This is a genomic window from Cedecea sp. Ae19-4 (genome assembly GCF_059801165.1).
Map to the genome: position 1 here is coordinate 230,010 of NZ_JBCHWG010000001.1, position 57,143 is coordinate 287,152.

Annotated in this window: 53 protein-coding genes (2 of these 53 cut by a window edge); 31 read left to right on the forward strand and 22 right to left on the reverse strand. The window is 54.4% G+C overall.

Annotation, left to right across the window (positions count from 1 at the left end; translation table 11 throughout):
- Nucleotides 1-478, forward strand: partial view of a maltodextrin glucosidase gene (malZ, locus tag AAIE02_RS01020; RefSeq protein WP_336983006.1) — the end only. 1,340 nt of this gene lie to the left of the window's left edge; only the last 478 of its 1,818 coding nucleotides appear in the window; its start codon lies off the left edge, out of view; the stop codon is at nt 476-478.
- Nucleotides 479-502: 24 nt separating this feature from the next.
- On the opposite strand, the gene AAIE02_RS01025 is transcribed toward malZ, so the two are convergent.
- On the reverse strand, nt 503-1,420 hold the full coding sequence (locus AAIE02_RS01025) for a LysR family transcriptional regulator (protein WP_336983005.1): 918 nt from the start codon (nt 1,418-1,420) through the stop codon (nt 503-505).
- A 163-nt stretch (nt 1,421-1,583) separates the two neighbouring features.
- On the opposite strand from AAIE02_RS01025, the gene AAIE02_RS01030 reads away from it, so the two are divergent.
- From AAIE02_RS01030 to AAIE02_RS01040, 3 genes are all read left to right on the forward strand, one after another.
- On the forward strand, nt 1,584-2,225 hold the full coding sequence (locus tag AAIE02_RS01030) for a hydrolase (RefSeq protein WP_498531823.1): 642 nt from the start codon (nt 1,584-1,586) through the stop codon (nt 2,223-2,225).
- Nucleotides 2,226-2,291: 66 nt separating this feature from the next.
- Nucleotides 2,292-2,837, forward strand: a complete 546-nt coding sequence (locus AAIE02_RS01035) for an antibiotic biosynthesis monooxygenase (RefSeq protein WP_336818501.1) — start codon at nt 2,292-2,294, stop codon at nt 2,835-2,837.
- A 20-nt stretch (nt 2,838-2,857) separates the two neighbouring features.
- Entirely contained in the window at nt 2,858-4,726 is a 1,869-nt protein-coding gene (locus AAIE02_RS01040) for an amidohydrolase (RefSeq protein WP_498531824.1), read from the forward strand.
- 52 nt (nt 4,727-4,778) lie between these two features.
- On the opposite strand, the gene AAIE02_RS01045 is transcribed toward AAIE02_RS01040, so the two are convergent.
- Both AAIE02_RS01045 and acpH read right to left on the reverse strand, forming a co-directional pair.
- The gene (locus AAIE02_RS01045) at nt 4,779-5,381 is read right to left on the reverse strand and encodes a peroxiredoxin C (protein WP_008454530.1); all 603 of its coding nucleotides are present in this window, start codon (nt 5,379-5,381) and stop codon (nt 4,779-4,781) included.
- Between the two features lie 200 nt (nt 5,382-5,581).
- A complete protein-coding gene (gene acpH / locus AAIE02_RS01050) occupies nt 5,582-6,163 on the reverse strand; it encodes an ACP phosphodiesterase (RefSeq protein ID WP_166994392.1) in 582 nt (193 codons plus the stop codon).
- A gap of 114 nt (nt 6,164-6,277) precedes the next feature.
- Here acpH and queA point away from each other — a divergent pair, with 114 nt between their 5' ends.
- From queA to AAIE02_RS01085, 7 genes are all read left to right on the forward strand, one after another.
- Nucleotides 6,278-7,348: a tRNA preQ1(34) S-adenosylmethionine ribosyltransferase-isomerase QueA gene (gene queA, locus AAIE02_RS01055; RefSeq protein WP_498531825.1), complete on the forward strand. Its 1,071-nt coding sequence runs from the start codon at nt 6,278-6,280 to the stop codon at nt 7,346-7,348.
- 179 nt (nt 7,349-7,527) lie between these two features.
- A complete protein-coding gene (tgt, locus tag AAIE02_RS01060) occupies nt 7,528-8,655 on the forward strand; it encodes a tRNA guanosine(34) transglycosylase Tgt (RefSeq protein WP_039290735.1) in 1,128 nt (375 codons plus the stop codon).
- A 21-nt stretch (nt 8,656-8,676) separates the two neighbouring features.
- Nucleotides 8,677-9,009 carry a preprotein translocase subunit YajC gene (yajC, locus tag AAIE02_RS01065; protein WP_166866388.1) on the forward strand — a complete coding sequence of 111 codons (333 nt, stop codon included), beginning with the start codon at nt 8,677-8,679 and terminating at the stop codon, nt 9,007-9,009.
- A 27-nt stretch (nt 9,010-9,036) separates the two neighbouring features.
- Nucleotides 9,037-10,884, forward strand: a complete 1,848-nt coding sequence (secD, locus tag AAIE02_RS01070; RefSeq protein WP_071842707.1) for a protein translocase subunit SecD — start codon at nt 9,037-9,039, stop codon at nt 10,882-10,884.
- 10 nt (nt 10,885-10,894) lie between these two features.
- Nucleotides 10,895-11,866 carry a protein translocase subunit SecF gene (gene secF, locus AAIE02_RS01075; RefSeq protein WP_008454542.1) on the forward strand — a complete coding sequence of 324 codons (972 nt, stop codon included), beginning with the start codon at nt 10,895-10,897 and terminating at the stop codon, nt 11,864-11,866.
- A 132-nt stretch (nt 11,867-11,998) separates the two neighbouring features.
- On the forward strand, nt 11,999-12,364 hold the full coding sequence (locus AAIE02_RS01080; protein ID WP_166994395.1) for a VOC family protein: 366 nt from the start codon (nt 11,999-12,001) through the stop codon (nt 12,362-12,364).
- Nucleotides 12,365-12,424: 60 nt separating this feature from the next.
- Nucleotides 12,425-13,126, forward strand: a complete 702-nt coding sequence (locus tag AAIE02_RS01085) for a helix-turn-helix transcriptional regulator (RefSeq protein WP_034807592.1) — start codon at nt 12,425-12,427, stop codon at nt 13,124-13,126.
- Between the two features lie 41 nt (nt 13,127-13,167).
- Here the strand turns inward: AAIE02_RS01085 and AAIE02_RS01090 are convergent, their stop codons facing one another.
- Entirely contained in the window at nt 13,168-14,022 is an 855-nt protein-coding gene (locus AAIE02_RS01090) for a nucleoside-specific channel-forming protein Tsx (RefSeq protein WP_008454549.1), read from the reverse strand.
- A 535-nt stretch (nt 14,023-14,557) separates the two neighbouring features.
- A complete protein-coding gene (locus tag AAIE02_RS01095; protein ID WP_498531826.1) occupies nt 14,558-15,118 on the reverse strand; it encodes a SadB/YajI family lipoprotein in 561 nt (186 codons plus the stop codon).
- Nucleotides 15,119-15,271: 153 nt separating this feature from the next.
- Here AAIE02_RS01095 and nrdR point away from each other — a divergent pair, with 153 nt between their 5' ends.
- From nrdR to thiL, 5 genes are all read left to right on the forward strand, one after another.
- Complete coding sequence (gene nrdR / locus AAIE02_RS01100) at nt 15,272-15,721, forward strand: transcriptional regulator NrdR (RefSeq protein ID WP_008454553.1); 450 nt, start codon at nt 15,272-15,274, stop codon at nt 15,719-15,721.
- 5 nt (nt 15,722-15,726) lie between these two features.
- The gene (gene ribD / locus AAIE02_RS01105) at nt 15,727-16,845 is read left to right on the forward strand and encodes a bifunctional diaminohydroxyphosphoribosylaminopyrimidine deaminase/5-amino-6-(5-phosphoribosylamino)uracil reductase RibD (protein ID WP_498531827.1); all 1,119 of its coding nucleotides are present in this window, start codon (nt 15,727-15,729) and stop codon (nt 16,843-16,845) included.
- A 76-nt stretch (nt 16,846-16,921) separates the two neighbouring features.
- Nucleotides 16,922-17,392, forward strand: coding sequence for a 6,7-dimethyl-8-ribityllumazine synthase (gene ribH / locus AAIE02_RS01110; RefSeq protein WP_008454557.1), 471 nt, complete (start codon nt 16,922-16,924; stop codon nt 17,390-17,392).
- Between the two features lie 19 nt (nt 17,393-17,411).
- Nucleotides 17,412-17,831 carry a transcription antitermination factor NusB gene (gene nusB, locus AAIE02_RS01115; protein WP_008454563.1) on the forward strand — a complete coding sequence of 140 codons (420 nt, stop codon included), beginning with the start codon at nt 17,412-17,414 and terminating at the stop codon, nt 17,829-17,831.
- Between the two features lie 63 nt (nt 17,832-17,894).
- A complete protein-coding gene (gene thiL / locus AAIE02_RS01120; RefSeq protein WP_336708938.1) occupies nt 17,895-18,869 on the forward strand; it encodes a thiamine-phosphate kinase in 975 nt (324 codons plus the stop codon).
- Nucleotides 18,870-18,954: 85 nt separating this feature from the next.
- Here the strand turns inward: thiL and AAIE02_RS01125 are convergent, their stop codons facing one another.
- The 4 genes from AAIE02_RS01125 to xseB form a co-directional block, all read right to left on the reverse strand.
- Nucleotides 18,955-19,929, reverse strand: coding sequence for an aldo/keto reductase (locus tag AAIE02_RS01125; protein WP_498531828.1), 975 nt, complete (start codon nt 19,927-19,929; stop codon nt 18,955-18,957).
- Between the two features lie 179 nt (nt 19,930-20,108).
- On the reverse strand, nt 20,109-21,971 hold the full coding sequence (gene dxs, locus AAIE02_RS01130) for a 1-deoxy-D-xylulose-5-phosphate synthase (protein WP_498531829.1): 1,863 nt from the start codon (nt 21,969-21,971) through the stop codon (nt 20,109-20,111).
- A gap of 29 nt (nt 21,972-22,000) precedes the next feature.
- Nucleotides 22,001-22,900, reverse strand: coding sequence for a (2E,6E)-farnesyl diphosphate synthase (gene ispA / locus AAIE02_RS01135; RefSeq protein ID WP_336982998.1), 900 nt, complete (start codon nt 22,898-22,900; stop codon nt 22,001-22,003).
- 1 nt (nt 22,901) lies between these two features.
- A complete protein-coding gene (xseB, locus tag AAIE02_RS01140; RefSeq protein WP_039290760.1) occupies nt 22,902-23,144 on the reverse strand; it encodes an exodeoxyribonuclease VII small subunit in 243 nt (80 codons plus the stop codon).
- A gap of 221 nt (nt 23,145-23,365) precedes the next feature.
- Between xseB and thiI the strand changes: the two genes are divergently transcribed.
- Both thiI and AAIE02_RS01150 read left to right on the forward strand, forming a co-directional pair.
- Nucleotides 23,366-24,814: a tRNA uracil 4-sulfurtransferase ThiI gene (gene thiI, locus AAIE02_RS01145; RefSeq protein ID WP_008454575.1), complete on the forward strand. Its 1,449-nt coding sequence runs from the start codon at nt 23,366-23,368 to the stop codon at nt 24,812-24,814.
- Nucleotides 24,815-25,019: 205 nt separating this feature from the next.
- Nucleotides 25,020-26,162, forward strand: a complete 1,143-nt coding sequence (locus tag AAIE02_RS01150; protein ID WP_498532642.1) for an IS481 family transposase — start codon at nt 25,020-25,022, stop codon at nt 26,160-26,162.
- 80 nt (nt 26,163-26,242) lie between these two features.
- On the opposite strand, the gene yajL is transcribed toward AAIE02_RS01150, so the two are convergent.
- Together yajL and panE are read right to left on the reverse strand one after the other, a co-directional pair.
- Nucleotides 26,243-26,839 carry a protein deglycase YajL gene (yajL, locus tag AAIE02_RS01155; RefSeq protein ID WP_008454578.1) on the reverse strand — a complete coding sequence of 199 codons (597 nt, stop codon included), beginning with the start codon at nt 26,837-26,839 and terminating at the stop codon, nt 26,243-26,245.
- Entirely contained in the window at nt 26,799-27,716 is a 918-nt protein-coding gene (gene panE, locus AAIE02_RS01160; RefSeq protein WP_498531830.1) for a 2-dehydropantoate 2-reductase, read from the reverse strand. The genes yajL and panE overlap by 41 nt, the downstream gene beginning before the upstream one ends.
- Before the next feature lie 141 nt (nt 27,717-27,857).
- On the opposite strand from panE, the gene AAIE02_RS01165 reads away from it, so the two are divergent.
- Nucleotides 27,858-28,349 (forward strand): YajQ family cyclic di-GMP-binding protein, encoded by a 492-nt coding sequence (locus AAIE02_RS01165; protein WP_008454581.1) that lies wholly within the window; start codon nt 27,858-27,860, stop codon nt 28,347-28,349.
- Nucleotides 28,350-28,418: 69 nt separating this feature from the next.
- On the opposite strand, the gene AAIE02_RS01170 is transcribed toward AAIE02_RS01165, so the two are convergent.
- The 6 genes from AAIE02_RS01170 to cyoA all read right to left on the reverse strand — a co-directional run bounded on the left by AAIE02_RS01170 (nt 28,419) and on the right by cyoA (nt 34,727).
- Nucleotides 28,419-29,780 carry an MFS transporter gene (locus tag AAIE02_RS01170; RefSeq protein ID WP_166876106.1) on the reverse strand — a complete coding sequence of 454 codons (1,362 nt, stop codon included), beginning with the start codon at nt 29,778-29,780 and terminating at the stop codon, nt 28,419-28,421.
- Between the two features lie 147 nt (nt 29,781-29,927).
- Complete coding sequence (cyoE, locus tag AAIE02_RS01175; RefSeq protein ID WP_008454592.1) at nt 29,928-30,815, reverse strand: heme o synthase; 888 nt, start codon at nt 30,813-30,815, stop codon at nt 29,928-29,930.
- 11 nt (nt 30,816-30,826) lie between these two features.
- Nucleotides 30,827-31,156 carry a cytochrome o ubiquinol oxidase subunit IV gene (locus tag AAIE02_RS01180; RefSeq protein ID WP_008454594.1) on the reverse strand — a complete coding sequence of 110 codons (330 nt, stop codon included), beginning with the start codon at nt 31,154-31,156 and terminating at the stop codon, nt 30,827-30,829.
- Entirely contained in the window at nt 31,156-31,764 is a 609-nt protein-coding gene (locus AAIE02_RS01185; protein ID WP_008454595.1) for a cytochrome o ubiquinol oxidase subunit III, read from the reverse strand. The genes AAIE02_RS01180 and AAIE02_RS01185 overlap by 1 nt, the downstream gene beginning before the upstream one ends.
- The gene (gene cyoB, locus AAIE02_RS01190; protein WP_166994416.1) at nt 31,754-33,745 is read right to left on the reverse strand and encodes a cytochrome o ubiquinol oxidase subunit I; all 1,992 of its coding nucleotides are present in this window, start codon (nt 33,743-33,745) and stop codon (nt 31,754-31,756) included. Before cyoB ends, AAIE02_RS01185 begins: the two co-directional genes overlap by 11 nt.
- 19 nt (nt 33,746-33,764) lie before the next feature.
- The gene (gene cyoA, locus AAIE02_RS01195) at nt 33,765-34,727 is read right to left on the reverse strand and encodes a cytochrome o ubiquinol oxidase subunit II (protein WP_498531831.1); all 963 of its coding nucleotides are present in this window, start codon (nt 34,725-34,727) and stop codon (nt 33,765-33,767) included.
- A 540-nt stretch (nt 34,728-35,267) separates the two neighbouring features.
- Between cyoA and AAIE02_RS01200 the strand changes: the two genes are divergently transcribed.
- On the forward strand, nt 35,268-36,968 hold the full coding sequence (locus AAIE02_RS01200; RefSeq protein ID WP_166994418.1) for a molecular chaperone HscC: 1,701 nt from the start codon (nt 35,268-35,270) through the stop codon (nt 36,966-36,968).
- 2 nt (nt 36,969-36,970) lie between these two features.
- Nucleotides 36,971-38,290: a J domain-containing protein gene (locus AAIE02_RS01205; protein WP_166994420.1), complete on the forward strand. Its 1,320-nt coding sequence runs from the start codon at nt 36,971-36,973 to the stop codon at nt 38,288-38,290.
- Between the two features lie 47 nt (nt 38,291-38,337).
- On the opposite strand, the gene AAIE02_RS01210 is transcribed toward AAIE02_RS01205, so the two are convergent.
- Nucleotides 38,338-39,849, reverse strand: a complete 1,512-nt coding sequence (locus AAIE02_RS01210; RefSeq protein ID WP_166876093.1) for an anion permease — start codon at nt 39,847-39,849, stop codon at nt 38,338-38,340.
- A 646-nt stretch (nt 39,850-40,495) separates the two neighbouring features.
- Here AAIE02_RS01210 and AAIE02_RS01215 point away from each other — a divergent pair.
- Nucleotides 40,496-43,273, forward strand: coding sequence for a flavocytochrome c (locus AAIE02_RS01215; RefSeq protein WP_498531832.1), 2,778 nt, complete (start codon nt 40,496-40,498; stop codon nt 43,271-43,273).
- 78 nt (nt 43,274-43,351) lie between these two features.
- On the opposite strand, the gene ampG is transcribed toward AAIE02_RS01215, so the two are convergent.
- Entirely contained in the window at nt 43,352-44,827 is a 1,476-nt protein-coding gene (ampG, locus tag AAIE02_RS01220) for a muropeptide MFS transporter AmpG (RefSeq protein WP_008454603.1), read from the reverse strand.
- 57 nt (nt 44,828-44,884) lie between these two features.
- Complete coding sequence (locus tag AAIE02_RS01225; protein WP_008454604.1) at nt 44,885-45,463, reverse strand: lipoprotein; 579 nt, start codon at nt 45,461-45,463, stop codon at nt 44,885-44,887.
- A 305-nt stretch (nt 45,464-45,768) separates the two neighbouring features.
- Between AAIE02_RS01225 and bolA the strand changes: the two genes are divergently transcribed.
- The 9 genes from bolA (at nt 45,769) to AAIE02_RS01270 (ending at nt 56,211) form a co-directional block, all read left to right on the forward strand.
- The gene (gene bolA, locus AAIE02_RS01230) at nt 45,769-46,086 is read left to right on the forward strand and encodes a transcriptional regulator BolA (protein WP_008454607.1); all 318 of its coding nucleotides are present in this window, start codon (nt 45,769-45,771) and stop codon (nt 46,084-46,086) included.
- A 348-nt stretch (nt 46,087-46,434) separates the two neighbouring features.
- Nucleotides 46,435-47,733 (forward strand): trigger factor, encoded by a 1,299-nt coding sequence (gene tig, locus AAIE02_RS01235; protein ID WP_008454615.1) that lies wholly within the window; start codon nt 46,435-46,437, stop codon nt 47,731-47,733.
- 294 nt (nt 47,734-48,027) lie between these two features.
- Nucleotides 48,028-48,651 carry an ATP-dependent Clp endopeptidase proteolytic subunit ClpP gene (gene clpP / locus AAIE02_RS01240; protein WP_008454616.1) on the forward strand — a complete coding sequence of 208 codons (624 nt, stop codon included), beginning with the start codon at nt 48,028-48,030 and terminating at the stop codon, nt 48,649-48,651.
- Between the two features lie 132 nt (nt 48,652-48,783).
- The gene (gene clpX / locus AAIE02_RS01245; RefSeq protein WP_008454617.1) at nt 48,784-50,058 is read left to right on the forward strand and encodes an ATP-dependent protease ATP-binding subunit ClpX; all 1,275 of its coding nucleotides are present in this window, start codon (nt 48,784-48,786) and stop codon (nt 50,056-50,058) included.
- 176 nt (nt 50,059-50,234) lie between these two features.
- Nucleotides 50,235-52,589: an endopeptidase La gene (lon, locus tag AAIE02_RS01250; protein ID WP_008454618.1), complete on the forward strand. Its 2,355-nt coding sequence runs from the start codon at nt 50,235-50,237 to the stop codon at nt 52,587-52,589.
- Nucleotides 52,590-52,798: 209 nt separating this feature from the next.
- Nucleotides 52,799-53,071: a nucleoid-associated protein HU-beta gene (gene hupB, locus AAIE02_RS01255; protein ID WP_008454620.1), complete on the forward strand. Its 273-nt coding sequence runs from the start codon at nt 52,799-52,801 to the stop codon at nt 53,069-53,071.
- A gap of 236 nt (nt 53,072-53,307) precedes the next feature.
- Nucleotides 53,308-55,182 carry a peptidylprolyl isomerase gene (gene ppiD, locus AAIE02_RS01260; RefSeq protein WP_498531833.1) on the forward strand — a complete coding sequence of 625 codons (1,875 nt, stop codon included), beginning with the start codon at nt 53,308-53,310 and terminating at the stop codon, nt 55,180-55,182.
- A gap of 139 nt (nt 55,183-55,321) precedes the next feature.
- Nucleotides 55,322-55,678, forward strand: coding sequence for a ComEA family DNA-binding protein (locus AAIE02_RS01265; RefSeq protein WP_008454624.1), 357 nt, complete (start codon nt 55,322-55,324; stop codon nt 55,676-55,678).
- Nucleotides 55,679-55,809: 131 nt separating this feature from the next.
- Entirely contained in the window at nt 55,810-56,211 is a 402-nt protein-coding gene (locus AAIE02_RS01270) for a YbgC/FadM family acyl-CoA thioesterase (RefSeq protein WP_008454627.1), read from the forward strand.
- A 141-nt stretch (nt 56,212-56,352) separates the two neighbouring features.
- Here AAIE02_RS01270 and queC read toward each other — a convergent pair whose 3' ends face one another.
- Both queC and AAIE02_RS01280 read right to left on the reverse strand, forming a co-directional pair.
- Complete coding sequence (queC, locus tag AAIE02_RS01275) at nt 56,353-57,048, reverse strand: 7-cyano-7-deazaguanine synthase QueC (RefSeq protein WP_498531834.1); 696 nt, start codon at nt 57,046-57,048, stop codon at nt 56,353-56,355.
- 74 nt (nt 57,049-57,122) lie between these two features.
- Nucleotides 57,123-57,143, reverse strand: partial view of an SgrR family transcriptional regulator gene (locus AAIE02_RS01280; RefSeq protein WP_498531835.1) — the end only. 1,683 nt of this gene lie beyond the right edge of the window; only the last 21 of its 1,704 coding nucleotides appear in the window; its start codon lies off the right edge, out of view — the gene reads right to left on this strand; the stop codon is at nt 57,123-57,125.

A 57,143-nucleotide genomic window follows, 5' to 3' on the forward strand; every position in this document is an offset into this window, starting at 1 on the left:
CGATACCGCCCGTTTTAAGTCGATTCTTGGTAAAGATGTTGCCCGCTTGCCGCTGGCCGTCATCTGGCTGTACGCCTGGCCCGGCGTGCCCTGTATCTATTACGGCGATGAGGTGGGGCTGGATGGCAACAACGATCCTTTCTGCCGCAAGCCTTTCCCGTGGCAGAAACAGGATCAGGATTTAGATCTGCTGGCGCTTTATCAGCGGCTCGGCAAGCTGCGCAAACAAAGCCGGGCGCTTCGTCACGGTGGTTGCCGGGTCATCTACGCTGAGCAGGACGTCGTCGTGTTCGTGCGTGCTTATCAAAACGAACGTGTTCTGGTGGCCATCAATCGCGGCAGCGAGGTTCAGGCCACGCTCCCGTGGGATGCCTTGCTGAGCGGCAGAGCCTGGACGCAGATCGAAGGCGAGGCGGCGCTCAATAACCGCGAGCTGAGCTTGCCTGCCGTCAGCGCCGCGGTCTGGCGCAGTCTTTAGGTCGGTAACCCGGCGGGGAGAGGTTTAGCTCTCCGCCGGGGGCTGATAAAGGGCGTTGACCAAATCCCCTTCAATGATCTTTTCTCGCCACCAGCGTGCGGCCAGGCCTTCACCCCGGTTATGCCAGCCGATGTAGGTCACGTCCGTCTGGCGGAACGATACAACTGGTTTTTCAATTAATTTGCCGCTGTTAAGGAGTGGCTGGGCGATGTGGCGGGGTAAAAATCCGCAGGCCAGGCCCGAGACTAAAATAGCGACCTTGCTAGGGAAGTCGAACACCACCACGCGTTCTTGCTCTTCAATGTAATTGGTGTTGATTGGCTGGCAGTAACGTGCCGTATCGCCAATGATGGCCGCACGATGGCGGCAAACTTCGTCACTGGAAAGCACATGTTCCGCTTTTGCCAGCGCGTGCTTGGGGGAGACGACAAACACGTTGTCCAGCGTGCCCAGCATCTTGTAGGCGTATTCGGATGACGTCGGCGGCTCGTTAATGGCGCCGAGAATAATGTTCGCGCCGTTGTGGGTCAGCTCTTCCCAGGCTCCTGCCAGCGTATGGTGGGTAAAATTAAGCGTGGTTTGCTGGTCGAGAGCGTAGAACTCCTCCATCAACGGCAGCAGCAGGTGGAAGGGAAATGAACCGTCCAGCGCAATGGTCAGCGTTTTTTCCCAGCCGGAGGTGGAGCGCAAAGCCTGGCTTTCCAGATCCTTCGCGGCGCTGAGCACCATCCGCCCTTTTTCCAGCACAATCCTGCCGGTGTCGGTAAATTTTGCCCGATGGCCTGAGCGATCCAGAAGTTTAATATTCAGATCGTTTTCTAGCTTCTGCACCATATAACTCAGCGCCGCAGGCGTTTTAAACAGCGATTCAGCGGCGGCGGCAAAACTGCCGTGCTTATCTAAGGCATCAAGAATGAGCAGCACATCTAAATTTACGCGCATAGTGATAATCCGTTCGGGCTTTGGCCTTGCAAAAGTCTATCACCAAAAAATTAAATAAGACGTTAGAAAATTCCGGCTATCAACCCTGCGGCTGTATGCAGAAAATAAAGGCGTCATCCAGAGATGGATACCTTAATAACTCATTGATAGCTGAGGGAATAAAATGTCTATTCGTGAACTGATTGACCCAACTAACTCCACCCTTATTTTTATCGATCACCAGCCGCAAATGGCTTTCGGCGTGGCGAATATCGATCGCCAGACCCTGAAAAATAACACCGTGGCGCTGGCAAAGGCGGGCCAAATATTTAAGGTGCCGACGATTTATACCTCCGTCGAAACCAAAAGCTTCAGCGGCTATATCTGGCCTGAATTATTAGCTGTTCATCCTGACATTAAGCCCATTGAGCGTACTTCCATGAACTCCTGGGAAGATAAAGCCTTTGTTGAGGCGGTGAAGGCGACGGGCCGTAAAAAACTGATTATTTCAGCGCTGTGGACCGAAGTGTGCCTGACCTTCCCGGCGCTGATGGCGCTGGAAGAAGGCTTTGAAGTGTATGTGGTGACCGACACTTCCGGCGGGACTTCTGTGGATGCCCACGAACGCGCCATTGACCGGATGGTGCAGGCCGGTGCCGTGCCGGTGACCTGGCAGCAGGTTCTGCTGGAGTACCAGCGCGACTGGTCACGCAAAGAAACTTATGACGCAGTGATGAACCTGGTTCGTGAGCACAGCGGGGCTTATGGCATGGGCGTCGACTACGCTTATACGATGGTTCACGGCGCCCCAGAACGTAAAGCCTGATGGATCACAGTCGGGGCGGGTTCGCCGCTCCGTTTTTCCTCCCCATTTTGACTCAGGAATTGCGGCATGGCCGACAACAATACCGTTACGCTGGTGATCACCCACGCAATCCGGCCAGGCGAGGCCGCTCGCTACGAACAATGGCTGGAAAAGATCATGCCGACCGCCGCTCGTTTCCCCGGTCACCTTGGGGTGCATGTTATTCGCCCCACGGCCGGGAACGACACCTATAACGTGGTGATTCGCTTCGACACGCTCGAGCATCTCAATGCCTGGACTGACTCCCCTGAACGCCATCGCCTTGTGGCAGAGATCAAATCCTCTCTTGCCGATGACGACAAAGTGCAGGTGCACACCGAAACGGCCTTCTGGTTTACCCCGGAAAGTGCGACGGTGAAACGCCCGCCGCAGTGGAAGCAGTTCCTGATCACGCTGCTCGTTATCTTCCCCAGTACCAACCTTGTGCCGTGGGTGACGGGCATGTTGTTCCCAGGTTTACGCGGCACGCTTCCCGGGCACTTGCTTAACGATGCCTGCGTGGTAGCGCTGGTGGTCTGGCTCTGGATGCCGATGGTGACGAAGCTGTTTGCCGGTTGGCTAAAAAAAGCATGATTTCTCAGGAGTCCCTGATTATGTCTCAACATGCCTCACTGATTTTGACTCATGGCCAGTTTCACACGCTGGATAAAGAGAATCCGCTTGCCGAAGCGGTAGCGATTAAAGACGGTAAAATTCTGGCGGCGGGCAGCACCGCCTATGCGATGAGCTTTGCCGGAGAAGGTAGCCAGGTCGTCGATTTGAAAGGCCACACGGTGATCCCCGGCCTGAACGATTCGCACCTGCACCTGATTCGCGGCGGGCTGAACTACAACCTTGAGCTGCGCTGGGAAGGCGTGCCTTCGCTGGCCGATGCCCTGCGCATGCTAAAAGAACAGGCGCTGCGCACGCCGTCTCCGCAGTGGGTACGCGTGGTGGGGGGCTGGACAGAGTTCCAGTTTGCCGAACGCCGCATGCCTACCATCGAAGAACTTAACGAGGCCGCGCCCGATACGCCGGTATTCGTTCTGCATCTGTACGACAGAGCTTTGCTCAACCGCGCCGCGCTGAAAGCGGTGGGCTATACCAAAGAGACGCCAAACCCGCCGGGTGGCGAGATTGTCCGTGACGGCAACGGGAATCCGACCGGAATGCTGGTGGCGAAGCCTAACGCGATGATCCTTTATTCCACGCTGGCAAAAGGGCCGAAACTGCCGCTGGAGATGCAGGTGAACTCAACGCGGCAGTTTATGCGAGAGCTGAACCGCCTGGGCGTGGCCAGCGCGATTGACGCGGGCGGTGGTTTCCAGAACTACCCTGAGGATTACCAGGTTATCGACGAGCTGCACAGTAAAAAGCAGATGACGGTGCGCATTGCCTATAACCTGTTTACCCAGCGCCCTCAGCATGAGCTGGAAGATTTTGAAAAATGGACCGACATGCTGACGCCGGGGCAGGGCACCGACTTCTACCGCGCCAACGGGGCCGGTGAAATGCTGGTGTTCTCGGCTGCAGACTTTGAAGACTTCCTGCAGCCACGCCCGGATTTGCCGGACGGCATGGAACAGGAGCTGGAGCGTGTGGTGCGCCATCTGGTTGAACACCGCTGGCCGTTCCGGCTGCATGCCACCTACAACGAGTCCATCAGCCGCATGCTGGACGTGTTCGAAAAGGTCAATCGCGATATTCCGTTCAACGGTCTGCACTGGCTGTTTGACCATGCAGAGACGATTACCGAACGCAATATCGACCGGGTTAAGGCGCTGGGCGGTGGGATTGCGGTTCAGCACCGCATGGCTTTCCAGGGCGAATACTATGCGGAGCGCTACGGGATTGAGGCGGTGAAACAAACGCCGCCGGTGGCGAAAATGCTAGCCGCAGGTGTGCCCGTGGGGTTAGGCACCGACGCCACGCGCGTGGCGAGCTACAACCCGTGGACGGCGCTTTACTGGCTGGTGTCCGGGCGCACTGTGGGCGGTATGCAGATGTACGACGAGAATAACCGTATGTCCCGCGATGTCGCCCTTGAGCTATGGACCGCAGGCAGCGCCTGGTTCTCTAACGAGCAGGGCAAGAAAGGGCGGATTCAGGCGGGGCAACTGGCTGACCTGGTTGTGCTGTCTCAGGACTACTTCAGCGTGCCGGAAGAGGCTATCAAGGGTATTGAATCGGTGATGACCGTGGTGGATGGAAAAGTGGTTTATGCCACCGGAGCCTTTACGCCTCTGGCACCGCCAGCCATTCCCGTTGTGCCTGACTGGTCGCCTGTGGTGACCGTGCCGGGGCATTACCGCTCCGCGCCACCAGCGGCGGCAAAAGTGGGGATGATGGCATCGGTGCATCAGTGCTGCGGGAGCTGTAACGTCCACGGGCATCAGCATGATGTGGCGCGTAATTCCTCGATTCCCGTCGGCGATGAGACGGCGTTCTGGGGCATGATGGGCTGTTCCTGCTTCGCCTTCTGACAAAAACAAAAAAGGCCGCAATCGCGGCCTTTTCTTCGAACTTGCTTAGCCATTACAGCTTAGCAACGTTCTCGCTCAGGTACTTAGCAACGCCGTCCGGAGACGCGTTCATGCCTTCTTTCCCTTTTTCCCACTGAGCCGGGCACACTTCGCCGTGCTCTTCGTGGAACTGCAGCGCGTCAACCATACGCAGCATTTCGTCGATGTTACGACCCAGCGGCAGATCGTTAACCACCTGGTGGCGAACGATACCGGCTTTGTCGATCAGGAAGGAACCGCGCAGCGCAACGCCCGCTTCCGGGTGTTCGATGCCGTAGGCTTGCTGGATTTCACGTTTGATATCAGCAACCATCGCGTATTTCACTTCGCCGATGCCGCCTTTATCAACCGGGGTTTTACGCCATGCGTTGTGAACGAACTCGGAGTCAAAAGATACACCAACGACTTCTACGCCACGTTTCTGGAATTCTTCGTAACGCTTGTCGAACGCGATCAGTTCAGACGGGCAAACGAAGGTGAAGTCCATCGGCCAGAAGAACACAACGGTGGCTTTACCGTTGGTGTGTTTTTTGAAGTTGAAGTTTTCAACGATTTCGCCATTGCCCAGAACGGCAGCAGCGGTAAAGTCAGGGGCTGGACGAGTAACCAGGACCATATGTACTCCTGTTAATTTTGTTAAAGTGAATGTTAACGCAACGGGGGGAGTATAGGGGCTCCATTCCATGTAGCTCAATGGCATCTTGCCAATCAATCAGATAGGTTTTGGCTATCAAAAAGACGCATATCTTGATGCCGATAACCAAGATAGCCCTTTTTTCGAAAAGGGCAAGTTGTTCTAACGTGAACCGGGAACGATCACAAACTTTTTTGTTCCGCCATCACCATCATGCGTGGGTAGAACTGCCAGAACAACTCCTCCAACTGGTCATAATGGGCGTCGAGATCGTGCCAGGAGGCTCGCAGGGCATCAAGTTTTGGTCTACGGCTCGCCATCCCATTGAGAACGTTAGCAATAAAATCCATATCCTGATAACGCTCCAGCCAGCGTTCACGCCATAAATAGTTATTAAGATTAATGAAGCGCGGCGGCGTGTCGTTAAGCCTGGGCACAATCTGCCCGCGAGCATAGGCGATAAAATCCTCGAGCCCGATATCCGGGCAAACCTTATGCCAGTGGCGCGACAGGAAGTGGTCCCACATGACATCCAGAGAAATCGGCGAAACTCGCCGCGTCTCTGGGCTGAACCAGCCGCGGGCTAAAGCCACCTCCGGCAGTCCGTCCGTCAGGACATCGACTCTGCGGTGCATATAAATGCCGGCCACGACCTCGGGCGAAAAGCTGTCGTCCGGGCTGCCGCGCACGAAATCCGCCAGCAAATTTCCCAGCAGTGAACTTTGGGCCAGATGTGCCAAATGCAGGTGGGCGAGAAAATTCATCGAATAGTTATTCCATTTATGGCGTTAAAACGGCCTGAGCAGGGTAAACGTGTTGCAGGGAAAGCCCCCTGCCACTAGACTAAGCCGCCTGTTTTTAAGTCTGAGTGCTATACCATGCGCGTTGCTGATTTTTCCTTTGAACTGCCTGAATCCCTGATTGCTCATTATCCGCAAGCCGAGCGCAGCAGCTGCCGCTTGCTGTCACTTGACGGGCCGACGGGCGCATTGGCGCATGGCACTTTCACCGATTTGCTCGACAAGCTCAACCCCGGCGACCTGCTGGTGTTCAATAACACCCGCGTAATCCCGGCTCGCCTGTTTGGCCGTAAAGCCAGCGGCGGGAAAATTGAAGTACTGGTCGAGCGTATGCTGGATGATAAACGCATTCTGGCACATATTCGCGCCTCTAAAGCGCCAAAACCCGGCGCCGAGCTGCTGTTGGGCGATGATGAAAGCGTACACGCCACCATGGTTGCGCGCCACGATGCGCTGTTTGAGGTCGAGTTTAACGACGAGCGCGCCGTACTGGATATCTTAAATAACATCGGCCATATGCCGCTGCCACCGTACATCGACCGCCCGGATGAAGAAGCCGACCGCGAGCTTTATCAAACGGTTTATAGCCAGAAGCCGGGGGCGGTTGCTGCGCCGACAGCAGGTCTGCACTTTGACGAGCCGCTGCTGGAAAAACTGCGCAATAAAGGTGTCGATATGGCGTTCGTCACGCTGCACGTCGGGGCGGGGACGTTCCAGCCGGTGCGCGTGGACAGCATCGAAGACCACATCATGCACTCTGAGTATGCCGAAGTGCCCCAGGACGTTGTGGATGAAGTGCTGGCCTGTAAAGCGCGTGGCAATCGCGTTATTGCGGTCGGAACTACGTCGGTACGCTCCCTGGAAAGCGCCGCTCAGGCTGCGCAGAACGACCTGATCGAGCCGTTCTTCGGCGATACCCAAATCTTTATCTATCCGGGCTATCAGTACAAAGTGATCGACGCGCTGGTGACGAACTTCCACCTGCCGGAGTCTACGCTGATTATGCTGGTCTCCGCGTTTGCCGGTTATAAAAACACAATGCACGCTTACCACGAGGCGGTGAAAGCGGAATATCGCTTCTTTAGCTACGGCGATGCGATGTTCATTACCTGTAATCCGCAGGCGATAAACGAACGCCCGGGGGCGTGATTGCCCCTCACCCTGGCCCTCTCCCCCGTGAGAGTATTGGGTAACAGAGAAAGTATTCTCCCTCTCCCTTCCAGGGAGAGGGCCGGGGTGAGGGTAACCCACCCCCGCTTATTCCGCCGTGAGCACCGCCCACGGCGTTAATTGACTCACCAGACTGTTTCTCTGGTGCTGGAGGAAATGTGAAATTTGAATTAGATACCACCGACGGACGCGCACGACGCGGTCGCCTGGTCTTTGAACGTGGCACCGTCGAAACCCCGGCCTTTATGCCGGTGGGTACTTACGGCACCGTGAAAGGGATGACGCCGGAAGAAGTTGAAGCCACGGGCGCGCAGATTATCCTGGGCAATACCTTCCATTTATGGCTTCGTCCTGGCCAGGAAATCATGAAACTGCACGGCGACCTGCATGATTTTATGCAGTGGAAAGGCCCAATCCTGACGGACTCCGGTGGTTTCCAGGTATTCAGCCTGGGCGATATCCGTAAGATCACCGAAGCGGGCGTACATTTCCGCAACCCGATCAACGGCGATCCTATTTTCCTCGATCCTGAAAAATCCATGGAAATTCAGTACGATCTGGGGTCCGATATCGTCATGATCTTCGACGAATGTACGCCGTACCCGGCGGACTGGGATTACGCGAAACGCTCCATGGAAATGTCTCTGCGTTGGGCGCAGCGTAGCCGCGATCGCTTTGATTCCCTTGGAAATAAAAATGCGCTGTTTGGCATTATCCAGGGCAGTGTTTACGAAGATTTACGAGATATCTCGGTAAAAGGTCTGGTAGAGATTGGCTTTGATGGCTACGCTGTCGGCGGCCTGGCGGTAGGCGAGCCGAAGGAAGACATGCACCGTATTCTCGAGCACGTTTGCCCGCAAATCCCTGCCGACAAACCACGTTACCTGATGGGCGTAGGTAAACCGGAAGACCTGGTTGAAGGGGTTCGTCGCGGTATCGATATGTTCGACTGCGTCATGCCAACTCGTAATGCGCGTAACGGTCACCTGTTCGTGACGGACGGCGTAGTGAAAATCCGCAATGCTAAGCATAAAGATGACACCGCCCCGCTCGATGCCGAGTGTGATTGCTATACGTGTCGCAATTATTCACGTGCCTACTTGCATCATCTTGACCGTTGCAACGAAATACTGGGCGCGCGTCTTAATACCATTCATAACCTGCGCTATTACCAGCGTTTAATGGCTGGTTTACGCCAGGCCATTGAAGAGGGTAAATTAGACCACTTCGTGACGGATTTTTACGAGCGGACAGGTAAGCCGGTTCCACCTTTGAACGTTGATTAATTTAATAATGAGGGAATTTTAATGAGCTTTTTCATTTCTGATGCGGTAGCTGCAACAGGTGCTCCATCGCAGGGTAGCCCGTACTCTTTGATTCTTATGCTGGTGGTGTTTGGTCTGATTTTCTATTTTATGATCCTGCGTCCGCAGCAAAAGCGTACCAAAGAGCATAAAAAACTGATGGACTCCATCTCTAAGGGTGATGAAGTGCTGACCAACGGTGGCCTGGTTGGCCGCGTGACCAAAGTAGCTGAAACTGGCTATGTTGCTATCGCGCTGAACGATACCACCGAAGTGGTTATCAAACGTGATTTCGTAGCTGCCGTTCTGCCGAAAGGCACCATGAAGGCGCTGTAATTTTCGTTTTCCCTAAGGGAACTACACGTGTTAAACCGTTATCCTTTGTGGAAGTACATCATGCTGATCGCCGTACTGGCGATTGGCCTGCTGTATGCGCTTCCCAACCTGTATGGTGAGGATCCGGCAGTTCAGTTAACTGGCGTGCGCGGTGCCGCCGCCAGTGAACAAACGCTGATCCAGGTCGAAAACACCTTAAAACAAGAAAATATCACCGCTAAGTCTGTGGCGCTGGAAGAGGGCGCTATTCTCGCTCGCTTCGACTCTACCGATACCCAGCTCCGCGCGCGTGAAGCGTTGATGAGCGTGATGGGCGACAACTATGTCGTGGCGCTTAACCTTGCTCCTGCTACCCCTCGCTGGATGTCGACTATCGGTGCGAACCCGATGAAGCTCGGCCTTGACCTGCGCGGCGGCGTCCACTTCCTGATGGAAGTCGATATGGACACAGCGCTGGGCAAGCTCCAGGAACAAAATATCGATGGCCTGCGCAGCGACCTGCGTGACAAGGGCATTGCTTACACCAACGTGCGTAAAGCCGACAATTACGGCGTAGACATCGTCTTCCGTGATTCAAGCGCGCGCGACTCAGCAAGAGATTACCTCTCCTCCCGCCATCGCGATCTGGTGTTCTCCAACCAGGGGAGCAATACGCTGCGTGCCGTGATGAGCGATGCTCGCCTGAGCGAAGCGCGTGAGTACGCGGTCCAGCAGAACATCAATATCCTGCGTAACCGTGTCAACCAGCTTGGCGTCGCCGAACCACTGGTGCAGCGTCAGGGTGCTGACCGTATCGTGGTTGAGCTGCCGGGTATTCAGGACACCGCGCGTGCCAAAGAAATTCTGGGGGCAACCGCTACGCTGGAATTCCGTCTGGTGAACACCAACGTGGATGCCTCTGCGGCAGCCTCTGGCCGCGTGCCGGGTGACTCCGAAGTGAAGCAGACTCGCGAAGGTCAGCCGGTTGTGCTGTACAAGCGCGTGATTCTGACCGGGGACCACATCACTGACTCCACGTCCAGCATGGATGAATACAACCAGCCTCAGGTAAACATTTCCCTGGACAGCGCTGGCGGTAACATCATGTCTAACTTCACTAAAGACAACATCGGCAAGCCGATGGCAACCCTCTTTGTGGAGTACAAGGACAGCGGTAAGAAAGACGCGAATGGCCGTTCCGTCCTGATGAAAGAAGAAGAAGTTATCAACGTGGCGAACATTCAGTCTCGCCTGGGTAACAGCTTCCGCATCACCGGGATCAGCAACCCGAATGAAGCTCGCCAGCTTTCTCTGCTGCTGCGTGCTGGTGCGCTGATTGCGCCGATTCAGATTGTTGAAGAACGTACCATCGGTCCAACCCTGGGCCTGGAAAACATCAAGCAGGGCCTGGAAGCGTGCCTGGCGGGTCTGGTGGTCTCCATCATCTTCATGGTCTTCTTCTATAAGAAGTTTGGCCTGATTGCGACCTCTGCGCTGCTGGCTAACCTGGTGCTGATTGTGGGGATCATGTCCCTGCTGCCGGGGGCGACGCTGACCATGCCGGGTATTGCGGGTGTCGTCTTAACCCTTGCGGTAGCGGTGGATGCCAACGTACTGATTAACGAACGTATCAAAGAAGAACTGCGAAACGGACGTTCGGTACAGCAGGCAATTGATGAAGGCTACAAAGGCGCGTTCAGCTCCATTTTCGATGCCAACATCACCACGCTTATCAAAGTTATCATCCTGTATGCCGTGGGCACCGGGGCGATCAAAGGGTTTGCTATTACCACCGGTATTGGCGTTGCGACCTCGATGTTTACCGCAATCGTCGGCACCCGTGCCATCGTGAACCTGTTGTACGGCGGCAAACGCATCAACAAGCTGTCTATCTAAGGAGTGCGTTGTGGCACAGGAATATACTGTTGAACAATTGAACCACGGCCGTAAAGTCTATGACTTTATGCGCTGGGACAACTGGGCCTTCGGCATCTCCGGTATCCTGCTGATCCTTTCCGTCGCGATTATCGGCGTGAAAGGCTTCAACTGGGGTCTGGACTTTACCGGCGGTACGGTTATCGAAATCGGGCTGGAAAAACCAGCCGAGCTGGACACCATGCGCGCCGCGCTGCAGAAGGCGGGTTTTGAAGAGCCGCTGGTGCAGAACTTTGGCAGCAGCCGTGACATCATGGTGCGCATGCCACCTGCTAAAGGCGAAACCGGCGGCCAGGTGCTCGGCAGCAAGGTTGTGAGCGTGATTAACGAAGCGACCAGTCAGAATGCGGCAGTGAAGCGTATTGAGTTTGTCGGCCCAAGCGTGGGTGCGGATCTGGCTCAAAACGGTGCGATGGCGCTGCTGGTCGCGCTGCTGTCGATTCTGGTGTACGTTGGGTTCCGCTTCGAGTGGCGTCTGGCTGCCGGTGTGGTTATCAAGCTGGCGCACGACGTGGTAATTACCATGGGCGTGCTGTCGCTGTTCCACATTGAGATTGACCTGACCATCGTCGCGTCGTTGATGTCGGTTATCGGCTACTCGCTGAACGACAGCATCGTGGTTTCGGACCGTATTCGTGAAAACTTCCGCAAGATCCGCCGCGGGACGCCTTACGAGATCTTTAACGTCTCCCTGACCCAGACGCTGCAAAGGACCTTGATCACATCCGGTACCACCTTAGTGGTTATCCTGATGCTGTATCTGTTCGGTGGGGCGCTGCTGAAAGGCTTCTCCCTGACGATGCTTATCGGTGTCACCATCGGTACCGTGTCTTCTATCTACGTAGCCTCTGCGCTGGCGTTGAAACTGGGCATGAAGCGCGAGCACATGCTGCAGCAAAAGGTAGAGAAAGAAGGGGCGGATCAGCCGTCTATTCTGCCGTAATAGCGTTAAGCGTTTGATAAAACCGCAGCCTTCGAGCTGCGGTTTTTTTTCGTCCGGTGTTTTTCTCCTGACAGTATGGTGTCAGGAGGGGGCCAGTAGACTCGTGGTTACTGACAACACAGGAGAAAAACAATGAGCACACTTATCAACTGGTTTGAGATCCCCGTTACCGATATGGCGCGAGCGGTCGCTTTTTACCAACGAGTACTGAACGCTGAATTTCGTCGCGAAACGATAGCCGGCGTGGAGAATGCTGTATTTTCGTATAACCAACCGGCCACCGGTGGTTCTTTAGTGAAAGGGGAGCGGTTTGTGCCTTCTGCGACAGGCGCGGTGATTTATCTTTATACGCCCGATATTGTTAAAGCATTACAGCAGGTAGAGATGGCGGGAGGCCGGCTGGACTTTGGTCCTCAGGTGCTGCCCTATGATATCGGCACGATTGCGTTAATGATCGACAGCGAAGGCAATCGCGTTGGGTTGCATCAGCCTGTTTAAGCCTCAATACTGACGCTAAAGCCTGCCGCTCGGGCAGGCCTTATTTTTTCCGGAACATCCATGAGCCGAAGAGCCGATCGATTATTTCAGATAGTGCAAATCCTACGCGGCAGGCGCCTGACGACGGCTGCACAGCTTGCCGAACGGCTGGAAGTCTCAGAGCGGACTGTCTACCGCGACATTCAGGATCTTTCTCTCTCCGGCGTGCCGATAGAAGGGGAGGCTGGCTGCGGCTATCGCCTGCTGGCCGGGTACGATCTTCCACCGCTGATGCTGACGACCGGAGAGGTGGAGGCGGTGATTGCGGCGTTAAGAATGGTGCAAACCTGGAGCGGAGAAACGCTGGCGAAATCTGCCGAGTCCGTGCATGAGAAGCTTCTCGCAGTGCTCACCCCGGAAAAGCGTCGGGTTGCCGAACGTAGCCGTATAATTTCGCCTAATTTTAACAAGTTTCCGCAGGTGAAAGCCCGGTTCGATCTGTTTCATTCCGCCATCGACAAATGCCAGGTTGTTCATTTGCTGTATGAGGATGAAAAAGGGGAATTGACGGAGCGGGATATTCACCCTCTGGGGCTGTCATTTTGGGGAGAGGTCTGGCTGCTGGTGGCCTGGTGCGAGGCTCGGAATGATTATCGTAGCTTCAGGCTGGATCGCTGCCGGGATATTCATTTAACAGGAAATGTGTTTCAGGAGCGACACGATCGTTCTCTGCAGGCTTTTATTGCCCTTCAGAAGGCCAAAGGTTACCTGCCTGAGAAATAAAAAAACCGGCCAGCGGGCCGGTTTTTTACAAGTGGTGGCGATTAGAAGTTGTAACCGACAACCACGTAGTAGCCGAAGCCGGTCGACTTCACGCGTTCGTTCATGAAGAACGGCTGCTCGCCATCTTTCCACTGGCCGCCGTTATGGAAGTAACGGGCCACGAAGGAGTAGTGCAGGTGATCGTAGTTCAGCGACAGGATGTGGCTGGACGCAACGGAGTTATTGGTACGGTACTGCTCGTTGCCCAGGTCAGAGTCCCAGTCAACGTTGGTGAAACCGATATAGCTCAGCTTACCGCCCCACAGGGAGGTAATCGGCACGAAGTATTTCACCTTGAAGCGGTAGCCATCCCACTCGTTTTCGTTAGACGCACCGTAGTTCTGCCACTGGTACTTGGCATACACGTTCATCGACAGGCTCATTGGCAGGCCGGTATCGATGTCGGTACCCAGACCCATGTACCAGGTGCTCTGGCGATTAGCCTGGTTACGACCCATGTCGTAAATGTAGTTGTTCGCGAAGTACCACTCTTTGAACGGACCAAAGCTCAGGTCGGTCCCGGTCAGCTTGTCGATGGAGAAGCGAGGTTCGATTTCCATAAACAGTGGGGAGCCGTGGTTCCAGATCCCTTTCGCCTGAGTGTTGCCGCCGAAGAAGACTGGCGCATCCACGTAGCCGTAGAAATCGAACCAGTCTTTTTTGGCGAACGCTTCATATTCCAGGTAGGTATCGTTGCGCAGCTGCGGCCCGAAACGGGTGTGATAGCTGCCGACAACGTTAACGCTCTGGTGCCACCAGTCGGAGAGGTATTCGCTGTTTTTTGCTTCTTCTGCGCTGGCAGAGAAAGAGCTGGAAAGTGCCAGAACGGTGCCGGCTGCCAGAATAATTTTTTTCATATTTTTAGCCACTGTTTACGTAATTTTGGTGCGATGCGGATGTGAGATGTCATCCCTGGCCGCCGGTCTCAGGGAAGGACCTTTGCAGCGCGACTATTATAGAAATCCCTGCTCACAAAAATATGTTCTATTTCACATTCTTCTCATATGCGTAATCGATTGCGTTCACGTTTGCGCACATTAAAAACGGCGTGATTGTACCTGCTTCGACAAATTACGCAAACGTATGCCCAGTTGTTACATGTAAGTGTGATATGGATCACTATAAAGACGAGATGATAACAGGGGGTTTGCTTCACATATTGTGCGGGGGGTGTGAAAGAGTGTGACAGGCGCGCCTCGCCGGAAAATGTCTCTTAGCCATCTTTTGCTTTCACATTTTTGCGGATGAGTGGGGTGACTTCAGCCCTCACCCCGGCCCTTTCCCGGAGGGAGAGGGGGAAAACTGCCGATGATTTATTCCCTCTCCCTTTTAGGGAGAGGGTAAGAAGCGAAGCTGTGGTTGAAGCGAGCGCCGGACAAGGGGGCGAAAGAATTATTGCGCGGGTGCTGGCTGTGCGGAAGAAACTGGCTGGATATCATGAACGCGCACAAACCCTAATTGGTCGGGCGTGATGCCGGACAGGCGAAGCGGAATCGACACGTCGCTTGGGGCGAGAATGCTGGCCGGGGCGTCTATGGACTGCGTTTGCACGTTAACTTCCTGGAAACTGTCGGTGGTGCCCTGGATCTGCCCCCATTCTACTTTGCCGCTAAATGCCGGCAGCGGATCGTTGGATTCTCCCTGAATCAGCAGCGTGGCGCGGGTGCCGTTGGCTTCAGCCGCAACGTTTGTCAGCGACATTTTCAGGTTACCTATCTGGCTGTTGAGGCGCGCTGCCGTGTTTGAACCCGGTAGCAGATAAACGCCGCTGGTCGACTTCGCGTTCAGGGCATTCTGCTGGGTCAGCCTCACCGTTTGCTGGCTAAGTTTAGTCATTTCCTGATTTAACGAACCAATTTGACTGCGCATCTGACGCACTTCAGTTTGCTGGGCACAAGCGGTCAGGCTTATCAGGCTTGAAACCAGGATAATTCTTAAGTAAGTCTTTGTCATGGTTAGTTTTTCCTTGCTAAGGTTCGCTGATTTAAGCGTAGTTCTTCGCGCTTGAAAAGTCATATTTGATGTTGCAGTGTCGGCGCTGTCTTTGTACTCCCGCAACTTCGCGGTAAACTATTGTTCATCTTTATAATCCCAGCAGGAAACGCTATGCATTGCCCATTCTGTTTCGCCGTGGACACCAAAGTTATCGACTCTCGCCTGGTGGGTGAAGGTTCCTCCGTGCGCCGTCGGCGCCAGTGTCTGGTCTGTCACGAACGCTTCACGACTTTCGAGGTTGCGGAGCTGGTGATGCCGAGAGTGGTGAAGAGTAATGAGGTGCGCGAGCCGTTTAACGAAGACAAACTGCGCAGCGGCATCCTGAAAGCGCTGGAAAAACGTCCGGTCAATTCTGACGACGTGGAAATGGCCATCAGCCATATTAAGTCGCACCTTCGAGCAACCGGCGAACGCGAAATCCCGAGTAAACTCATCGGTAACCTGGTGATGGAGCAGCTCAAAAAGCTGGATAAAGTCGCCTATATTCGCTTTGCTTCGGTCTACCGTAGCTTTGAAGATATCAAAGAATTTGGTGAAGAAATCGCCCGTTTACAGGATTAATGCCGATGTCCCTTGATGAACAGTTTATGGCTCGAGCGCTTGAGCTGGCTAAGCGCGGGCGTTTTACCACTGCACCGAACCCGAATGTCGGCTGCGTGATAGTTAAAGACGGCAAGATTGTGGGGGAAGGGTTCCACTTTCGCGCCGGTGAACCTCATGCGGAAGTTCACGCTTTGCGCATGGCAGGCGAACAGGCCCGGGGCGCAACGGCCTATGTCACGCTCGAACCCTGCAGCCACCATGGCCGCACGCCACCGTGCTGTGATGCCTTGATTGCCGCAGGCGTTTCTCGCGTGGTGGCCGCCATGCAGGATCCTAACCCGCAGGTTGCCGGCCGGGGCCTCTACCGCTTGCAGCAGGCTGGCATTGAAGTCAGCCACGGCCTGATGATGAACGAAGCTGAAGCGCTGAACCGCGGGTTCCTCAAGCGTATGCGCACGGGTTTTCCATTTATCCAGCTTAAGCTTGGTGCTTCGCTGGACGGCCGTACCGCGATGGCAAGCGGAGAGAGTAAATGGATTACCTCTCCCCAGGCGCGTCGCGATGTGCAGCGCCAGCGTGCGCAAAGTGCCGCGATTCTTTCCAGCGACGCGACCGTAATGGCAGATAACCCGTCATTAACGGTTCGCTGGGATGAGCTGGATAGCGCCAGCCAGGCTATTTATTCCCAACAGGATTTACGTCAGCCGATTCGCATTGTGCTGGATCGTCAAAACCGGGTAACGCCACAGCACCAAATTATTGCCAATCCGGGGCAAACCTGGCTTGCCCGCAGCCAGGCGGATGAACAATCCTGGCCGGAGGACGTCGAGCAACTGCTGGTGCCTGAACATAATGGGCATCTTGATTTGGTCGTGTTAATGATGCAGCTTGGCAAACGCCAGGTGAATTCTGTCTGGGTTGAGGCCGGGGCAACGCTTGCCGGGGCGCTGTTGCAGGCAGGCCTGGTGGATGAGCTGATTGTCTATGTCGCACCTAAATTATTAGGCAATGATGCCCGCGGTTTGTGCGAGCTTCCTGGCCTTGAAAAACTTGCTGATGCGCCGGCGTTCAGCTTTAGCGAAGTCCGCCAGGTTGGCCCCGATTTGTGCCTGCATTTGACGCCCATTTACGGACGCCAGTAAAACGTAAGCAGTCACGAAAAGATTATGATAAAATCCGCCCCCCTGCGGGGCTAAACAGAACCCGTAAAGGAAGATTATGAACATTATTGAAGCTGCTGTTGCTACTCCTGACGCTCGCGTCGCCATCACCATCGCGCGTTTTAACAACTTCATCAATGACAGCCTGCTGGAAGGTGCTATCGACGCCCTGAAACGCATTGGTCAGGTGAAAGACAAAAACATCACCGTAGTTTGGGTGCCGGGCGCTTACGAGCTGCCGCTGGCCGCTGATGCACTGGCTAAAACCGGTAAATACGATGCTGTTATCGCGCTGGGTACCGTGATTCGCGGAGGCACTGCACACTTCGAATACGTTGCCGGCGGTGCCAGCAACGGTCTGTTAAGCGTAGGCCAGGACAGCGGTATTCCCGTTGCCTTCGGCGTGCTGACCACTGAAAGCATTGAACAAGCCATCGAACGTGCTGGCACCAAAGCCGGTAACAAAGGTGCAGAAGCTGCACTGACCGCGCTTGAAATGATTAATGTATTGAAAGCCATCAAGGCCTGATTTTTGTAAGGGGAAATCCGTGAAACCTGCTGCTCGTCGCCGCGCCCGTGAGTGTGCCGTCCAGGCGCTCTACTCCTGGCAGTTGTCTAAAAACGACATCGCTGATGTTGAATACCAGTTCCTGGCGGAACAGGACGTCAAAGACGTTGACGTTGTCTACTTCCGCGAGCTGCTGAGCGGCGTGGCTACCAACAGCGCGTATCTGGATGGGCTGATGAAGCCTTACCTGTCCCGTCTGCTTGAAGAGCTGGGCCAGGTGGAAAAAGCGGTACTGCGCATTGCGCTGTTTGAACTGTCTAAACGTGATGATGTGCCGTACAAAGTGGCCATCAACGAAGCGATTGAGCTGGCGAAAACCTTCGGTGCCGAAGACAGCCATAAGTTCGTTAACGGCGTTCTCGACAAAGCTGCTCCCGCTATTCGTCCCCACAAGAAGTAATCTCCTGGCCGGGTTTTCCCGGCCTTCTTTTTTCCTGCAACTGACATTCCTGAGGTATCACGCATGGCATGCGGTGAGTTTTCCCTGATTGCCCGTTACTTCGATCGCGTTACAAGTTCTCGTCGTGATGTGGAAGCCGGTATTGGCGACGACTGTGCGTTGCTGTCGGTACCCGAAAAACAACTGCTGGCGATCAGCACCGATACGCTGGTGAGCGGTAATCACTTCCTGCCGGATATCGACCCGCGTGATTTGGGCTACAAAGCGCTGGCGGTGAATTTAAGCGATCTGGCCGCAATGGGCGCAGATCCGGCCTGGCTGACGCTGGCGATCACGCTCCCGGAAGTGGATGAAGCGTGGCTGGAGGCATTCAGCGACAGCCTGTTTGAACAGCTGGATTATTACGATATGCAGCTGATTGGCGGCGACACAACCCGTGGCCCGCTCTCTTTGACGCTGGGTATTCACGGCATGATCCCGGCTGGCCGGGCGCTGAAGCGCAGCGGTGCAAAAGCAGGGGACTGGATCTATGTCACCGGCACGCCGGGCGACAGCGCGGCTGGTCTGGCAATTCTGCAGAAGCGCCTGCATGTTGCGAATACACAGCATGCGGATTATCTGCTTAAGCGGCACCTGCGCCCAACGCCGCGTGTTTTACACGGGCAGGCGCTGCGCGATCTGGCCAACAGTGCCATCGATCTTTCAGACGGGTTGATTTCCGATCTCGGTCATATCCTGAAGGCCAGCGACTGCGGGGCACGTATCGATCTCGATTTGCTGCCGTATTCCGAAGCGTTGCGCGAGCATGTTGAACCAGAGCAGGCGCTGAAATGGGCGATGTCCGGCGGCGAAGACTATGAGCTGTGCTTCACCGTGCCGGAGCTAAATCGCGGGGCGCTGGAAGTGGCTATCGGCAATCTGGGCGTGCCTTATACCTGTATCGGGCAGATTGTTTCTTCCTCTGAAGGGCTGCAGTTTACCCGTGAAGGGAAGCCGGTGACGCTGGAGATGAAGGGTTACGATCACTTTTCCTGGTAGCTGGTCATGACCCTCACCCCAACCCTCTCCCTAAAAGGGAGAGGGAGCAAAACCCAAAGTCGAAAGAGTGAACCTGCGAGGGCGATTATTTATATCCCGCCACCGGATGCCGTTGATACGGCGTCTCCAGCTCGGCAATCTCCTCGGGTTTCAACGTTAAATCTACCGCACCAAGCAGGTCGTCCAGCTGTTCCTGCCTTGATGGGCCAATAATTGGTGCGGCAATACCCGGTTTGCTAAGCAGCCAGGCCAGCGCTACCTGCGCGCGTGAAACGCCCTTATCTGCGGCGATATTTGCCAGCCGCTCGGCGATAAGCGCGTCGTTTTCGTTATTGGTCTGGTACAGCGATTTGCCCACTTCATCCGAGACAGATCTTGCCGTGGTATCTCCCCATGGACGAGTCAGTTTGCCGCGTGCGAGCGGGCTCCAGGGGATCACCGCAATTTTTTCTTTGTAGCACAGCGGGAGCATCTCCAGCTCTTCTTCACGGTAAATCAGGTTGTAGTGATCCTGCATGGTAACGAATCTTGCCCAGCCTGCCTGAGCCTGCAAAGTCAGGGCCTGAGCAAACTGATCGCTGCGCATTGAAGAGGCGCCGATATAACGTGCTTTCCCGGCCTTAACCACGTCGTTAAGTGCCTCTAGCGTCTCTTCAATAGGCGTGCTGTAGTCCCAGCGGTGGATTTGTAGCAAATCGACGTAGTCGGTGCCGAGTCGTGTCAGGCTTTCGTCGATCGAACGCAGGATCTGTGGGCGGGAGAGGCCCTGAGGCAGATCGCCAACTTTGTTGTAAACCTTAGTGGCAACCACAACGTCCTGGCGGCGAGCGAAGTCGCGCAGCGCGCGGCCTAAAATCTCTTCGCTGCTGCCGTCGGAGTAGTTATTTGAGGTGTCGAAGAAATTGATGCCGTTTTCCAGCGCGCGGCGGATTATTTCCCGGCTGCTCTCTTCGGGAAGCGTCCAGGCATGGCTGCCGCGGTCCGGCTCGCCAAAGGTCATACAGCCGAGGCAAAGGCGGGAGACGCTAAGGTCGGTGGTGCCTAACGGGTTGTATTGCATGATATCGCTCCTGCTATGTAGGAATATCTATTAAGCATAGCAGGCCGTACACGTCATCCTTCAAACCACTGCGGTGTTGGCGGCGCTCTCATACCCGAATCACTTACCTGAGTAAGCTCATCGGGATATGCTCACTTGCCGTTGTGCTGTGGGTTGAATTATTTAGTGTACGGATGAAGTTAATCCACCCAGCTCCGAATCTTAGCTTCGATCCCGGCCGCATCAAGGCCAATCGCCTCACGTGCTTCTTCCTGGGTGCCCTGAGGAATGAAGAAATCAGGCAGGCCGAGGTTAAGCACCGGAACCGGTTTACGGTGAGCCATCAGCACTTCGTTTACGCCGCTCCCGGCCCCGCCCATAATGGCGTTCTCTTCAATCGTCACCAGAGAGTCGTGGCTGGCGGCAAGTTCCAGAATCAGGGCTTCATCCAGTGGCTTAACAAAACGCATATCGACCAGCGTGGCATTCAGCGCTTCGGCTACCGCTGCGGCTTCCGGCAGCAAAGTGCCGAAGTTGAGCAGCGCAATTTTTTCGCCTTCGCGTTTCACAACGCCTTTACCTATCGGCAGCTCCACGAGCGGTTCCAGCTCTGCGCCTGTTCCGGTCCCACGCGGGTAACGCACGGCGCTTGGGCCTGCGCTGTAGTGGTAACCCGTGTGCAGCATCTGGCGGCATTCGTTTTCGTCGCTTGGCGTCATGATAACCATGTCCGGGATGCAGCGCAGGAAGGAGATATCAAAAGCGCCCTGGTGCGTCTGGCCGTCAGCGCCGACAATGCCTGCGCGATCGATGGCAAACATCACCGGTAGCTTCTGAATCGCTACGTCATGAATCACCTGGTCGTAAGCGCGCTGCAGGAAGGTGGAATAGATCGCAACCACTGGCTTATAGCCACCAATCGCCAGGCCCGCCGCGAAGGTCACTGCGTGCTGCTCGGCAATCGCCACATCAAAGTACTGGTCAGGATACTGGCGCGAGAATTCCACCATGCCGGAGCCTTCACGCATGGCAGGTGTAATTGCCATCAGCTTGTCATCGTGGGCTGCGGTTTCGCACAGCCAGTTGCCGAAAATCTTCGAGTAACTTGGCAGGCCTCCGGTGCTTTTCGGCAGCGTCCCGCTCTGCGGATCGAACTTAGGCACCGCGTGGAAACTGATCGGATCTTTTTCCGCTGGCGCGTAGCCGCGTCCTTTTTTAGTCATGATATGCAGGAACTGCGGGCCTTTCAGGCTGCGCATGTTCTTCAGCGTATTGACCAGACCAATCACGTCGTGGCCATCAATTGGCCCGATGTAGTTAAAGCCTAGCTCTTCAAACAGCGTGCCAGGCACCACCATGCCTTTGATGTGTTCTTCGGTACGCTTCAGCAGCTCTTTAATCGGCGGCACGCCGGAGAAGACTTTCTTGCCACCTTCGCGCAGTGTCGAATAAAGCTTGCCGGAAAGCAGCTGCGCCAGATGGTTGTTCAGCGCGCCGACGTTCTCGGAAATCGACATTTCATTGTCGTTAAGCACCACCAGCATGTCCGGGCGGATATCGCCGGCATGGTTCATCGCTTCGAAGGCCATCCCGGCGGTAATTGCGCCATCGCCAATCACGCAAACGGTTTTCCGGTCTTTCCCTTCCTTTTCAGCGGCAACGGCGATCCCGATACCCGCGCTAATGGAGGTGGAAGAGTGGCCCACGCTCAGCACGTCGTACTCGCTTTCCGCGCGCCATGGGAACGGATGCAGGCCGCCTTTCTGGCGAATGGTGCCAATTTTATCGCGGCGCCCAGTCAGAATTTTGTGCGGGTAGGCCTGGTGGCCGACGTCCCAGATGAGTTGATCGAACGGCGTGTTATAGACGTAGTGCAGCGCCACGGTCAGTTCGACCGTGCCGAGGCCGGAGGCAAAGTGCCCGCTGGAGCGGCTTACGCTGTCGAGCAGGTAACGGCGCAGCTCATCGCAAAGCTTAGGTAAGCTCTCTTTAGGCAGCACTCGCAGATCCGGGCTGGCATCCACCAGAGCGAGGGTCGGGTATTTGGCGATATCAAAACTCATCAGAAATCTAAACTCATCGTTGTTATACGTTATTTATCACGGTGGATAATGTAGTTGGCTAACGCTTCCAGTGCCGCCGTGTCCAGCGACAGCTCGGCAAGTTCGGCCAGAGCCTGCAGTGCTTCCTGATAGAGATCCTGCGCTTTTGCCTGCGCCTGTTCAAGTCCCAGCAGCGCCGGATAGGTACTTTTGCCTAACTGCTGGTCGGCACCCTGGCGTTTGCCTATCGTAGCGGTATCGCCGACAACGTCCAGGATGTCATCCTGAACCTGGAAAGCGAGGCCGATGCTTGCAGCATAGCGGTCCAGAATCGGCAGAGCTTTTCGGCCTGCTTCACCGGCGCTCAGCGCGCCCAGGCGAACGGCGGCGCGAATCAATGCCCCGGTTTTATGACGGTGAATGCGTTCCAGGGAAGCCAGGTCAACTTGCTTGCCTTCGGCTTCTAAATCCAGCGCCTGGCCGCCACACATACCAGCCACACCGCTGGCGGTGGCTAATTCCGAAACCATGGCTAAGCGATCGGCCATATCAACGCCGGGCATTGGCGCATCACTCAGTATAGAAAACGCCAGCGTTTGCAGGGCGTCTCCGGCCAGAATGGCGTTCTCTTCACCAAATTTTATGTGGCAGGTCGGCTGCCCACGACGTAAATCGTCGTTATCCATGGCCGGTAAATCATCGTGAATCAGGGAGTAGGCGTGAATGCATTCCACTGCCGCAGCAGGCGCGTCGAGCGCTTCGTCGGCGACGCCAAACATTTCGCCGGTGGCGTACACCAGGAACGGGCGCAGGCGTTTACCGCCCAATAGTGCGCCATAGTGCATCGCTTCAACCAGTGGACTGTTCTGAAACGGCAGCGGCGCCAGAAAGCGCGCAATAGCGTCGTTAACCCGTACAACGTGGGCCTGAAGCTGTTGATTAAAATCCATATTACTCGGCGTCCGGGGTAAAGGGAGTCAGAGGGGCGTCTTCGCTGTCGCTCAGTAAGATCTGTACGCGCTGCTCTGCCTGCTGGAGTTTCACTTGTCCCTGGCGAGCCAGCTGCACGCCGCGCTCAAATTCGTTTAACGCCTCTTCAAGGGCAAGATCGCCGCTTTCCAGACGAGTAACTATTTGCTCCAGTTCGACCAGTGCGGTTTCGAAGCTGGCCGGAGATTCGGTTTTTTTCGGCATGGTGAATGTCTGACTCTGTTTTAATTCGACGCCGACATGGTAGCGGAGTCAATGTGATTATCAAGCTAGCTAGTGCAAGTCGGTTAAGGTGCGCAGTCTTTGTGGGATGGTGATATACTTGCGCGCCTCGGATGCAGGTGGCATGACGCCGCTGCAAGTACTTCTTTCTATGCCCGCGTGCTGCGCAGCCAGCCCGGCTGACTAAACGAACCCTTACCGCCATGAAGTTTATCATTAAATTGTTCCCGGAAATCACCATCAAGAGCCAATCTGTGCGCATACGCTTTATTAAGATGCTCACCGGGAATATTCGTAACGTTTTAAAACACTACGATGAGAGCCTGGCGGTTGTTCGCCACTGGGACAACATTGAAGTTCGCGCCAAAGATGAAAACCAGCGTATTGCCATTCGTGAAGCGCTGACCCGCATTCCGGGTATCCACCACATTCTTGAAGTTGAAGATGTGCCGTACACCGACATGCACAATATCTTTGAGCAGGCGCTGGAGCTGTACCGCGACAAGCTGGAAGGTAAGAGCTTCTGCGTGCGCGTAAAACGCCGTGGCAAACACGAATTTAGCTCCATTGAAGTTGAGCGCTACGTTGGCGGCGGCCTGAATCAGCACATCGAATCCGCGCGCGTTAAGCTCAACGATCCGGACGTGACGGTTAACCTTGAGATCGAAAACGATCGCCTGCTGCTGGTTAAAGGCCGTTACGAAGGCATCGGCGGTTTCCCAATCGGGACTCAGGAAGACGTACTGTCGCTGATTTCCGGTGGTTTCGACTCCGGCGTTTCCAGCTACATGCTGATGCGTCGCGGCTGCCGCGTGCATTATTGCTTCTTCAACCTGGGCGGCGCTGCTCATGAAATCGGCGTGAAGCAGGTGGCACATTATCTGTGGAACCGCTTCGGCAGCTCTCACCGTGTGCGTTTTGTTGCCATTAACTTTGAGCCAGTAGTCGGCGAGATCCTGGAGAAAGTGGAAGACGGGCAGATGGGTGTCGTGCTGAAACGTATGTTTGTGCGCGCCGCCTCTCAGGTTGCCGAACGCTATGGCGTTCAGGCACTGGTGACCGGCGAAGCGCTAGGCCAGGTGTCCAGCCAGACGCTGACCAACCTGCGCCTGATCGACAACGTTTCCGATACGCTGATCCTGCGTCCGCTGATCTCTCACGACAAAGAGCACATTATCGATCTGGCCCGTGAAATCGGTACCGCTGATTTCGCTCGCACCATGCCAGAATACTGCGGTGTGATCTCGAAAAGCCCGACCGTGAAAGCTGTGAAGGCGAAGATTGAGGAAGAAGAGCAGAAGTTTGACTTCTCGATTCTGGACCGCGTGGTTGCCGAGGCGACCAATATCGATATTCGCGATATTGCGACCCAGACGAAGCAGGACGTCGTGGAAGTCGAAACGGTTAATGCGTTTGGCGCCAACGAGGTATTGCTGGATATTCGCTCCAACGACGAAGTGGACGAGAAACCTTTCGCGCTGGAAGGCGTTGAGGTTGTGGCGCTGCCGTTCTACAAGCTGAGCACTAAGTTCGGCGATCTCGACCAGAGCAAAACTTACCTGCTGTGGTGCGAGCGTGGCGTGATGAGCCGCCTGCAGGCTCTGTATCTGAGCGAGCAGGGCTTTAAGAATATTAAGGTTTACCGCCCATAAAGGACTGACCCTCACCCCGGCCCTCTCCCTGAAGGGAGAGGGAGAATTCAGACGGAGTATTCTGTCCCTAAAAAGGAGAGGGAGCACACCGTTCTGGTTCCCTCGCCCCTTTGGGGTGTACGGTCCGGGGACATCGTGAACACTTGTTCGGGGACATGGTAGACACTTACAACTAAGGCATAAGAACCCGTTTATGGAGCCGCTTATGCCGTGGGATGCGAGAGATACCATGTCATTACGTTCTGAGTTTGTTCTGCTCGCCTCGCAGGACGGGGCGAACATTCGTCTTCTGTGCCGTCGCTATAGCATTTCTCCTGCCACTGGCTACAAGTGGCTTCATCGCTGGTTACAGGACGGCACTGCCGGTCTTGCTGACCGTTCACGTGCACCACACTTTTCCCCCGCAAGAACCGACGACAGCATTACCGACCTGCTGCGGATGGCACATGCCACACATCCACGCTGGGGTGCCCGCAAGATTAAGGGCTGGCTTGAAGACCACGGGCATCAGTTGCCCGCCTTCAGTACCGTTCATAAGCTGATGGCCCGTCACGGTCTGCTGCCCGGTGTTCCTCCCGGCATCCCGGCTACCGGCCGCTATGAACACAGTGCGCCTAACCAGCTCTGGCAGATGGATTTTAAGGGCCACTTTTCCTTTGCCGGTGGCCGCAGCCATCCGCTGACGCTGCTGGACGACCATTCCCGCTTTTCACTCTGTCTGGCTCACTGTACCGATGAACGCCGTGTCACCGTGCAGACCCAACTGATTAATGTCTTTGAACGCTATGGCCTGCCGGAGAGGATGACGATGGATAACGGTGCGCCGTGGGGAGATATCACCGGGACCTGGACAGCACTGGAACTGTGGCTGATGCGCCAGAGTATCCGGGTGAGCCATTCCCGGCCTTACCACCCACAGACACAGGGCAAGCTGGAGCGTTTTCACCGCAGTCTGAAGGCGGAAGTGCTGCAGGGCCAGTGGTTTACGGACAGCCAGCAGTTGCAACGGGCCTTCGATCACTGGCGGACGGTGTATAACCTGGAGCGGCCCCACGAGGCCCTCGCGATGAAGGCACCGGCTTCGCGATATCAGCCATCGTCCCGGCAGTACAGTGCAGACGTTAAGCCACCGGAATACGATGAGGGAGTGGAGGTACGGAAGGTAGATATCAGCGGAAAGCTGAGCTTCAGGGGCAGCAGTCTGAAGGCAGGTAAAGCGTTCAGAGGAGAATATGTGGGACTGAAAGAGACGATGGAAGACGGGTGTTATGAAGTGTGGTGGTACAGCACGAAAGTGGGGGTGATCGACCTGAAGAATAAGTCGATCACCATGGGTAAAGGATGTTAAAAAGTGTTCACCATGTCTGCGAACACCTGTCTACCATGTCCCCGGACTGTACATGGGGAGAGGATTAGGGTGAGGGGTTCTTACTGATAATCCCTGAAGCTATAAATCCCCGCCGCCAGCACCAGCTGCTGCGACACTTCATGAGCTTTTTCGCGGCTCACCAGCAAATCGATAATCTTCAGTGCAAAATCAATCGCGGTTCCTGGCCCCTGGCTGGTGAGCAGGTTAACTCGTGGGTCCCAGACGACGCGTTTATCCTGCCATTGCCCTTCGGGAATGGTGTCCTTCAGGCCTGGAAAACCGGTCATGTTGCCTATCGGGAACAGCTCGTGCGGGACCAGAACAGTGCCTGCCGCCGCACAAATGGCGGCAACGATGCGGCCTGACAGATGAAACTGGCGAACGGTCTCGACCAGCAGCGGGCTGTCGCGGAAGCATTCGGCACCTTTCAGGCCGCCGGGGAGCACCACGATGTCAAAATCGCCGTCGGCCACTTCAACCAGCGGTGCATCCGCCAGTAATTTCACGCCGCGTGAGCAAACAATTTTCAGGTCGCCATCGGGAGCAACGCTCGCCGTCGTCACCTTGATCCCGGCGCGGACCAGCAGATCGATAGTGGTAACCGCTTCGGTCTCTTCAGTGCCAGGTGCCAGGCAGACCAGCGCTTGTGCGCTCATATTCATTCTCCTTACGTTTAACCTGCTCATAGAGCCGGGCATTCACAGGCACAGGGACGCCGTGAGCTCTCGCTCTGCGCAGCAGGTAGCCGGTGATATAGTCAATTTCCGTGTGGCGCTCCAGGCGGATGTCCTGCAGCATCGATGAGGTATTTTCTGCCGTGCTTTCTATCACCTGCCCGACATAATCCAGCAGGTTTTCGGGTGAGGTGTGGTGGCCCTCGCGCGTCATCACCTGGGCGACTTCTTCACAAATGCTGGTCACCTCATCGAGATGATTCTTCAATTCGCCGTTAGTGCAGTTGTACAGCGCGGTCAGCGGGTTTATCACGCAGTTTACCGCGAGTTTGTTCCAGCTCGCCGGCTGGATATTGTTATGCCAGGCCACATCGGGCAGCGCGGCATGGAGTGTATCTGCAAGGTAGCTAAAGTCGCTGGCTTTAGCGTTCCCCGGGCCAACGTGAGTGATGCCGGAAGCGACGTGCACAATCACGTTTCCGTCTCTTTTCGCGGCCTGAGTGGTTAATCCGAGCAACAAAGGTTGGGGCAATCCGTTTAGCTCATCCAGCGTCCCCATCCCGTTATGCTGCAACAATATCGGGCAGCTCGAAGGCATTTGGGCTGACAAAGTGCGCACGGCATCAGAAACCTGCCACGCTTTGAGCGTCACCAGCAGGAGGTCGCTGGTGGCGAGAAATTCGGGATCGTTAGCCGTGAAGGACTCGTTAAAGACGCTGCCATCGGTGGTATCGAGTAGATTGACGTGGCAATACGGCTGCGGCACACGCAGCCAGCCCTGAAGCTCATGCCCTTGCTTGTGAAGTGCGGTCAACCAGAGCTGACCCAGCGCACCGCAACCCAGCACGGTGATTTTCATTATTGCCTCCCCCATTCGCACACTGCGCGAATGCTAAACTTACTTTCTATTATAGCGTTATCGGCTTCCCGGCTCTTTAACAGGTTGTTTTGCGCAGCCCAGCGGGTATTATGCAACGCAAACCAGAGAGGGAGAAAACACATGCCATCTTTTGATATCGTTTCTGAAATCGACCTGCAGGAAGTAAACAACGCGGTAGAGAACGCCGAGCGCGAGCTGGCGACCCGTTTTGACTTCCGTAACGTGCCGGCAAGCTTTGAACTGAATGAAAAAAATCAGACCATCAAAGTTGCCAGCGAATCTGACTTCCAGGTAAACCAGCTGCTGGATATCCTGCGCGCCAAGCTGCTTAAGCGCGGCATCGAAGGCAGCTCTATTGATGTGCCTGAAGAGTTTGTTCACAGCGGCAAAACCTGGAGCGTGGAAGCTAAGCTGAAACAGGGTATTGAAGCAAGCGTTGCGAAGAAAATCATTAAGCTGATTAAAGACAGCAAGCTGAAGGTTCAGACCCAGATTCAGGGCGAAGAGATCCGCGTGACGGGTAAAGCTCGCGATGATTTACAGGCCGTAATGGCGCTGATTCGTGGCGGCAATCTGGGGCAGCCGTTCCAGTTTAAGAACTTCCGCGACTGATTCACGCCCTCTCCTGAAACATGAGAGGGCATGCTGCTTAATCCCTCACCGCATCAGGTGAGGGATGTTCTATCCTTTCACCACCTGCTCAATCTCATATCTGTTCGTCAGCTTGCTGTCGATTTTCACATACGCGCTGCGTTCTTCTGGAATGATGTTCGCTTCACTCACGCCTGGCTGAGCCAGCAGCCTTTCACGCAAATGTTCGTCGTTCGCACTGCTTTCCGGCAGCTCAATGCGCAGGCTGCTGACGTAAGGCGGCTCCTGCATTGTCCAGCTGACGAATAGCCAGACCATCGCCAGCACCGCGCCTGCCAGGAAGACGGTTTGCGAATCAAACAGCCCGTTCAGCCAGCCGCCGAGCGAGCCGCCGATGGCTACGCCGATAAACTGGCTGGTGGAGTAGATGCCCATGGCGGTGCCTTTGTAGCCCGCCGGAGATTCTTTGCTGATAAGCGAAGGCAGAATCGCTTCCATCAGGTTAAAGGCGAGGAAGAACAGCTGCACGCCAATCACCAGATCCCAGAAGTGCGGGCCCGCGCCCCAAAGCACGATCTCAGCAATCAAAAGTACCGCCACGCAGCCGACAAAGACGTGCTTCATGCGGCGTTTAACTTCGGCATAAATAATGAAGGGTACGACCGAAACAAACGAAATCAGCATGGTGCAAAGATAGACTTTCCAGTGCTGAGCCGCTGGAAAGCCCGCCTGTTCAAGCTGGCCCGGTAGGGCGACAAAGGTGGACATCAGCATGATATGCAGGCACATGATGCCGAAATTCAGCTTTAGCAGCTTCGGCTCCATCATCACTTTGCGGAAGCAGCCTTTGACCATCCCCGACTCGCGGTTAAGCACGTGCGTTTTGCTATTCGGGACCAGCCAAATCGTAATCAGAATGCCGCAGCTGGCTAAGACGGCAATCATCCAGAACAGCGCCTGCAGGCCAAGCGCCTGAGTAATGATCGGGCCGAGCACCATCGCGATGGCGAAGGTTACCCCGAAGCTGACGCCGATAAAGGCCATCGCTTTGGTTCGGTTCTGTTCACGGGTTAGATCGGAGAGTAACGCCATAACAGCGGCGGCGATTGCGCCAGAGCCCTGCAGCGCACGGCCTAAAATGACGCCCCAAATGGAGTCGCTCAGGGCGGCAATAACGCTGCCGAGCACAAAGATAGCCAGCCCGCCAACGATAAGCGGCTTGCGGCCAATACGGTCAGAAAGCAGGCCGAAAGGGATCTGGAAGACGGCTTGCGCCAGGCCATAAATGCCGATTGCCAGGCCGATGAGCGCTTCGCTTGCGCCCTGCAGCGCCATACCCCAGGTGGTAAGAACCGGCAATACCATAAACATACCCAGCATACGCAGGGAAAAGACAGTGCCTAAACCCCACGTCGCACGCAGCTCGACGGGCGTCATTTTGTAATCGTTCATTACCACCTCAGATAAAAAGTCGGCCTTAGTGTAGTGCGAGGGCAGGGGAGGGTAAATCGTTAGTTATTTAGCAGATATTACAGGGCAGGTGCTTTGATGATACTGATAAAAAAGGGCACCGAGGTGCCCTTTTATGCTTTTCGCGACTTACCAGACGTAAGTCAGCAGATTATGTGAGTCTGGCACCATAAAATCGACCGACATCATGACGCTCAGCGAGGTAATGGCCACGATAGAGAAGATGAACAGCTTGCGCGCCCAGACCTTATCGTCTTCCACTTTATAGCCCCGCAGCGCCATACCCAGCCACCAGACGCTGACCGCCGCGGCGACGATCAGATATTTGTATCCGGCATAGCCGCCCAGAGAAAGCATCAGCGTCGCCACCGCAAAAGCGATGATGTACAGCGTGATGTGGTTCTTGGCGACGGAAATGCCTTTTACCACCGGCAGAACCGGAATATTGGCGGCCTGGTAATCTTTAAAGCGGAAGATGGCAATCGCATAGGAGTGCGGCATCTGCCACAGGCTAAAGATAGCCAGCAGGATAGCGGCGCCGGTGTCGAACTCGTTGGTCACGGCGCAGTAGCCGATAACCGGAGGAGCCGCACCGGACAAGCTGCCGATGAGCGTGCCGTAGACCGAGTGGCGTTTCATGTAGAGGCTATACACCCCGACATACACCACGAAGCCCATCACGGCCAGCCACATCGCCAGCGGATTTGCACCAAACCACAGCAGCATGAAGCCAGCAATACCCAACACGGTGGCGTACACCAGCGAAATTTTCGGTGAAATCAGGCCTTTAACCAGCACCCGATTTTTCGTTCTCTCCATCTTCTGGTCGATATCGCGGTCGATAAAGTTGTTGTAAACACAACCTGATGCGACCACCAGTGATACGCCAACCAGCGTATAGAGGAACAGCGGGTAATTAATGCTGCCCTTCGAGGCCAGTAAAAATCCCCCAATGACAGAAATTAAATTACCGAAAATAATTCCTGGTTTCGTTACTTGCAGGTATTGCTTAATCATACATGCCGCTCTTAGTGAACCATCATGTTCAGGTTGAGGTTCCACATAATCCAGATCGAGCCAATCACCAGAATGGCAATAATCAGCACCGTAAAGGCGAAGGCCACCAGGTTCCAGCGCTCACTCGACGAGGTGTTCAGATGCAGGAAGCACACGAGGTGCACCAGAATCTGGACGACTGCAGTCACCAGGATCACGGCAAGCATGGTGCCGTGAGAGGCCGTGCCTTCCATTACAATCCAAAACGGAATAGCCGTCAGGATGATAGACAGGATAAAACCTGTCATGTAGGTCTTCACGCTACCGTGGTGGGCGCCGCTATGTTCAGTTGAATGACTCATTACATTGCCCCCATCAGATAGACTACAGAGAATACGCAGATCCAAACCACGTCAAGGAAGTGCCAGAACAGGCTCAGGCACATCAGACGCGCACGGTTGGTGCTGGTCAGGCCGCGGCGGGAAACATGAATCATCATGAATGCCATCCACACCAGACCGGAAGTGACGTGCAGACCGTGGGTACCGACCAGCGCGAAGAACGCTGACAGGAAGCCGCTGCGATCCGGGCCGAAGCCTTCTTTGATCAGGTGATGGAATTCATAGATTTCCATCCCAACGAAGCCTGCACCGCACAGGAAGGTCAGCGCCAGCCAGGAGATAACCTGGCTTTTGTTGCCTTTATTCATGGCGATAATCGCCATGCCGTAGGTGATGGAGCTCACCAGCAGCAGGGCAGTTTCAACGGCCACGAACGGCAGCTCGAAGATGTCTTTCCCTGCCGGGCCACCTGCGGTGCCGTTCACCAGAACGGCATAGGTCGCGAACAAGCAACAGAACAGAATGCAGTCGCTCATCAGGTAGATCCAGAAACCAAAGACCTTATTGGTTCCCGCATCGTGGTGCCCGTGCTCCGCGGCGTGGGCGTTATTTACAGTCTCAGTTGCCATTTTTCAGCCCTGCTTTGGTGAGTTCTTCGAAATGCTGATTTTCCAGTTTTTCGACTTCAGCCACCGGAACATAGTAATCCACATCTTCGTCGAAGCTTTTCGCAATCCAGGTGATAACGATGCCGGCAAAGCCAACAATCGCCAGCCACCAGATGTGCCAGATCATGGCAAAGCCAAACACGGTGCTGAATGCAGCGATGATGATACCGGCTGCGCTGTTACGCGGCATATGAATCTCTTCATAGTGCGCAGGCTGCTTGTACGCTTCACCTTTCTCTTTCATCTCCCAGAATGCATCACGCTCGTGAACGTGCGGCAGGTGGGCGAAGTTATAGAACGGAGGTGGGGAAGACGTTGCCCACTCCAGCGTACGGCCACCCCATGGGTCACCGGTCAGATCGCGGTTCTGCTCGCGGTCACGGATAGAAACGTAGAACTGAATCAGCTGGCACAGAATGCCCAGAGCGATCAGCGCCGCACCACAGGCTGCAACAACCAGCAGGGTGTGGAACTGTGGATCGATCTGCTGGCTCAGACGACGGGTCATGCCCATGAAGCCCAGCACGTACAGCGGCATAAATGCCACGAAGAAACCGATAATCCAGAACCAGAAGGCGCGTTTGCCCCAGGTTTCGTTCAGCGTGAAGCCGAACGCTTTTGGCCACCAGTAGGTCAGACCTGCGAAGCAACCGAAGACCACGCCGCCGATGATAACGTTGTGGAAGTGTGCAATCAGGAACAGGCTGTTGTGCAGCACGAAGTCCGCGCCCGGCACCGCCAGCAGAACACCGGTCATCCCACCGATAGAGAAGGTGACGATGAAGCCAGTGGTCCACAGCATCGCGGAGTTAAAGACGATGCGGCCCTGATACATGGTGAACAGCCAGTTGAAGATCTTCACCCCGGTCGGGATGGCGATAATCATGGTGGCAATACCGAAGAAGGCGTTTACGTTCGCCCCGCTGCCCATGGTGAAGAAGTGGTGCAGCCAAACGATGAACGACAGCACGGTAATCGCGATGGTCGCCCACACCAGGGAGGTGTAACCGAACAGACGCTTTTTAGAGAAGGTTGCAACCACCTCAGAGAACACACCAAACACCGGCAGCACCAGGATATAAACTTCCGGGTGGCCCCATGCCCAGATGAGGTTGATGTACATCATCATGTTGCCACCCATATCGTTGGTAAAGAAATGGGTGCCAAGGTAGCGGTCAAGGGTCAGCAGCGCGACGGTCACGGTGAAGATTGGGAACGCGGCGATAATCAGTACGTTAGTACACAGCGAAGCCCAGGTGAACACCGGCATTTTGAACATGGTCATACCCGGGGTACGCATGTTCAGAATGGTCACAAAGAAGTTAATACCTGTCAGTGTCGTACCGATACCGGACAGCTGGAGACTCCAGATCCAGTAATCGACCCCGACGCCCGGACTGTACTCAATCCCCGATAGCGGTGGATAAGCCACCCAGCCGGTCTGAGCGAATTCGCCCACGCCCAGTGACAGGTTAACCAGCACCACGCCGACAACGGTGAACCAGAAGCTCAGGTTGTTCAGGAATGGGAAGGCAACGTCACGCGCGCCAATCTGTAAAGGCACAACGATGTTCATCAGGCCGATAACAAATGGCATCGCTACGAAGAAGATCATGATAACGCCGTGGGCGGTAAAGATCTGATCGTAGTGGTGAGGCGGCAGGAAGCCTGCTTCGCCGGCGGAGGCCAGTACCTGCTGGCTACGCATCATTACCGCATCGGCAAAGCCGCGCAGCAGCATGACGATAGCGACGATAATGTACATCACGCCGAGGCGTTTGTGGTCAACGGAGGTTAGCCACTCTTTCCATAAATATTCCCACTTACCGAAGTAAGTGATAGCCGCAAGCAGCGCCAGTCCCCCGACGATGATTGCCGCAACCGTAACCATGACAATTGGCTCATGGTACGGGATTGCATCCAGTGTAAGTTTTCCGAACATCGTATTATTCCTCGGCCCCTTAGTGAGAGGTTTCCGCGTGACTCATGTCCATGCCTTCCATACCTTCCATGCCTTTCATATCGTCATGGGAAGCCTGTTCACCTTCCGGCTTGGTCATGTGCATGCTCCCGTGTCCCATAAATTTGTTAATCACGTCTTTAAACAAATCAGGTTTAACACTGGAGAAGTATTCGACTTTGTTGTATTCGCTTGGCGCGGCCAGTTTCTCGTAGGTCGCCATATCGTTCATGACTTCAGGAGACTGTTTCGCTTTAGCAACCCATTGGTTAAAGGTGTCCATGTCCGGCGTGGCGATAGCCTTGAACTTCATGCCGGAGAAACCTTTACCGCTGTAGTTTGACGAAATACCGCCGTAGGTGCCGGCTTCATCGGCAATCAGGTGCAGTTTGGTCTGCATACCTGCCATTGCGTAGATTTGGCTACCCAGGCGCGGAATAAAGAAGGAGTTCATCACCGAGTTAGAGGTGATTTTGAATTCCACTGGGGTATTGGCCGGGAAGGCGATTTCATTCACCGTAGCGATACCCTGCTCCGGATAGATGAAGAACCATTTCCAGTCCATGGCGATAACTTCGATGGTCACCGGCTTCGCTTCATGTTCCAGCGGGCGGCTAGGTTCAAGAGAGTGAGTGGTTTTCCAGGTCAGTACCGCGAGGAAGATAACGATAAGGATAGGAATCGTCCAGACTACAGCTTCCACTTTGTTCGAGTGCGACCAGTTAGGGCTGTATTTGGCGTCTTTGTTGGATGCCCGATACTTCCAGGCAAAACCGATAGCCATTGCAATTGCAGGGATAACGACAATCAACATCAGGCCGATGGCCGTCAGTATCAGTGAACGTTGTTCCAGTCCGATCTGTCCTTTGGGATCCAGGAGTGCAGAATCACAGCCACTGAGTAAAAAAGCGCCTGCGATTAATGACAACCATCCCAAACTTTTATTGTATTTCCTGAGTCTCATTTAACGACCTCAATTCCAGGGAGCTCTATTGTCGTTTAAAGTGTGCCGGCATTTTACGGGAAGGTTACATTACTGTAAACATGAATGGCGCAGTGTCAGTAGGGTGTTACCGGGTTCTGCCTACGATGTCACACAGAATGCAACAAACTGTAAAATCTAGCGTTGGTGCGCGGGCTCCGCAGGTTATAACGAAAACCTATGTTGGCGGAAATAGTCCGGGGAAATGAGTATAACCAGTCAAATTAAAATACATTTAATTAACAATGCGGCAGCATTTGTCACATGTTTCCAACAAATATTAATTTCTCACCGGGCTGAATCGTTAAGGATAATCTTTTAATGCTTATTGAACAAAGTAATTAAAGAAAACTGTATTTAATTACGATAAATAGTCCTCGACGGTAACACTTTATGGCCTGGGTAATTAATAGACAAAAAAAGTAACTATCCGGTATTAATTACATTTTCTTAATCACAAAGCAGGTGAAAACGACAGGGTTAAGGGCGTTAAGTAGCCACTTTATAATCAGGGATAAGATCATGGCAGGAGATATTTCACCCATTATTGGTATCGATCTCGGCACATCCAATAGCGCCGTGGCCTGGTTTGGTGCTGCGGGGACAACGTTAATTTTGGGCCGCCGCGGTGAGCGTTTAACCCCTTCCGTTGTCGGGCTGGATGACGATGGGCATCTGCTGGTTGGCGAGGCGGCAAAGGCCCGACTGGTTAGTCATCCTCATCTCACTGTCGCCAGTTTCAAGCGTTATATGGGCACCGATAAAACCTTCACTCTTGGCCAGCAGTCATTTCGTGCTGAAGAGCTTGCCGCGTTAGTGCTGAGAAAATTAAAAGCGGATGCCGAAGTTACGCTTGGCTGCAGCGTCACGCGTGCGGCCATTACCGTACCGGCTTACTTCAACGATACCCAGCGTAAAGCGGTGAAAGCTGCCGGGCAGATGGCCGGCCTGGACGTTGAGCGCCTTCTTAATGAGCCCACCGCAGCCGCGCTGGCCTACGGACTGGCCGACAGCCGTGAGCAAAAATTCCTGGTCTTCGACTTAGGCGGTGGAACGTTTGATGTCTCCATCGTCGATATGTTTGAAGGCGTCATAGAGGTGCGCGCCAGCAGCGGCGATGCCTGGCTGGGGGGCGATGATTTTACCGAAGCAATCCGCCAGTGGATGCTAAGCCACTATCCCCAGCTAACGCTTGATGACCCGGCGTTTGCCGCAGAACTGACCCGCCAGGCGGAATCGTTAAAACGCCAGCTCAGCAATCAGGAAAAAGCCACTGCGAAACTGACTTGCGGTGGTGAGGAATACGGCTGGGATATGACCGAAGAGGCTTTCCAGGAATGTTGCAGTGGGCTGCTGTCCCGCCTGAAAAAACCGGTGGTTCAGGCGTTACAGGATGCGCAATTTGACGTTGCGCAACTCGACCACGTTATTTTGGTGGGCGGCGCAACCCGTATGCCGCTGGTTCGCCAACTAGTGACCCGCATGTTTGGTCGCTTCCCTCGTAATGAACTGAATCCTGACGAAGTGGTGGCGCTGGGCGCCGGCGTTCAGGCCGGACTTATAGCGGAAGACAAAGCGCTGGACGACGTGGTGCTCACCGATGTGATGCCTTATTCATTGGGGATCGAAGTGGCCCGCCGGCACGGGGACAAAATAGAAGAAGGCTTTTTCTCGCCGCTGATTGAGCGCAACGCCTTCGTGCCGGTTAGCGTGATGCAGACCTTCAGCACCATGAATGATAACCAGCGCAAGATAGATATTGAGGTTTATCAGGGAGAATCCCGCAAAGTCAGCGACAACCTGCGCCTGGACAGCATGTCGATTCAGATCCCGCCGCGCAAAGCGGGGGAAGTTAGCGTGGACGTGCGTTTCACCTATACCCTTGACGGCATCCTGGAAGTGGAATGCAGAGTCAGCGGCGAGCAAACCGCGTCCACAATGGTGATCGAGAAATCGCCGGGCATGCTCAGCGCTGAGGATATTGCAAACCGCTTAAAACAGCTGGACGCGCTCAAACAACATCCCCGGGACGTGCCTGAAAATCGCCAATTGGCTGCCGAAGCGGCAAAACGCTATGAGCAGACGCTGGGAGACAGACGCCAGATTATCGATCATTATGCGACGCAGTTTGAACAGGCGCTGGACCGCCAGGATCTGCGTGTTATTGCTGCCGCGCGGGACGACCTGCGTCGGGTGTTAGACCAGCTTAACGACGGACTGTAAAGATGGCGACGATATGGGATGTGCTGGGCATTGAGCCTACAAGAGATGAAAGCGAAATTCGTCGGGCTTATGCCCGGGAGCTAAAGCTACGGCGGCCGGACAAAGACCCGAAGGGGTTTCAGGCGTTGCGCGAGGCGTTTGATAGCGCCAAACGCTATGCCAGTTCGACGGTTGTTCTGAACGACGAAGATGAGCATTTCCCGGGTAAACCTGAACCTACGCCGATGATGGATTATGTTCGGGAACTGATGCAGGAGCAGACCTCTCAGCCACAAACACTCTGGAGCAAAAATGAACTCTGGGAACAGGCGCAGTCAGTTTCGACTCTGTTAATCAGGGATGAACTTGAAGGATTGGGGACGCTGCATCGTTACCTTGATAATGAAATCCCCGATGCACTTGAAGCCCGACACGTGTTTAGCCTGATGCTCGCCGAAGCACTAAGCGAGCAGAAGTGGCTTAACCGCAGCCTGTTAAATGAAGTCTCTGCGGTGATGGACTGGCAGATTGACAGCTACCGCTCCTCTCAACTTCCTGACTGGCTGGTACATGCCCTCGAACAGCAGATTGCGATAACTAACCGGGAGAACTACTGGCAGTATCTGGCCAGGCAATATGGAGGCAATCGTTATGCTCAGTTGAAATGGCGGCTGCTGACGGAAAAAGGGATGGCGATTCCAGGGTGGGTAAGGCTGGTTCCCGATCTGCTGTCGCAGCTGGCGAAGCAGGTGGGGGAATTACGCCAGCAGTCGCCCGCATTGTTGGAGCGCCTTAATCCTTCACTCCTTGAGGTGCTGCAAAAACCAACCCTGGCGCTAAGCTGGGGAGCCATCATTGCCGTAGTTTTCTGGGGGTATACGGCCTGGCTAACGGGCCATGAGTCACCGAAAGCCGCGTTTCAGTCAGGCGTCATGCTGGCCGTAGTGGCGACTTTTCTCTGGGGATATCCGTTTCTTGAACGCCGATTTAAATCCGGAGGAGCGGCAAGCAAATGCGTCCATACTGTTTTCTGGCTGGCATCGTGGCTGCTTCTTGCGATGGCATTTTATAGCGCATGGCGTGGAGCGAGCGCATGGCAGGGAAAAGATGTCATAACGATGCGGGCGCTGGTTATCCTGCTCTTCCTTGTTATCCCGGTGGGATGGGCGCTTTGGCAAAGACGTGGCGACTGGCGTAACTTACCTGTCAGGATTGTGGTTGTTGTCCTGATGTTCCCGGTTTTATTTATCCGTCAACTTCCTCCCCTGGTGAATCTATTGGGCATGATATTGCTGCCTATGCTTTATGGCATCACCATCGAAATGGTTTACTTCATAAAATAAAAAAGCCCCCGGTTTATGCCGGGGGCTTTTGCATCAAACGTTGTGCATCAGAACATCAGCACCATCCACGGGTAGCTGATAAGCATCAGCGAACAGAGGAAGATAGCGCCAAAGATGGTACCCATTCGCCAGTAATCTTTGGTTGGCAGGTAGCCGCTGCCGTAGTAAATCGGGCTTGGACCGGTGCCGTAAGGGGTGATGATCCCCATCACGCCGAGTGAAGTCACCATCATCAGGCAGAAGACAGGCATATTGATACCCGGAATGGATGCGGCGATGGTCAGCGTGGCCGGCAGCAGGGCGGTGGTGTGCGCCGTGGTGCTGGCAAATAGATAGTGCAGCAGGTAGAACGCCACCAGCAGCATCACCGCCGACACCTGCGGGTCGAAGCCGTGCAGCAGCGCGGCACCTTCTTTACCCAGCCAGGCAATAAAGCCCACGCGAGCGAGGCCATCGGCCAGCGCCACCAGGGTGGCAAACCAGGCAAAGGTATTCCAGGCCGGTTTATTGCTGATAATGTCGTTCCAGTTCAGCACGCCGGTCCACAGCATCAGAATAATAACCAGCAGAGCGGCCATGGCAGGCTCAATCCATGCGGCGGCAAAAATCCACATCAGCAGGGCGCTACAGACAAACAGCAGCAGCAGGATTTCGTTGCGCGACAGTTTGCCCAGTTTTTCCAGCTCTGCGGCAGCCCATTTCGGCACTTCGTCATTCACCTTCACTTCCGGCGGATAGAACCAGTAAGCCAGCAGCGGCATGGTGAGGATCAGCAGCACGCCCAGTGGCAGGAAGGCCAGGAACCACATGCCCCAGGAGATCTCAAAGCCGATGATGCTTTTCACCAGCGCCAGCGCCAGCAGGTTCGGTGCCAGCGCGGAGAGGAACATCGAGCTGGTGATACAGGCGGCGCTGATCGCCACCCACATCAGGTAAGAGCCAATTCTGCGCGAGCTTGGGTCATTGGGCAGAGAGCCATACAGCGGCGGCAGGTTAGCAATAATCGGGTAAATCGTGCCCCCACTGCGCGCGGTGTTAGACGGAGTGAACGGGGCGAGAAGCAGGTCGGCGAAGGTGATCGCGTAACCCAGCGTCAGGCTGCGTCGGCCCAGGTATTTCACCAGGATCAGCGCCAGACGGCGGCCAAACTGCGTTTTGTCGTAGCCGGCGGCAAACATAAAGGCGCCGAAGATCAGCCAAACGGTGGAGTTGCTAAAGCCGCTGACCGCCCACTGGAAGGACTGGCTCGCCAGCTTAAATTTAGGGTCTGCCAGCTCGGCCGGGCTAAACAATAGCCACTGGCTGAACAGCGCGATAACCACGATGCCTGTCAGCCCGATAACTGCGCCTGGTAAGGGTTCGAAGATAAGCCCGACAATCACCCCGACGAAGATGGCGAAGAAGTGCCATGCGTAGGGCTCTAATCCGGCCGGAACCGGAAGCAGTAATATAATGATGCTGATAAGGATAGGTAAAAATAGCAATATCAAGCGCTTTTTATTCCCCGCATCCGGGGGCGATGCTTTCGCTGTCGCGCTTATTGGTGAGGTGTTAGTCATAGCCTGTGCCTTAAAGTTATCATGATGAATTCGATTAATATTCCCTGCAAAACCTGTTTCCCGACTTTTATTTCCACCTCATCTTTTATAGGCAGAATTTTATACATTCATGATAGTTTTTTTAACCGGTGCAAATCTGACCGCCCATCGCACCTGCTCCCTGCCTCCGTTTAACCTCATATTTATTGAGTGATAAGCGATTGTTTCTCGAATCCTTCATCATACTGAAACAATGGGAGATTATCCCTTCTTTTGCGCTCCTGCTGGCCGTGTCAGGTATTTGATTTTGGTTTCTGTATAGCAAAAAGCCAACGATTTTATTTAACTAAAAAAATCCGCTTCATTTATATCCATAGTCTTTAAGTGGTTAAAGATCAAATCGTAACCTGATGTAAATAAGCCGCTTCGCTGATTGCCATCGACTATTCAGTAGAAGCAAAGTGATATAAAACCTTTTGTTATTTATGGTTATTATTTGTATTTGCTTTTTTTAAGGCGTTGACTAACATTCGAAAAATATATTCCGCAAAATTGCCGTTTCTGTTCTCTAATTCAAATTACGTTACTCCCTGATAATTGTGTTGCCTGCCGGGGCTATTCATTGAGTGCCGGACAATGTCGACCTCACCTGCTGGAATGATAAAGAATGAACTCCAAAACTCCGATCCTGAAGCCACTCACCTTGCCCAACGGTGCGGTGCTGAAAAACCGCCTGATCATGGCGCCGATGACCACCTGTACCGGTTTTTACGACGGCAGCGTGCCCAGCGATTTGGTTGAGTATTACCGCGAACGCGCGGGCACCATCGGCACCGTTATCGTCGAATGCTGCTTTATCGATCCTAAAGGCCCCGCTTTCCCCGGTGCTCTGGCTATCGACAGTGACAACAAAATTCCTGGCCTGGCGCGAATTGCCAGCGCGATTAAATCCCGCGGCTCTAAAGCCATTCTGCAGATTTATCACGGCGGCCGAATGGTTGAGCCGGAGCTGATTGGCGGCAAGAAGCCCGTCGCGCCGAGCGCCATTGCCGCACCGCGTGAAGGGGCCACCACGCCAGAAGCCCTGACTGCCGAAGAAGTGGATGTGATGATCACCAAGTTTGGCGATGCCGTGAACCGTGCAATCAAAGCCGGATTCGACGGCGTGGAGATCCACGGCGCAAACACTTACCTGATTCAGCAGTTCTATTCGCCAAACTCTAACCAGCGTGACGATAAGTGGGGCGGCAGCCGCGACAACCGCGCCAGGTTCCCGCTGGAAGTGCTCGAAATCACCCACAAAATGGCCAGCCGCTTCGCCGATGCTTCCTTTATTATCGGCTACCGTTTCTCGCCGGAAGAGATTGAGGTGCCGGGCATCCGCTTCGATGACACCATGTACCTGCTGGAAAAGCTGGCGGAAAGGGGCGTTGATTACGTGCACTTCTCCGTGGGCTACTTCAAGCGTGCGTCGATCGTCGATACCAAAGATCCGACCATGTTGATCAACAAGTATCTGGCGATGCGGTCTGAAACGCTGGCGAAAGTGCCGGTTATCGGGGTGGGTGGGGTCGTTAATCGCACTGATGCCGAAGAAGCGCTGGGCCTCGGGTACGACCTGATTGCCGTCGGGAAAGCCTGTATTGCCTACCCGGACTGGGCCGATCGCATTCTAAAAAATGAAACGCTGGATCTGTTCATTGACAGCACCAAGCGTGAAGAGCTGCTGATCCCTGAGCCGCTGTGGCGCTTCTCGCTGGTCGATGCCATGATCCGCGACACCAGCACCACTGGCCGCAAATACAAAGCCGGGGTCTTCCAGGAAAAAGTGGAGGCCGAAGCGCTCAAGCTCAAAATCAGCGTCACGCTCGACACTGACCGTATCACCGACATTACTCTGGTGCAGGACGATTCGGTGGATGTCGATTTCACCCCAAGTTTCGAAATTTTGCGCTCGCGTATGCTGGTGGCCAACAGCCCGTATGTGGATGCGGTGACCGGAGCAACGGCACAAAGTGAGGCCCTGAAGAAAGCGGTCTCCCGCGCGATGACCACCTCCAGCAAAGAACATGTGATTGAAGAAGGCGGCAACCCGGATGCACCTCAAAGCTACGATGTGGCGGTGATCGGCAGCGGCGGTGCAGGCCTGGCGGCGGCTATTCGTGCTTCCGATGCCGGTGCCCGCGTGGTGATCATCGAGAAGATGCCAACCATCGGCGGCAACACCATCAAAGCCTCCGTGGGCATGAACGCCGCGGAAACGCGCTTCCAGGCGATGAAGGGCATCAAAGACAGCAAAGAGCTGTTCTACGATGAGACGCTGAAAGGCGGTAAATTCAGAAACAATACCGAGCTGCTGAAAGAGTTCGTCGAGCGCGCGCCAGGCGCCATTGACTGGCTGGCAAGCCTGGATATCGTCCTGAACGACATTACCATCACCGGCGGGATGAGCATTGACCGTACACACCGCCCGGCAGACCGCTCGGCCGTTGGTGGCTTCCTGATAAGCGGCCTGGTCAACAACGTCAACCAGCGCAGTATCGACGTACTGCTGGATACCACCGTGGAAGAGATTCTGCATGAAAACGGCGTGGTAACCGGGGTTAAGGTCGCGAACGAATATAACGAACACCATATTCTGCTGGCGAAAAGCGTGGTTGTGGCTACCGGTGGCTTCAGCGCCAACCGTAAAATGGTGGTTCACTACCGCCCTGAGCTGAAAGGTTTTGTGACCACCAACCATAAAGGTGCGACCGGGAGCGGTATTGCCCTGCTGGAGAAGATCGGCGCCGGTACGGTGGACATGGATCAGATCCAGATCCACCCGACCGTGGAGCAAACGACTTCTTATCTGATCTCCGAGTCCATTCGCGGCGGAGGGGCTATTCTGGTCAGTCAGGAAGGGCAGCGCTTCTTCAATGAGCTGGAAACCCGTGACAAGGTTTCCGCAGAGATTATCGCTCTGCCGGAGAAAAGTGCCTGGATCCTGTTTGATGAGCAGGTACGCCAGAACAACAAAGCGGCGGATGAATATATTGCCCGTGGGTTTGTGATCAGCGCCCCAACGGCGGAAGAGCTGGCGGTGAAGCTGAATATGGATGCGCACGCGGTGCAGCAAACGCTGGATCGCTACAACGGCTTTGTGAAGCAGAAAAAGGACGAAGACTTTGGGCGTACCACCGGGATGCGTTTCCCACTGGACACCGGGCCATACTACGCGATCCGCATTGCGCCAGGGGTTCACCACACGATGGGCGGTGTCACCATTAACACCAGCGCAGAAGTGGTAACCGAACAGCATCAGGTGATTCAGGGCGTCTGGGCCGCAGGTGAAGTGGTGGGCGGCATTCACGGTGCAAACCGCATCGGCGGCAACGCCGTCGCCGATATCATCATCTTTGGTACACTTGCCGGGCAAAACGCGGCAGCACACGCGCTGGCTTAAGGCGATAAAAAAGCCGGCAGGGTGACCTTGCCGGCTTTCTCAGACCGGGCGTTTATCCGCCCGGTTTTTTTATTCTTATCAGATAAGTGACGTTTTGCGCAGGGCGAGGAAGTCCAGCAGGCCGCCAAACAGAATCCCACCGATGGCGAACAAAGCGCCCCATTCCAGCAGCTGTAAACCAAATGCCCATTCGGTCAGCCCAAGCGCATTGCTGATAATAACCAGCAGCCACGCCGCCAGCAGCAGGCAGCCAAAGCCCAGAATACGCAGCGCCAGGCGGTAAGCCGGAGCAAATTCACTGCGCGTCATGAAGGTTTCGTTTTGCTGGGTGAACTCCAGCGTGCGCTTACAGACCAGTAATAATAGGATCCCCGGTACAGCGGCGACTACGGAGAACAGGTAGAACGTCGGCCAGCCGTGGGCTTCCACGAACCAGCCGGCAATCGGGCCGACATACACGCGGCCCACGGCGGAAAGCGCGGAAAGCAGCGCAAACTGGGTGGCTGAGAATGACTTGTTGCACAGCGTCATCAGCAGCGCCACGAAGGCTGCAGTGCCCATGCCGCCGCAGAGGTTCTCGAAGAACACCGCGCTTGCCATGGTAATCATGTCTTTATCCGTTACCGACAGCAGCCAGTAACCGGCGTTGGACACGCCCTGCAAAATGCCGAAGATCAGCAAGGCGCGGAACAGCGTGAGCTTTTGCATCAGCATTCCGCCAAGCAGCGCGCCGAAAATGGTGGCGCACAGCCCCAGCGTTTTATTCACCACGCCGACTTCACCGGCATCAAAGCCAACGCCACGGATCAGGAACGTGGTGGTCAGGCTCATGGCGAAGGCATCGCCCAGCTTATAAAGCACAATCAGCAGCAAAATCAGCCAGGCATTGTTGCGGCCAAAGAAGTCACGCAGCGGTTCAACGACGGCGCGCTCCAGGCTTTTAGGGACGGGGACGGCATCTGTAGGCTCTGGCGCCAAAAGCGTGGCGATAATACAGGGCACAAGCAGGGCTGCCATCAGCCAGTAGGTGGCCTGCCAGCCTAAATAGCGGTCCGCCAGCCAGAGCGCGAGACCGCCGGAAACCAGCATTGCCAGGCGGTAGCCCAGCACGCTGATGGCGGCACCGGTCCCGCGTTCCTCGGCAGACAGAACGTCAGTTTTCCAGGCATCAAAGACGATATCCTGGGAGGCAGAACAGAAGGCGATGATCACCGCCAGGGCAGCCATCCAGCGCAGCTGCGAGGAGGGTTCAAGGAACCCCATGGCGGCGATTGCCACCAACAACAGAATTTGCGTGATTAACAGCCAGCCACGACGACGCCCGAGCAGCGGCGGGGTATAGCGGTCCATTACCGGCGACCAAAGAAACTTAAAGACGTAGGCCTGGCCCACAAGCGAGAAGAAACCGATGGTTTTCAGGTCGATGTTTTCGACGGTCATCCAGGCCTGAAGCGTACCTGAAGTCAGGGCTAGAGGCAGGCCGGACGCAAAGCCCAGAATCAGTAAAATGGCTGATTTTGGCTGCTGAAAGATGCGCAGATAATGATTGGACATAGGGGAATTGTACAAACTCTGTTGTTGGCCCGCGTGAGCAGGCCAACGGGGTAAAAATTAACGAGCGTTCTGCTTAACGAAGTCGTGAACGCTGGTGTCCTGAGCCATATCCGCAATGGTATCGGTCAGCACGGAGTTAACCGCGTCAGCGATATTTTTATTGGTAGCCTGGAACGCGCCTTCAACGTTATAGCTGGAGCGGTAGTTCTTGGTCATCTTGTTACCGTTCTTCGCGGTAGCAATGATGGAGATATCCGCTTTAGTGGCGATGTTGTAGCGCACGTTACCCTGGGAAACGTCTGCATACAGCTGGTTAACGATGATCTGCAGATCAACCGGGCTGTTTGGCCCAATCATATAACCGCGGGCGGTCATCTGTTTCTCCAGCACTTCCTGCAGCAGGAAGCGCAGATCGCGGGATGGCGTTAGCGTGACTAGCTGATTGTCGCGGGTCACCTTCGCCAGCGCCTGGCTGGTACGCTGATCGGCACCGTTGATGCTTAGCGTCACGCCCATCAGGCTTGGATCCTGCTGTGGCAGGGTGATCTTTGGTGACACTTCAATGGTGGTTGGCGGTGTTGCGCAGCTGGCCAGCATAAACATGGCAACCAGCGGGAAAAGTAATTTTTTTAACATGTTCGCTTTCTCAATGTACTCAAAGGGCAGGCTGATAAAAAATCACGCCATCATAACACTGCGGTCGTGCAGGGGAAGTGCTTAACGCACGGAATTTCATCGCGTTGCCATTTTTCCGGGCTTCAGCAAAACCTTCTGACACTTTTCATTCGGTTTAGTGCCTTAACCCTATGAACGTTCTGATAACCGGGTGAAGAAAGGCCCGCGAAAGTTAAATTTTTGTTGTGTTCAAAGCAAAATCTGGCTAAAAGCGGCTAACATTTAAAGGGATGAGTGGCATCTCTACGTTGTCGAGGAGAAAGTTCATGCTGATACGCGAGCAGATAGAAGAGAAGTTAAAAGCCGCCTTTACCCCCGCGTACCTGGAAGTCGTGGATGAAAGCTATCGTCACAATGTCCCGGCGGGCTCCGAAAGCCATTTTAAGGTGGTGCTGGTTAGCGATCGTTTTACCGGCGAGCGCTTTTTAAACCGCCATCGCATGATTTATGGCACATTAAGCGAGGAACTGGCAGGCCCGGTACACGCGCTGGCGCTGCATACTTACACCGTCAAAGAGTGGGAAGGGCTGCAGGACACGGTGTTTGCCTCCCCGAACTGCCGTGGCGCGGGCAGCATTGCCTGATTAACCGCTAAGCGTTTGCAACTAAGGGAACTTTTCCGTTATGTTGCGGTATGTATACTGCGTTTCCCAAAACGGCCTGCGGGCCGTTTTGTTTTGTCCGTCTCTTTAAGGTAGCGGGCAAAGAAGAATAAATGACAAAGAAGTGTGAAAAAGGCCGCAGCCGAGCGCTATTGCCGTTCTCGACTCACCCCTGTGATGCCGCTATAATGCTGCGTCTTATTTTTTGAATGTCTTCGGGATGATTCTGACGACAGGGAATGTGTTTCTGATTCAGAGAACATCCTGGTTCTGTGAAGCCACCAGGGCTTCCAGAGTTGACCGAGCACTGTGATTTTTTGAGGTAACAAGATGCAAGTTTCAGTTGAAACCACTCAGGGCCTTGGCCGCCGTCTCACGATTACTATCGCTGCAGACAGCATCGAAACCGCTGTAAAAAGCGAGCTGGTCAACGTAGCTAAAAAAGTACGTATCGATGGCTTCCGTAAAGGCAAAGTGCCGATGACCGTCGTTGAGCAACGCTACGGTGCTTCCGTTCGTCAGGACGTGCTGGGCGAGCTGATGAGCCGCAACTTTATTGATGCGATCATCAAAGAGAAGATCAATCCGGCTGGCGCACCTAACTATGTGCCGGGCGAATACAAACTGGGCGAAGACTTCACCTACGCGGTAGAGTTTGAAGTGTACCCAGAAGTTGAGCTGCAGGGTCTGGAAGCCATCGAAGTTGAAAAACCGGTTGTTGATGTGACCGACGAAGACGTTGATGCGATGCTGGACACCCTGCGCAAGCAGCAGGCGACCTGGAAAGACAGCGACGCTGCAGCGACTGCAGAAGATCGCGTTACCATCGATTTCACCGGTTCCGTTGACGGCGAAGTGTTCGAAGGCGGCAAAGCCTCTGACTTCGTGCTGGCAATGGGTCAGGGTCGTATGATTCCTGGCTTCGAAGACGGCATCGTTGGCCACAAAGCGGGCGAAGAGTTCACTATCGAAGTAACCTTCCCGGAAGAATATCACGCTGAAAACCTGAAAGGGAAAGCGGCGAAGTTCGACATCGTGCTGAAGAAAGTTGAAGCGCGCGAGCTGCCAGAATTCACCGAAGAGTTCATCAAGCGTTTCGGCGTTGAAGATGGTTCCGTGGCTGGCCTGCGTACCGAAGTGCGTAAAAACATGGATCGCGAACTGAAAGGCGCCGTGCGTAACCGCATCAAGTCTCAGGCAATCGACGGTCTGGTTAACGCTAACAACATCGACGTGCCAGCTGCGCTGATCGACGGCGAAATCGACGTTCTGCGTCGCCAGGCTGCACAGCGTTTCGGTGGCAACGAGAAACAGGCTCTGGAACTGCCACGTGAACTGTTCGAAGAGCAGGCTAAACGTCGCGTTGTTGTTGGTCTGCTGCTGGGCGAAGTGATTCGTACCCACGAGCTGAAAGCTGACGAAGAGCGTGTTAAAGGTCTGATCGAAGAAATGGCTTCTGCTTACGAAGATCCGACTGAAGTCATCGAGTTCTACGGTAAAAACAAAGAGCTGATGGACAACATGCGCAACGTTGCGCTGGAAGAGCAGGCTGTTGAAGCCGTTCTGGCTAAAGCGAAAGTGTCCGAAAAAGCGACCACTTTCAGCGAGCTGATGAACCAGCAGGCGTAAGTGCTTTTTGGCTGATTAGCCAAAAAACGCAGCATCGGGCCCGTCACCTTTTGGTGGCGGGCTTTTTTATTGCTAAATCACACGATAAGCCATCAATAAAACCCCATTTCAGGGTTAGCGTAACAACAAAAGGTTGTTATGCTTGAAACAGGGCAAATCATCCCCATTATTCGGGTGAGGTTCCATTAACAATCCCTGACTGACTCCGTCCAGAATCGGCGCAAGGAACATAGTCAATATCCTGCGTCTCAAGTAGAATCAGTACAGTAGGCTTAATTACTCCAGGAGACGGACATGTCATACAGTGGCGAACGAGATCAATTAGCACCCCATATGGCCCTGGTGCCGATGGTTGTTGAACAAACATCCCGCGGCGAACGTTCATACGATATCTATTCTCGTCTGCTTAAGGAGCGCGTCATCTTCCTGACCGGTCAGGTAGAAGATCATATGGCTAACCTGATTGTGGCGCAGATGCTGTTTCTGGAAGCAGAAAACCCGGAAAAAGATATCTATCTTTACATCAACTCTCCGGGTGGCGTAATTACGGCCGGGATGTCGATTTACGACACCATGAAGTTTATTAAGCCTGACGTTAGCACCATTTGTATGGGCCAGGCTTGCTCGATGGGCGCATTCCTGCTGACCGCTGGGGCAAAAGGTAAGCGTTTCTGCCTGCCGAACTCCCGCGTCATGATTCACCAGCCGCTGGGCGGCTATCAGGGCCAGGCGACGGATATCGAAATCCACGCTAAAGAGATCCTGAAAGTGAAAGCACGTATGAACGAGCTGATGGCGGAACATACGGGTAAATCGCTTGAACAAATCGAGAAAGACACCGAGCGCGATCGTTTCCTCTCCGCAAGCGAAGCGGTAGAGTACGGTTTAGTTGATTCGATCCTGACTCACCGTAACTAATGCCCGAAGCTTTAGGCCGCTATACTATAGTCAACGTCGCGGCCTGACTTAACGCTTCACTATCGGCTGCGCCGTAGAATGGCACTTGTGCTACCGGTGGTAGCACACAGAAACAGAGAAGAGGTTTTACTGATGACAGATAAGCGCAAAGACGGTTCAGGCAAACTGCTGTACTGCTCTTTTTGCGGCAAAAGCCAGCATGAAGTGCGCAAGCTGATTGCCGGGCCGTCAGTGTATATCTGCGATGAGTGTGTCGATTTATGTAACGACATCATTCGCGAAGAGATTAAAGAAGTTGCGCCGCACCGTGAACGCAGTGCGTTGCCAACGCCGCACGAAATTCGCCATCATCTTGACGATTATGTTATCGGCCAGGAGCAGGCGAAGAAAGTGCTGGCGGTTGCGGTTTACAACCACTACAAACGTCTACGCAACAGCGACACGTCCAACGGCGTTGAGCTGGGTAAAAGCAACATCCTGCTGATCGGCCCGACAGGTAGCGGTAAAACGCTGCTGGCAGAAACGCTGGCTCGCCTGCTGGATGTGCCATTTACTATGGCCGATGCAACCACGCTGACCGAAGCAGGTTACGTGGGTGAAGACGTTGAAAACATCATTCAGAAGCTGCTGCAGAAATGCGACTACGACGTACAGAAAGCCCAGCGCGGCATCGTGTATATCGATGAGATCGATAAAATCTCCCGCAAATCTGATAACCCGTCCATCACCCGTGACGTGTCCGGTGAAGGTGTACAGCAGGCGCTGCTGAAGCTGATTGAAGGCACCGTGGCTGCCGTTCCACCTCAGGGTGGCCGTAAGCATCCGCAGCAGGAATTCCTGCAGGTTGATACCTCCAAGATTCTGTTTATCTGCGGCGGCGCATTTGCAGGCCTGGATAAAGTGATCGCCAACCGCGTGGAAACGGGTTCTGGTATCGGCTTTGGCGCAACGGTAAAAGCGAAGTCTGAGAAAGCCAGCGAAGGCCAGCTGCTCGGCCAGGTTGAACCGGAAGATCTGATCAAGTTCGGTCTGATCCCTGAGTTCATTGGTCGTCTGCCGGTGGTCGCAACCTTAAGCGAACTGAGCGAAGACGCGCTGATCCAGATCCTGAAAGAGCCGAAAAATGCGCTTACCAAACAGTATCAGGCATTGTTCAACCTGGAAGGCGTAGAGCTGGAATTCCGTGATGAAGCGCTCGACGCGATTGCGAAGAAAGCGATGATCCGTAAAACCGGTGCTCGTGGCTTGCGTTCCATCGTGGAAGGCGCGCTGCTGGACACCATGTACGATCTGCCATCTCTGGACGACGTGGAAAAAGTGGTGATTGACGAGTCCGTCATCGCTGGCCAGTCCAAGCCGCTATTAATTTATGGTAAGCCGGAAGCGCAGCAGGCATCCGGTGAATAATTCGCCAGAATAACCAGTCAGTTAATAAGAAAATGGGGGATTTTATCCCCCATTTATTTTTCCTGCATTCCCACAGTTGAATGTCCGGGAAACAGCCCCATATACTGATTTACTTGTTGGTGGAGCGGAAGCGTTCACCAAATCACCTGGCGGACACTAAACTAAGAGAGAGCTCTATGAATCCTGAGCGTTCTGAACGCATTGAAATCCCCGTATTGCCGCTGCGCGATGTGGTGGTTTATCCGCACATGGTTATTCCACTGTTTGTCGGGCGTGAAAAATCCATTCGCTGCCTGGAAGCTGCAATGGACCATGATAAGAAAATCATGCTGGTGGCGCAGAAAGAGGCTTCGACGGATGAGCCAGGTGTTAACGACCTGTTCACTGTAGGTACCGTTGCTTCAATTCTGCAGATGCTGAAACTGCCCGACGGTACGGTAAAAGTACTGGTAGAAGGGCTTCAGCGCGCGCGTATCACCACGCTGTCTGACAACGGCGACCACTTCTCTGCGCAGGCGGAGTACCTGAACTCGCCGGCGATTGAAGAGCGCGAACAGGAAGTGCTGGTTCGCACCGCAATTAATCAGTTTGAAGGCTACATCAAGCTGAACAAAAAAATTCCACCAGAAGTGCTGACGTCGCTGAACAGCATCGACGATCCTGCACGTCTGGCCGATACCATTGCCGCCCATATGCCGCTTAAGCTGTCGGACAAGCAATCTGTGCTTGAGATGTCCGATATCAACGAGCGTCTGGAATACCTGATGGCGATGATGGAGTCGGAAATCGATCTGCTTCAGGTGGAGAAACGCATTCGCAACCGCGTTAAAAAGCAGATGGAAAAAAGCCAGCGCGAGTACTATCTGAATGAGCAAATGAAGGCGATTCAGAAAGAACTGGGCGAAATGGACGACGCGCCTGATGAAAATGAAGCGCTGAAGCGCAAAATTGACGCGGCAAAAATGCCGAAAGAAGCGCGCGAGAAAACCGAAGCCGAGCTGCAGAAGCTGAAAATGATGTCGCCAATGTCTGCGGAAGCTACCGTGGTGCGCGGCTACATCGACTGGATGGTTCAGGTGCCGTGGAACGCCCGCAGCAAGGTCAAAAAAGATCTGCGTCAGGCGCAGGAAATCCTCGATACCGACCATTACGGTCTGGAACGTGTGAAAGATCGCATTCTGGAATACCTCGCAGTCCAAAGCCGTGTCAACAAGCTGAAAGGGCCAATTCTTTGCCTGGTTGGGCCGCCGGGGGTAGGTAAAACCTCTCTGGGCCAGTCCATCGCTAAAGCCACGGGTCGTAAATACGTGCGTATGGCGCTGGGCGGGGTGCGTGACGAAGCGGAAATCCGTGGTCACCGCCGGACTTACATTGGCTCTATGCCGGGTAAACTGATTCAGAAGATGGCCAAAGTCGGCGTCAAAAACCCGCTGTTCCTGCTGGATGAAATCGACAAGATGTCTTCCGACATGCGCGGCGATCCTGCTTCTGCGCTGCTGGAAGTCCTTGATCCAGAACAGAACGTGACGTTTAACGATCATTACCTGGAAGTGGACTACGATCTCAGCGACGTGATGTTTGTGGCGACCTCTAACTCCATGAACATTCCGGCGCCGCTGCTGGATCGTATGGAAGTGATTCGCCTGTCTGGCTATACCGAAGACGAAAAGCTGAACATTGCCAAACAGCACCTGCTGCCGAAGCAAATTGAGCGCAACGCCCTGAAAAAAGGCGAGCTGAAAGTGGATGACAGCGCCATTGTGGGCATCATTCGCTACTACACTCGTGAAGCGGGCGTCCGTAGTCTGGAGCGTGAAATCTCCAAACTGTGCCGTAAAGCGGTGAAGCAGCTGCTGCTGGATAAATCGCTCAAGCACATCGAAATCAACGGCGACAACCTGAAGGATTACCTTGGGGTGCAACGCTTTGATTACGGCCGTGCCGACAGCGAAAACCGCGTAGGCCAGGTGACCGGGCTGGCGTGGACGGAAGTGGGCGGCGATTTGCTGACCATCGAAACCGCCTGCGTACCGGGTAAAGGCAAGCTGACTTATACCGGCTCCCTCGGTGAAGTTATGCAGGAGTCTATCCAGGCGGCGCTGACCGTTGTCCGTGCTCGTGCTGAAAAACTGGGTATCAACGGTGACTTCTACGAAAAACGTGATATTCACGTTCACGTGCCGGAAGGGGCAACGCCAAAAGACGGCCCAAGCGCCGGTATCGCAATGTGTACCGCGCTGGTTTCCTGCCTGACAGGGAACCCGGTTCGTGCCGATGTGGCAATGACCGGTGAAATTACCCTGCGTGGCCAGGTATTGCCGATTGGTGGCCTGAAAGAGAAACTGCTGGCAGCGCATCGTGGCGGCATCAAAACCGTGCTGATCCCGGACGACAACAAGCGCGATCTGGAAGAAATTCCGGACAACGTGATTGCAGACCTGACGATTCATCCTGTGAAGCGTATTGAGGAAGTTCTGGCCCTCGCGCTGCAGAATGAGCCTTCCGGCATGCAGGTGGTCACCGCAAAATAGTGACCTGACGCAAATACAGTCAATAAAATTAGGGCTGGTAAGTGAATTGTCACTTGCCAGCTTTTTTTTGTGTCGCTAATTTAGTTGCTGGCTGAGCTTATCGTCCACAACTCCTGTTGTAAGGGCATGACGAGCCTGTTATAACTGCTGCGCGGTCGCGCCTGAGGGATATCAGGTGCGATATAAATTATAAAGAGAGGAAGAGAAGAGTGAATAAATCTCAACTGATAGACAAAATTGCCGCAGGTGCTGATATTTCTAAAGCCGCGGCTGGACGTGCATTAGATGCTGTTATTGCTTCTGTTACTGAATCTCTGCAGTCCGGGGAAGACGTAGCACTGGTAGGTTTTGGTACCTTTGCTGTTAAAGAGCGTGCTGCCCGTACTGGCCGCAACCCTCAAACCGGTAAAGAAATCACCATCGCCGCAGCAAAAGTACCAGGCTTCCGTGCTGGTAAAGCGCTGAAAGACGCTGTTAACTGATTTATTGGCCCCGACTGACTGGGGTAGATGGTGTCAGGTATCGCAGGGGCGCATCATTTGATGTGCCTTTTTTATTGCCTGAAGCCGAATTTTACGCAGGTGTTGATGATTTGCAGCGGGTTTCTTGTCACAATACGCCCTTGCGCGCAGCACAGGGCAGCTTGAGTCATTAAGGATGCCAGCTTAGCGCCTGCGCAGGTTTACCAAGTCATACTACAGCGGAGTGTTGTTACACCATGATGGACAATTTACGAGCGGCGGCTAACCATGTCGTGCTCAAGATCATTCTGGGTTTGATTATCTTGTCATTCGTTCTGACTGGCGTGGGTAGCTACCTGACTGGCGGTAACAATAATTATGCCGCAAAAGTAAATGGCCAGGAGATTGGCCGTGGCCAGTTCGAAAATGCCGTAGCGAACGAACGTAATCGTCAGCAGCAGCAGCTGGGCGACCAGTTCTCCGTTCTTGCCGGTAACGAAGGCTACATGAAGCAAATGCGCCAGCAGGTTCTCAACCAGCTGATTGATGAATCGCTGCTTGACCAGTACGCCAAACATCTGGGCCTCGGTATCAGCGACGAGCAGGTAAAAATGGCTATCTTCAGCCAGCCTGCCTTCCAGACTAACGGTAAGTTCGATAACGCTCGCTATAACGCCATCATCGGCAATATGGGATTAACTGCCGACCAATATGCACAGGCGCTGCGCAATCAGCTCACCACCGACCAGCTGATCAAAGCCGTGGTCGGCACCGACTTTATGCTCACCGGCGAAACCGACGAGCTGGCGGCATTGGTCTCCCAGCAGCGCGTCGTGCGTGAAGCCACAATCGACGTGAAAGCGCTGGCCGCGAAGCAAGGCGCTTCCGAGCAGGAAATCAACGCCAACTACGAGCAGAACAAAAACCGCTACATCACCCCTGAACAGTTTAAGGTTAGCTACATCAAGCTGGACGCGGCTTCCATGCAGGAAGAGGCCAGTGATGCGGACGTTCAGGCTTACTACGACCAGCACAAAGACGAATTCACCCAGCCGCAGCGTAACCGCTACAGCGTGATTCAGACTAAAACCGAAGATGAAGCGAAAGCGATTCTCGACGAGCTGAACAAGGGCGGCGATTTTGCTGCACTGGCGAAGGCTAAGTCTGCTGACATCATCTCTGCCCGCAACGGCGGTGATATGGGCTGGCTGGAAGCCTCTACCACGCCTGACGAACTGAAAAATGCCGGCCTGAAAGAAAAAGGTCAGCTGTCCAGCGTCGTTAAATCTTCCGTTGGTTTCCTGATCGTTCGCCTGGATGACATCCAGCCTGCCGTTGTGAAGCCGCTGGCGGAAGTTCGCGATGGCATCGTGGCTAAAGTGAAGCAGGAAAAAGCCGTTGATGCTTACTATGCGCTGCAGCAGAAAGTGAGCGATGCCGCGAGCAACGACAACGAATCTCTGGCAAGCGCTGAGAAAGTCGCCGGGGTTAAAGCGGTTGAAACTGGCTGGTTCGGCCACGACAACCTGCCGGAAGAGCTGAACTTCAAACCGGTTGCCGACGCTATCTTCAGCGGTGGTCTGGTGGGTGAAAACGGTTCGCCGGGCAGCAACTCAGACATTATCACCGTCGATGGCGATCGCGCTTTCGTCCTGCGTGTTTCCGAGCACAAAGCTGAAGCGGTTAAACCACTCACCGAAGTGCGTGACCAGGTGATTGCCGCCGTGAAGCAGCAGAAAGCGGAGCAGCAGGCGAAGCTGGATGCTGACAAACTGCTGAACGCGCTAAAACTGGGCAAAGGCAGTGACGAACTGAAAGCAGCGGGCCTGAGCTTCGGCGAAGCGAAAACCCTGAGCCGTACCGGGCAGGATCCGATCAGCCAGGCCGCCTTTGGGCTGCCTCTGCCGGCGAAAGACAAGCCGAGCTATGGCGTCGCCAATGATATGCAGGGCAACGTTGTGCTGCTGTCTCTGGATGAAGTGAAAGCAGGCTCTATGCCGGACGAGCAGAAAAAAGCGATGGTGCAGGGGATCACCCAGAACAATGCCCAGATTGCTTTCGAAGCGCTGATGTCCAACCTGCGCAAAGAAGCGAAGATCAAACTGGGCGATAGCATCGACCAACAGCAGTAATCCTCGCAAATTTTTGCAACGCAGTGTAATACCTGAAGGCCGCTTTCGCGGCCTTTTCCACATTTTAAATCCGTCGTTTGTTCCTGATTTTTATCCTCGCTATGGTGACCGTGCTGTCAACATACATGGAGGACACAGCATGACATCAGGCATTAAAGCATTTTCACTTTCCCTCGTTCTGGCCGGTTTACTTGGCTGCGCCCCGGCACATGCCGCCGCAGAAAAAGCCGGTTCGGCCTCGGTCAGCTCGGCAGCGACGCAGCCTAAAGCTGCCTCTGCCAAAACGGCAGAGCAAGGGGAGGGGCTGGTGAGTATCAATAGCGCCCCGGCGGAAGAACTTGCCCAGAAAATGAATGGCGTGGGATTGAAAAAGGCGCAGGCCATCGTCAGCTACCGTGACGAGTTCGGCCCGTTTAAAACGCTAGATCAGCTGCAGGAGGTCCCGGGCATTGGCGCATCGCTGGTAGAACGTAATCTGGCTCGCATAAAACTTTGAGTTTACGTGCTCAGGCTTCCACCTGAAGAGGAAAGTTTGCTACGCTGAGTTAGAGGTCATACCAGTTGTCGGGGTATGGCCTCGCTTACCTTCACCTGATGACAACAAGAACAGAACAAGGGCTTCGCGCTATGCAGACACATATCAAAGTTCGTGGATACCACATGGACGTCTATCAACACGTTAACAACGCCCGTTATCTTGAGTTCCTCGAGGAGGCCCGCTGGGAAGGGCTGGAAAAAACGACTGGCTTCCAGTGGATGACGGAACACAACATCGCTTTTATCGTGGTGAACATCAATATTAGCTACCGCCGTCCGGCGGTACTTGGGGATCTGCTGCGCATTGACAGCAAACTCCAGCAGATTAACGGTAAAAGCGGTGTGTTGAGCCAGGTGGTGACGCTGGAGCCTGAAGGCGAAGCCGTGGCCGACGCGCTGCTGACCTTCGTCTGCATTGATTTAAAGACGCAAAAGGCCGTTCCGCTGGAAGGTGAACTGCGTGAGAAACTGGAACAGATGATGAGTGCCTAAAATGGCCGACAAAGAGGGAAAAGCCTGGTTTTCCCTCTTTGTTATTATCAGCCGAAAATCAATGAATTGATTTTCCGGTCTTTTTACAAACTGTCCGGTATTTCTTCTATCGACAGAGGTTTGTGACCACGCCGTTATGTTTTATTTGAGGCCTGTTTTTTGCTTCATTGCGGCCATGAATGCGGGTTTATTGGCCAGATAGTGGTTCAGGCCCTTAGCTCGCAGATTACAGGCGGCGCATTCGCCACAGCCGTCGCCCTGGATGCCGTTGTAGCAGGTCAGCGTCTCCTGGCGGACCGTTTCCAGGCTCTGCCAGTAATCGGCCAGCGCCCAGGTTTCCGCTTTGTCCAGCCACATCAGCGGCGTTTCAAACCGGATATCTCTTGCCATCCCGAGGCTTACCGCATGGTTAAGTGCTTTGACAAACTCGTCGCGGCAGTCCGGGTAGCCAGAGAAGTCCGTTTCGCAGACGCCGGTTATCACGGATTCCGCTTCAACCTGATAAGCGTAAATCGCCGCCAGGGTCAGGAATAGGATATTGCGGCCTGGGACGAAAGTGCTTGGGATGCCTTTGTCCTCCGGGTTATAACCCGGCACCGGAATGCTGTCTCGCGTCAGGCTGCTCACCGCCAGTTCGTTCAGCAGGGTAACGTCCAGGACTTTATGCGCACGGGCGCCAAGTTTCAGCGAGAGCTTTTGGGCCACGTCAATTTCTGCCCGATGGCGCTGACCATAATCAAAGGTCACACAGTGGACTTCATCGTATTGCTGTAAGGCCTGAATCAGGCAAGTGGTGGAGTCCTGTCCGCCGCTGAAAACCACGACTGTACGTTTCATTCTCTATCCTGTCGTTCATTAGGGTGTCTGGAAAAGGCTATGGTAACGTCCCGCCAGGGCGTGAGCCAGCTTCTTCACGTCATTCCCGGCGGCGG

What these genes read in the sequence shown, in the direction of transcription:
- AAIE02_RS01170 (WP_166876106.1), bottom strand. Translation starts at nt 29,780, where the DNA reads ATGAACGATTACAAAATGACGCCCGTCGAGCTGCGTGCGACGTGGGGT.
- AAIE02_RS01025 (WP_336983005.1), bottom strand. Translation starts at nt 1,420, where the DNA reads ATGCGCGTAAATTTAGATGTGCTGCTCATTCTTGATGCCTTAGATAAG.
- yajL (WP_008454578.1), bottom strand. Translation starts at nt 26,839, where the DNA reads ATGAGCGCACAAGCGCTGGTCTGCCTGGCACCTGGCACTGAAGAGACC.
- cyoA (WP_498531831.1), bottom strand. Translation starts at nt 34,727, where the DNA reads ATGAGACTCAGGAAATACAATAAAAGTTTGGGATGGTTGTCATTAATC.
- AAIE02_RS01080 (WP_166994395.1), top strand. Translation starts at nt 11,999, where the DNA reads ATGAGCACACTTATCAACTGGTTTGAGATCCCCGTTACCGATATGGCG.
- nrdR (WP_008454553.1), top strand. Translation starts at nt 15,272, where the DNA reads ATGCATTGCCCATTCTGTTTCGCCGTGGACACCAAAGTTATCGACTCT.
- ppiD (WP_498531833.1), top strand. Translation starts at nt 53,308, where the DNA reads ATGATGGACAATTTACGAGCGGCGGCTAACCATGTCGTGCTCAAGATC.
- AAIE02_RS01045 (WP_008454530.1), bottom strand. Translation starts at nt 5,381, where the DNA reads ATGGTCCTGGTTACTCGTCCAGCCCCTGACTTTACCGCTGCTGCCGTT.
- clpX (WP_008454617.1), top strand. Translation starts at nt 48,784, where the DNA reads ATGACAGATAAGCGCAAAGACGGTTCAGGCAAACTGCTGTACTGCTCT.
- ribH (WP_008454557.1), top strand. Translation starts at nt 16,922, where the DNA reads ATGAACATTATTGAAGCTGCTGTTGCTACTCCTGACGCTCGCGTCGCC.
- AAIE02_RS01185 (WP_008454595.1), bottom strand. Translation starts at nt 31,764, where the DNA reads ATGGCAACTGAGACTGTAAATAACGCCCACGCCGCGGAGCACGGGCAC.
- AAIE02_RS01265 (WP_008454624.1), top strand. Translation starts at nt 55,322, where the DNA reads ATGACATCAGGCATTAAAGCATTTTCACTTTCCCTCGTTCTGGCCGGT.
- clpP (WP_008454616.1), top strand. Translation starts at nt 48,028, where the DNA reads ATGTCATACAGTGGCGAACGAGATCAATTAGCACCCCATATGGCCCTG.
- AAIE02_RS01030 (WP_498531823.1), top strand. Translation starts at nt 1,584, where the DNA reads ATGTCTATTCGTGAACTGATTGACCCAACTAACTCCACCCTTATTTTT.
- thiI (WP_008454575.1), top strand. Translation starts at nt 23,366, where the DNA reads ATGAAGTTTATCATTAAATTGTTCCCGGAAATCACCATCAAGAGCCAA.
- dxs (WP_498531829.1), bottom strand. Translation starts at nt 21,971, where the DNA reads ATGAGTTTTGATATCGCCAAATACCCGACCCTCGCTCTGGTGGATGCC.
- AAIE02_RS01270 (WP_008454627.1), top strand. Translation starts at nt 55,810, where the DNA reads ATGCAGACACATATCAAAGTTCGTGGATACCACATGGACGTCTATCAA.
- AAIE02_RS01095 (WP_498531826.1), bottom strand. Translation starts at nt 15,118, where the DNA reads ATGACAAAGACTTACTTAAGAATTATCCTGGTTTCAAGCCTGATAAGC.
- lon (WP_008454618.1), top strand. Translation starts at nt 50,235, where the DNA reads ATGAATCCTGAGCGTTCTGAACGCATTGAAATCCCCGTATTGCCGCTG.
- AAIE02_RS01125 (WP_498531828.1), bottom strand. Translation starts at nt 19,929, where the DNA reads ATGCAATACAACCCGTTAGGCACCACCGACCTTAGCGTCTCCCGCCTT.
- AAIE02_RS01205 (WP_166994420.1), top strand. Translation starts at nt 36,971, where the DNA reads ATGGCGACGATATGGGATGTGCTGGGCATTGAGCCTACAAGAGATGAA.
- AAIE02_RS01210 (WP_166876093.1), bottom strand. Translation starts at nt 39,849, where the DNA reads ATGACTAACACCTCACCAATAAGCGCGACAGCGAAAGCATCGCCCCCG.
- ampG (WP_008454603.1), bottom strand. Translation starts at nt 44,827, where the DNA reads ATGTCCAATCATTATCTGCGCATCTTTCAGCAGCCAAAATCAGCCATT.
- thiL (WP_336708938.1), top strand. Translation starts at nt 17,895, where the DNA reads ATGGCATGCGGTGAGTTTTCCCTGATTGCCCGTTACTTCGATCGCGTT.
- cyoE (WP_008454592.1), bottom strand. Translation starts at nt 30,815, where the DNA reads ATGATTAAGCAATACCTGCAAGTAACGAAACCAGGAATTATTTTCGGT.
- queA (WP_498531825.1), top strand. Translation starts at nt 6,278, where the DNA reads ATGCGCGTTGCTGATTTTTCCTTTGAACTGCCTGAATCCCTGATTGCT.
- panE (WP_498531830.1), bottom strand. Translation starts at nt 27,716, where the DNA reads ATGAAAATCACCGTGCTGGGTTGCGGTGCGCTGGGTCAGCTCTGGTTG.
- AAIE02_RS01150 (WP_498532642.1), top strand. Translation starts at nt 25,020, where the DNA reads ATGCCGTGGGATGCGAGAGATACCATGTCATTACGTTCTGAGTTTGTT.
- ispA (WP_336982998.1), bottom strand. Translation starts at nt 22,900, where the DNA reads ATGGATTTTAATCAACAGCTTCAGGCCCACGTTGTACGGGTTAACGAC.
- AAIE02_RS01225 (WP_008454604.1), bottom strand. Translation starts at nt 45,463, where the DNA reads ATGTTAAAAAAATTACTTTTCCCGCTGGTTGCCATGTTTATGCTGGCC.
- acpH (WP_166994392.1), bottom strand. Translation starts at nt 6,163, where the DNA reads ATGAATTTTCTCGCCCACCTGCATTTGGCACATCTGGCCCAAAGTTCA.
- AAIE02_RS01085 (WP_034807592.1), top strand. Translation starts at nt 12,425, where the DNA reads ATGAGCCGAAGAGCCGATCGATTATTTCAGATAGTGCAAATCCTACGC.
- yajC (WP_166866388.1), top strand. Translation starts at nt 8,677, where the DNA reads ATGAGCTTTTTCATTTCTGATGCGGTAGCTGCAACAGGTGCTCCATCG.
- xseB (WP_039290760.1), bottom strand. Translation starts at nt 23,144, where the DNA reads ATGCCGAAAAAAACCGAATCTCCGGCCAGCTTCGAAACCGCACTGGTC.
- cyoB (WP_166994416.1), bottom strand. Translation starts at nt 33,745, where the DNA reads ATGTTCGGAAAACTTACACTGGATGCAATCCCGTACCATGAGCCAATT.
- AAIE02_RS01090 (WP_008454549.1), bottom strand. Translation starts at nt 14,022, where the DNA reads ATGAAAAAAATTATTCTGGCAGCCGGCACCGTTCTGGCACTTTCCAGC.
- AAIE02_RS01215 (WP_498531832.1), top strand. Translation starts at nt 40,496, where the DNA reads ATGAACTCCAAAACTCCGATCCTGAAGCCACTCACCTTGCCCAACGGT.
- AAIE02_RS01040 (WP_498531824.1), top strand. Translation starts at nt 2,858, where the DNA reads ATGTCTCAACATGCCTCACTGATTTTGACTCATGGCCAGTTTCACACG.
- queC (WP_498531834.1), bottom strand. Translation starts at nt 57,048, where the DNA reads ATGAAACGTACAGTCGTGGTTTTCAGCGGCGGACAGGACTCCACCACT.
- AAIE02_RS01180 (WP_008454594.1), bottom strand. Translation starts at nt 31,156, where the DNA reads ATGAGTCATTCAACTGAACATAGCGGCGCCCACCACGGTAGCGTGAAG.
- bolA (WP_008454607.1), top strand. Translation starts at nt 45,769, where the DNA reads ATGCTGATACGCGAGCAGATAGAAGAGAAGTTAAAAGCCGCCTTTACC.
- AAIE02_RS01165 (WP_008454581.1), top strand. Translation starts at nt 27,858, where the DNA reads ATGCCATCTTTTGATATCGTTTCTGAAATCGACCTGCAGGAAGTAAAC.
- ribD (WP_498531827.1), top strand. Translation starts at nt 15,727, where the DNA reads ATGTCCCTTGATGAACAGTTTATGGCTCGAGCGCTTGAGCTGGCTAAG.
- AAIE02_RS01035 (WP_336818501.1), top strand. Translation starts at nt 2,292, where the DNA reads ATGGCCGACAACAATACCGTTACGCTGGTGATCACCCACGCAATCCGG.
- tig (WP_008454615.1), top strand. Translation starts at nt 46,435, where the DNA reads ATGCAAGTTTCAGTTGAAACCACTCAGGGCCTTGGCCGCCGTCTCACG.
- AAIE02_RS01200 (WP_166994418.1), top strand. Translation starts at nt 35,268, where the DNA reads ATGGCAGGAGATATTTCACCCATTATTGGTATCGATCTCGGCACATCC.